The sequence below is a fragment of the Blautia sp. AF19-10LB genome, assembly GCF_003461245.1.
GTDB lineage: Bacteria > Bacillota > Clostridia > Lachnospirales > Lachnospiraceae > Blautia_A > Blautia_A intestinihominis.
On the sequence record NZ_QTWS01000010.1, the window covers coordinates 27,434 to 84,913 of the forward strand.

A 57,480-nucleotide genomic window follows, 5' to 3' on the forward strand; every position below is an offset into this window, starting at 1 on the left:
TGAGATGCGTGTAGAAGCTGAGAACGGTGCTACTGCTGGTAAATTCGACCTGGCTAAACGTGCTAAAGCTGCTAACCTCGACGCAATCCATGACACAGTTCATGAAATGGCTCGTGATGAGGCGAGACACGGAAAAGCATTCGCAGGTCTGCTTAAGAGATATTTCGGAGAATAAACCATCATATAAAACAATCATCCCCAGGGCTTATAACCCTGGGGACTTTTTTTATAATACCAACAATTAATCCAATGACTGTAACCATTTAATATTTCCTCCACATAAATCATCGTACATCCCTGATTCAGAAATTCTTCTGCCTGTTTTTCCACATCTGCCGGGAAATTGATCCGATTTTCACGAAGCATATCCACATTTCCCGCCAAAATTGTGTGTGTATCCACTTCACACGAAACGCCGCGTCCAGGGATCATCTCAAACTGTCCGGTGGATAACAGTTCTCTCTTCATTTCCTGTCTGTAACAGTTTACGACTGCTTTTCCAAGCGGATGTTCAGACAACTGCTCTGCCGGGATAGTTTTCTCTCCTGCTTCTGTGAGCACTCTGGCTGTCTGTGGTGTCAGATGTACCAGTTTCTCAATACCTGCCCTTGCCTTAGCAACAGTCAGTTCTTCCAGAAGTCCTCCAAGCTGCATGATGAAGGCAACTTCACCGGCTGCAAAATCTTCTCTGATGAGTACGGATGCGATCAGGGCCAGCGAAACAAGTACGTCTGCCTTGATATCAAACTCTGTGACAAGTCCGATGACTGCTTCCAGAATGATCGGGATTCCGCACAGAATGATCATTTCTATTTTCCATAAAATCGACAAAAAAAATAAAAGCCTGGGCGCACCATAGCTTTTATTTTATGTTTATGCGATTTTTTTGCGGAAAGCAGCTTTATAATCATATTGACTATATTTGATTCCACAGTATCTGTTCATTCCTCTTCTTTTTCCGAAGTAAGAATCATATACCCGGCCATTGATTTCTGTCCATGTATGTAAATTGTCTTTTCTTGAGGCTCTGGAACAGACATATACGTTTCTGTAGCCAATTACTTTCGCTATATATGCCATTGCACATGCGTATGAAATACAGTTGCCTGACCTGCGCTCAAAAAGATCGTTGGCATTTATCGCACACCAGGCATCTCCACCTTCACTGAGTGTTCTCCAGGCTCCCAGTCCATTGCACTTCATCCATCTGTAACAGACCTTAAGCTTCTGTGTTTTGCTCATGCCACTGGTTGTAACTCCGTTTACAATCCTTCGCGCATTCTGATAAGCCTTCAGATCATTTAACTGCTCTCTGTTGAGCTTTTTACCAGATGGTGACAGATAACGGGATCCTTCTTTGATTCCCTGGACATGCCCATTGTTCTCAATGTAATATGTTTTTCCTGCACTAGTCACATTTTTTCGCTGCAACACACCATTGGCATTGAAAAAATAATAATTCATGCCTACTTTCTGACACCCTTTGACAAACTTTCCATTTCTCTGGTACTTTCGTCCATTAGCTGTAGTGACCCATCCACTCCGCATTCCGGATGTGAAATCTGCTACACTTTCTTTCATTTCTGCTGCACTTACTGTTTCTGTCATAACCGGAGATATTACCAGAAGTGCACATATAGCTACTGTCAGCAACTCTTTTATTTTTTTCATAATACACCTTTCTATTTCATATTTGCAAAATGTTCTACTGCCTTTGTAAAGTTCTCAATTGTTTTGTCCGGATCTCCATGTTCAATTCCCTCCCGGACGCAGTGCTTGATATGACCTTCCAGCACCACCTGACCAGCTTTATGCAGAGCCGATTTAGCTCTCTCCTCTTTCTGATTTAGCTCTGCACTCTGCGATCTTTTTCCTGCTGTCATTTCGTACTTCATTACGAAGTTTTGTCAGATATTCTGAAAACTGAACTTTGTCATTACCATAGGTCATCTGCAGGTCATACTCAAGCGGAATCCATGTAGAAATATCGGATTCATTATGCTGGATCAATGCCTCCAGATTGTCCAGTGCCTTATAAATTCTGGCTTCCAGTGTCTGACGTTCCTCCATCTCCTGGTAGAGTGCCTGCATTTCCTCTGCAAATGGCTTCGGAAGCTGTCTGACCCATTCCTTCAGTCGTTGTGCTTCTTTCTCCTCATCTGATTCTGTCTTTTCGAATGTAGGAATATCACCTGTAAAAGCTTCTCCAAGATCATGAATCAGACACATTTTCATTAGTTTCTCTATATCAGCTTCCGGGAATTCATCGCTGACAAAATATGCCATCAATGTGATTCTCCATGAATGCTCTGCGACACTTTCTCTCCTGCCGCCTGATGTGTAACAGTGTCTTGTCGCATCTTTCAGTTTCTCTGCTACGGCCAAAGCCTCCATCAATCTGACTGGTTCCATATGTGTGTCATCCCTTTTATTTATAATCACCTCGTATTATAGCATCTTTTTCTCAATAAAACTACGTTTGAAATATTAATTTTCACTAAAAAAAACGATCCATTTCTGAACCAGTTTTTTAGATTTTCTCAGGAAAGTTTTTTCTTTGTAACCGGAGATAAGGTGTAAACACCATAACTTACATTATAGTTTCTGCTGTAGCTCTTGGCTTCTGCAAAAAGTGGATCGTATACACGTCCATTGATCTCTGTCCATGCATGAGAGTTGTCGTCGCTTCTTACACCATCTGCACAGATATAAACATTTTTGTAGCCGAGGGCTTTTGCAAGGTATGCGAAAGCGGATGCATCTGCGATACAGTCACCACAGCCGCGTTCAAAATGATCGTTTGCCTGTACTGCGTACCATACCGGACCACCCTGATCGAAACGTCTCCATGTAAAATAATATTTGCTCATAACCCAGCGGAAACATGCTTCCAGTTTCTGGCTTTTGGACATTCTGCTGTTGGTAACCTGATTTATTACATTTCTTGCATTCTGATATGCTCTGAAATCCAGGGCTTTGTTTGCTGACATTGCCTTTCCGTTGTTATAATAAAAAGTGGAACCTTTCCTCCAGCCTGTTACATGTGCGTAGTCGTCAATAAAGTACTGTACACCCTTGTAGGTTGTGTTTTTCTGTGCTTTAAATCCGTTTTTATTAAAAAGATAAACATATTTGCCGATCTTATGACAGCCTGTAATGTATTTGCCGTTTTTGAAATATCTCATTCCACCGGTTTTGAGTTTGTACCAGCCTTTGATCGTGGTCTTTTTCTTTGTTGTTGTGGATGTTGTCTTTTTTGTTGATGTGGTTGCTGCACTGGCTGTTTCTGTAAATGTCGGTACTGTCGTCATGAGCATCGCGCAGAGACAGAATGCCAGTATCTTTTTCATTTTTTTCATGTTAAACATGACCTCTCTTAAAAATTTATTTTCCATACAATACCGAGGAGGCTTCTCCCAGGCGATTGTATAGTTTTACTGCATCATCAATATGCGGGGTTCCTGCCTGATATGCACCGGCAGTTACCAGTATGTATTCTATGTCGTCAATTTCTGCAAAGCTTGCAAGACAGCAGCCTGCTTCACTGGTGAATCCTGTTTTGCCGCCCAGGATCTGCCCATCGATGACTGTTGTGTCGGATAAGTTCTTGAACATGGTGCTGTAAAAAGTGAAACCATCCGGGTGCACGTTGGTTGCCTGTGTGGAATGATAGGGGCTTTCTATGATCTCACGAAAGGTGTCATTCTTGAGAGCGTAGTGCAGAAGGGTTGCGATGTCCTTTGCGGTGCTGTAATGGTTATCTGCGTGGAGACCTGTTGTGTTGCAGAAATGGGTATTGTCTAAGCCGAGTTTTTCGGCTTTCTGGTTCATCAGGTCTACGAAGGCATCTTCAGAGCCGGCGATCGTGACGGCGAGGGCGCGGCAGCACTCTGCTCCGGAGGGGAGCATGACGCCGTAGAGATAGTCTATTGCGGGGGCGGTTTCACCGGGCTGGAAACCTGCCTGGGTTGCGTCCTGGGCGTAGAGGTCGGCTACCATATCGTTGGTTAGGGTGATCTGCTGATCCAGATCGCTCAGATTCTCTATTGCTACGATTGTGGTCATGATTTTGGTCATGGAGGCGGGATACATTTGGGTATCGCCGTTTATGTCGCCGATGACTTTGCCGGTGCCTGCCTGCATGAGAACTGCGTAGGAGCTGTTGATGCCGGTGATGTCCAGCTCCTGGACTGATGGTTTTGTTAGTTGGTTTATCCAGATGGTGATCTGGGTGCCGAAGCCGAAGTTCTGGGAGAATACCAGAAGGAGTGAAACTACTACCAGGATTTCTGCTATTAGGATGATGATTTTACTTTGTAAGGAATTTTTTCTTCTTTTCTTTGTCAAACTGACTCCCTCGTTTCCGAATTGTAGGTTTTGGGTTTTATTTTATCATTTTAGCATAAAATGGTGTAATTTTGAATTTTTTTGTGTTTGGAAACATTAAAACCCTTAGGGGGAGCATCTCGAAGTCTGCGAAGGCCGAAGCTCCCCCTAAGAACCCCCTTCTTAGCCACGCGGTTTTGGTATGGGGACGGGCGTGCCTGGGGCGCCGCCCTGGGGATTGGGAAAATCATATTAAAAAAAAGACATCCCTGCTTGCGCGCGGGATGTCTCTCTTATTTATTTTAGGCAAATTTAACTGGGTTGACTTTGACTCCTGGTCCCATGGTTGGGGTAAGGACAACGCTTCTTAAGTACTGTCCTTTCAGGGTGCTTGGTCTAGCCTTTACAATTGCCTCCATGAGCGTCTGGAAGTTGTCGCTTAACTGTTCCTCAGTAAAGGAAGCTTTACCGATCGGAACATGGATGATATTGGTTTTGTCAAGACGGTATTCAATCTTACCTGCTTTAATATCATTGATTGCTTTTGTAACGTCCATAGTTACTGTTCCAGCTTTCGGGTTCGGCATGAGACCTTTTGGTCCGAGTACACGACCAAGACGTCCTACAACACCCATCATGTCTGGTGTAGCAACAACAACGTCGAAATCAAGCCATCCTTCGTTCTGAATTCTCGGGATGAGATCTTCTGCTCCTACGTAATCTGCTCCAGCTGCTTTTGCTTCTTCTGCTTTTGCGTCTTTTGCAAATACGAGAACACGAACTTTTTTACCAGTTCCATGAGGCAGAACTACTGCACCACGGATCTGCTGGTCTGCATGACGTCCATCGCAGCCTGTACGGATGTGAGCTTCGATAGTTTCGTCAAATTTAGCAACTGCTGATTTCTTTACAAGGCTGATAGCTTCAGCGGTATCATATAATGTTGCGCGGTCTACTGCTTTAGCAGCTTCCACGTATTTCTTTCCTCGTTTCATTTCTATAACCTCCTGTGGTAATTGCGGGAATTTCCCTCCCACTCACTTCAATTTGTAATTTCTCAGTCTACGACTTCGATTCCCATGCTTCTTGCAGTACCAGCGATCATGCTCATAGCTGCTTCAAGGGATGCTGCATTCAGGTCTTTCATCTTCAGTTCGGCGATTTCCTGAACCTGAGCTTTTGTTACTTTTGCAACTTTTGTTTTGTTCGGTACGCCGGAACCGGATTTGATGTTAGCTGCCTTCTTAAGAAGAACTGCTGCCGGCGGAGTTTTGGTTATGAAGCTGAAACTTCTGTCTGCATAAACAGTGATAACTACAGGAATGATAAGATCTCCCTGATCTGCTGTTCTTGCATTAAACTCTTTTGTGAACTGTACAATGTTTACACCGTGCTGTCCAAGAGCCGGACCAACCGGTGGTGCTGGAGTTGCTTTACCAGCAGGAATCTGTAATTTAATATAGCCTGTTACTTTTTTTGCCATTTTTCGGCACCTCCTATGTGGTATTGGCGGGGGTTGTTCCCTCCCACTTGAATGTGTTTACGCTTTCTTAATATCTGCGAAACTTATTTCTACCGGCGTTTCGCGGCCAAACAATTCAACATTGATAGTAACCGTCTGCTTCTGAGTGCTGAGCGCAGAAATAACGCCTGCGGTGTCCTTCCAGGCTCCGCCTGTTACGACAACCATGTCACCCTCTGCAAAATCTACCTGAATGTCTTCTTTCTTGATTCCTAACGGAAGCATTTCTTCTTCTGTAAGAGGAACCGGTTTGGATCCCGGTCCTACGAATCCGGTAACGCCTCTGGTGTTACGAACAACATACCAGGTATCATCATTCATGACCATGTTGAGAAGCACATAGCCCGGAAACATTTTTTTCTGGACCTGCTTTGCAGCACCGTTTCGCATCTCTACTACATCCTGCAGCGGAACGCGAACTTCCAGAATCTGGTCTTCCAGGTGTCTGTTTTCGATTGTTTTTTCAATGTTGGCTTTTACTTTGTTTTCATACCCTGAATAAGTATGAACAACATACCATTTTGCTTCTGACATACAATCACCGTTATCCTTATTTCATTAAAAGATTTACACCTTCCAGGATTGCAGAATCCATAATACTGATAATTACAGCAAGTACTACTGTAATGGCAACAACCGCAATGGTTTGTTTAACCAGTGTAGGTCTGTCAACCCAGACAATCTTTTTGAATTCCGATTGAAGTCCCTGAAACCATTTTTTCTTCTGACCAGTGCCAGCAGATTTTTCTTTCTCTTGCATAGTCTAACCTCACAATTCGTTACTGCTCACGAAGTGAACAGTCACCTTAATTCTTTGTGATTACTTTGTTTCCTTGTGCAGAGTATGGGTACGGCAGAACTTACAATATTTCTTTGTTTCAAGACGCTCAGGATGATTCTTTTTCTCCTTGGTCATATTGTAGTTACGCTGCTTGCACTCCGTACATGCCAATGTAATCTTAACGCGCACAACTTCCACCTCCAGTGTTTTCATTTGCGTGAGTCTTTCTTTTATTTTTTGCATAAAAAAAAGACCTAACTTCCATGTCGCCCGTCTAGTTTATCACACCTTATACATGAAGTCAAGTGTTTTGCTTTTTTTTATAGAAGTATTTCTTATAAAAATAAGTTTTCTCTTGTCAACGTTCCCTCTGTAGTGTATGATAAAAAAGTCGAATGCCCTCAGTTTTCTGGGGGTCTATAATTTTATCAAAAATAAATATAGGAGCGGATTTTATGTTTAATCGATTCAAGGATGACTTGAAGAAGTACTGGAAGTACGCAATCTATTCTTCCAAGGCTCAGTTAAAATCCGAAATAGCCAATTCCTATCTGAACTGGCTGTGGTGGGTACTGGATCCTCTTTGTTTTATGCTGATCTATGTATTCATGTTCGGATATGTTTTCAAGTCCAATCAGCAGTACTTTGCAATTTTCGTCTTTATTGGTATCACTCTGTGGGACTTTTTTAATAAATCTCTTTTGCAGAGTGTCAAGGTAATCAAGGCCAATAAGCCGATCGTATCCAAAGTATATATACCGAAATTCATCCTTCTTTTTGTCAAGATGGGCGTTAACGGATTTAAGATGTGTATTTCCCTTCTTATTATTCTCGCCATGATGCTTGTATTCAGAGTTCCTGTAACCTGGAATGTTCTGTATTTCATTCCTATTCTGATGACTCTGATTGTTATTGTATTTGGATTTTCCTGTTTTCTCCTTCATTACGGAGTATTTGTAGAGGATCTTTCCAATGTGCTGAACATTGTGCTGCGTTTCCTGTTTTATCTGACCGGTGTATTCTGGAATATCATGGACAGGCTCCCGGCACCTTACAACAATTATATCGGAAAGGGAAACCCTATTGCGTTTTTGTTGACTGCCTCCCGTGACTGCCTGATCTACGGCAAAACACCTCACAGGAAACTTCTTCTTATGTGGTTTGTTGTCGGAGTTATCATCAGTATCTTAGGTGTACGTAAGATCTACAAAAATGAAAACAGTTATGTAAAGGTGATATAATATGGAAGAGAAACATGCTATTGAAGTTACTGATCTGGTCATCAGCTACCAGAATCTCAAGAAAACTTCTATCAAAAAGAACCTGTTACAGTTCCACCGTCAGAAGGCTGACCGTTTTGTAGCTGTAAAGGGAATCTCCTTCTATGTTCGTGAAGGTGAGATCCTTGGAATCATTGGCAAGAACGGATGTGGTAAGTCCACCACATTGAACGCTCTGGCCGGCATCTTTTCTCCGGACAGCGGAACGATCGATCTGAAGGGACATTCCATTTCCCTTCTGTCCATTGGTGTTGGTTTCCAGCGTGAAATGACCGGAAGAGAGAATATCATTCTTTCCGGTATGCTCCTTGGCTTCTCCGAGGAGGAAGTTCGTGCAAAGGAAGCTGAAATTGTTGAGTTTGCTGAACTTGGTGAATTTATTGATATGCCTGTAAGGACCTACTCAAGTGGTATGTACTCCAAGCTGGCATTCTCTATCACCGCTATTCTGGAAACAGACATTATGCTGATCGATGAGGTCTTAAGTGTCGGTGACCAGAAATTCAAGAAAAAGAGTTACAACAAAATGAAAAGCCTGATCTCCAATAAGGAGCGTACTGTTATCATCGTATCCCACAGTATTGAGACTCTTCAGGAACTGTGTGATACCGTTATGTGGATGCATGATGGACAGATCAAACGAATCGGTGAGCCGAAGCCGGTTCTTGAAGAATATGTAGACTTCATGGAGAAGAACTAAAAAATGTGCTGGTCATCAGATGTGATCAGCACATTTTTTATACATAAACTTATTTGACATTTCTTAAGAAAAGATGATAAAACTTTTCCCTGGCTCCGCCCGGAATCATTCCGACTGTTGTACGGACCAGACAGTTCTTAATATATTCCTTACGGGTAATAAATTTCTTACAGTAAAGATATCTCTGGAAACGCAGTACCCAGTGAAGATACTCTCTGCCGCCTCTGCGGTCATACATTCCATTTCCGGTACGCATATCAAGAATCACTTCCTGAACATTATATCCCTTGCACCCTTTACGCAACATACGCACCCACAGATAATAATCCTCAAATCCCGGGAAGTCCTGATAATTTCCCGCATGAAGAACAGCCTCCCTGCGGAACATCATACATGGATGATTAAAAGGATTTCTCTTCTTGGCATACTGCAGGATTTCCTCTGAAGTCCTCGGCAGCACTCTCAGGCGATCCATATCGCCCGGTTTCCGGGAAAATTCCTGCAAAGTACCACTCACCAGATCATATCCATCACGTTCTATGATGCGGAACTGTCTCTCGCATCGATCTGGTCTGCTGATGTCGTCACTGTCCATTCTGGCGATCACAGAACAGCGGCATCTTGGAACGCCTACATGTAAGGCATTCCCCAGCCCTTTATTCTCCTTGAGGCGAATAAGCTGAAGCTTTTCTCCCATCTGTTTCTGCGCCCATGTGATTACCTCATTCAGTTCATGGGACAAAGGTCCGTCACAGACAAGTACAAAATCTGAAAAAGGCAAAGTCTGATTCAGCATGCTCTCAATGCTCTGCCGCAAAAACTCCGGATTTTCTTTTCCATATACCGCCATCAGAACAGAATATGTCATCTCTGAATCTGTTCCCATACGATCACTCCTTAATTCTGGTATTATGATGGTTCATCTCCTGAGCGGACGGCGGATTCCAGTACTCTCCGTACATCTGGCGGAGAACAAAATCATAATCCTTCGGTCCTCTCAGCGAAATATCCTCAAACGGATAATCTGCACCTTTACCGTAGTGCTTCCTGTGGAACATTTCCTTGAGCTTGTGGATCCCCATAAAATTTACCAGATATGGTGAACTGTCATAGGAATATTTCTGCATCATACGATCCAGACGCTTCAGTTCTCTGTCTGTACGGAAAATCTTCTCTACCGGAAAGATCTTGCCTGCATTGATCAGGATCTGTTCATGCAGCGGTCTCTTCCGCTTGAGATCGACGTTTGTCGAAAACAGGGAATAATTTACCCTCGCTCTTGCGATCAGAAGCCGGAAGCAATGAAATTTACGAAGATATTTGTTGCCCGGCATTCCATCCAGAGGAAAAATATCGATCCATGCTTCTTTTTCCGCATCAACAGCTGCGGATTCATCGATCACCTTGACACGGCTGTCTGTGATTCTCGGTACATAATGATGATAACCTTCTGTTTTCTTAAAGCTGCAGTAATGAAGGTATTCCGGAAGTTCTTTCTCTGCGATCTTCTCGAAGCGTCTGAAATCCGGTCTCGGCATTCCCACATCAATATCATCATCCCACGGGATAAAGCCTTCATGTCTGACCGCACCCAGCAGTGTTCCTCCGAGTGCATAATAGCGCAGATGATGTTTCTTGCATATTCTCAGGAATTCTTTCAGAATGTCCAGCTCTACAAGCTGAAGTTTCCTGAGATCATTTTGATTCTCTGTTTTCTGTTCTGCCATGGTGAAGATCCTCCCCTGTAATTTCCTCTACGGAATCTTTCAGTGCATTTACCTGATTATCATCTACACCCTCAGAAACTTCCTTCTGGAAAAAGATCTTAACTGTCATCAACAGAAGTTTCAGATCGAGGAAAAACGAATAGTTCTCAATATAGAAGAGATCAAGTTTGAGTTTATCATATGGTGTCGTATTATATTTGCCATAAACCTGTGCATAGCCGGTAAGTCCTGCTTTAACTTTCAGACGATAATAAAATTCCGGAAGTTCCTTACGATATTCACGCATAATTGTCTTACGTTCCGGTCTCGGACCTACCAGGGACATGTCTCCCTTAAAGACGTTGAATAACTGCGGAAGCTCGTCCAGATGAAGATTACGAAGGACCTTACCGACCGGTGTGATCCTGGAATCATGTTTGGATGCAAGTCGCGCACCATGTTTCTCAGAATCCACACACATACTGCGGAATTTGCAGATCTTGAACGGCTTGCCACCAATAGTAAGTCTCTCCTGGAAATAAAATACAGGACCACCGTCGTATAATTTGACACACAATGCCGCGATCAGCATGATCGGAGATGCCACAACAATTCCAATCGCAGATACTACGATATCCAGAAGTCTCTTGGCTGCACGCTGTTCCACAGAAAGTCCCATGTTCTTAGCAACCAGAAGTGGTGTGTCAAAAAGATGGATACGTTCACTTCCCATCAGAATGACATCCGAGATCTTCGGACTCAGATAACAACGGATAGAATGTGCAAAACAGTGTTTCAGATAACGGTTCCTGATCTGTGAAGGAAGATCCCAGATGATAACTCCGTCATATTCCTTCATCAATCGATAAATTTCTTTCTCTCCTGCATCAATGTGAACCTTGCCGCTGATGTCATATTTATCCTTACGGGAATTCATCTTGTGAATCAGGTCCCCCGGATCTCTGTCCCCGTAGATCACCAGCAGTTTACGCGCACGGTAAAGTCTGGAATAAATATATCTTGACAGCCAGATCCAGATCAGAATGATCACAAACTGTACCAGCGTCATCTCCACCATCGGCCACGGATCAAGGAACCAGCGGTTGATCAGGGTTATCTGGAAATATGTGATAACATTCGTACAGATCGTCGCGATCGTCATCGAATAAAATACATCGATACGCTTCAGGTAACCGACCTTGAGTCCTCCATATAATCTGGAAAACAGGACATTGATCAGGGCATAGATCGCGATCAGCACCCAGTTACCTTTTCTCCAGAAAGGTTCAAAGATCAGACCACGGTAAAAATCGTACCAGATATACGCAAAAACAGCTGTCTGGGCGATCACCACAAGGCTTGCCAGACAGAAAACAACAAAGCGTTTAAAATCTTCTCGTCTTTTCACCAGAATACCTCTTATTCTAATCATATATTATTTCTTTTTCCTGACGTTGCTATTATAACGTATATCTTCTTTTCCGTCCAGTCATTGCAAAATGTTTGCCGTTTTTCCGCTCTTTCGGGTGTGGTTTTATGGATGTTTCCGACAATTTTTATTCGTATTTTGTAGTATTTTGTAGTATTTTAGTGCATTTTACATGATTTTTGTTTGTTTTTTACTTATTTTTCCTTTTTTTTCATTTTTTTTAATGCATTCTTTACAACACGCATTTTTTTTCTTCAATAAAATAGACTTTTTTGCTCAAAAATGTAGAAATGTTTTTGTAAAAATTGTATAATAGGAGATATACAAGCATTATTAAAGGAAAGTGAGGGTTCACTATGAAACAAAACAACATGTTAGCGATGATCCTGGCTGGCGGCCGTGGCAGTCGTCTCCATGAACTTACCAACAAAGTTGCCAAACCGGCAGTTTCATATGGCGGTAAATACCGCATCGTTGATTTCCCGTTAAGCAACTGCGCTAACAGCGGTGTCGACATCGTGGGTGTTCTTACCCAGTATGAATCTGTCCTTCTGAACAGTTATGTAGCAGCAGGCGGTCGTTGGGGTCTTGATGCAAGAGAAAGCGGAGTTTTCGTTCTCCCGCCTCGTGAAAAAGCCGATGCTGATCTGGACGTATACAGAGGTACTGCTGACGCTATTTCTCAGAATATCGACTTTATTGACAAATACTCACCAGAATATCTTCTGGTTCTCTCCGGCGACCATATCTACAAGATGGATTATGACAAGATGCTGGATTACCACAAGGAAATGAATGCAGACGCTACCATCGCTGTTATCGAAGTACCGATGAAGGAAGCAAGCCGTTTCGGTATCATGAACACAGACGGTGACGGACGTATCGTTGAATTCGAAGAAAAACCTGAACACCCGAAGAGCAATCTTGCATCTATGGGTATCTATATCTTTAACTGGAAACTGCTTCGCAAGATCCTTCTTGCAGATATGAAGAATCCTGATTCTCACCATGACTTTGGTAAGGACGTTATTCCATGTCTCCTGAATGATAAGAAGACACTTGCAGCTTACAAATTCAAAGGCTACTGGAAGGACGTAGGAACCATCGATTCTCTCTGGGAAGCAAACATGGATCTTATCGATTCCCGCAACGAACTGAATCTGAACGATCCGGCATGGAAGATCTACACAGAAGACACATCCGCTCTTCCTCAGTACATAGGACCAAACGCCAAAGTAAATAAGGCCTTCATTACCCAGGGCTGTGTTGTAGAGGGTGAAGTAAATCATTCTGTACTGTTCACCGGATGTAAGGTCGGCGAAGGTGCCAAGATCATCGACAGTGTACTGATGCCAGGCGTAGAAGTAGCTGCAGGCGCAGTTGTACGGCGTGCTCTTGTTGCCGATAATGTCAAGATCGGTCAGGATGCTGTTGTCGGCAGCGCAGACAGTGAAAATATCGAACTCGTGTCCAAACGTGTAAAGGGGGTAGAATAATATGGCAAGAGCATTTGGAATTGTCACATCTTCCGGATCCCATGTTAATGTAGGAGGACTTCAGCAGTATCGTCCGATCGGTGCTTTCTCCTTCCTTGGAAGATATCGTGTCATCGACTTTCCTATTTCAAATATGAGCAACAGCGGCATCGACCGCATTCAGGTATATGTAAAGAACAAACCGCGTTCTCTGGTAGAGCACCTCGGAACCGGCCGTCATTACAACATCAACTCCAAGCGTGGTAAACTCCAGCTTATGTTCTCCCAGAACAGCTCAGAGAACGATGTATACAATACAGATATCGCAGCTTTCGCTGAAAACCTTGAATTCATCGAGCGTATGCATGAACCCTATGTGATCATCGCTCCTGCTTACATGGTATACGCTGCAAACTACAGTGAACTTCTTCAGGCACATATTGATTCCGGTGCGGACATTTCTCTTCTGTATCATTCCGTTGATAACGCAAGAGAATCTTTTCTGAACTGCGATATCCTGAACCTGAACAAGCAGAAAGGTGTCGAATCCATCGAAAAGAACCGCGGAAGTGCTCAGAAACGCAATATCTTCATGGATACCTATATCATGAACAAAGAGCTTTTCATTGACCTCATCAAAAAAGCCAAAAAGATCTCTTCCATGTACACTCTGCCGCAGATCGTAGCAGCTTCTCTTGGAGATCTGGATATCCGTGGTATTGCACACAGAGGATACTTTGCATCTATCACTGACTTTAACAGTTATTACAATGCAAACCTCTCTTTGATCGATATCAAGACTGCTGAGGGACTGTTCAATCCGGAATGGCCAATCTACACCAGAACCAACGATTCCTGCCCGACTCAGTATCTTGAGGGAGCAGATGTTAAGAATTCCGTTATCTCCAACGGCTGCATCATCGAAGGAACCGTAGAGAACTCCGTAATCGGACGTGGCTGCCAGATCAAACCTGGTGCTGTCGTTAAGAACAGTGTTGTACTTGCTCATACTGTAGTTGGTGAGAATGCACACATTGAGAATCAGGTTATGGATAAATGGGCCAGGGTTATCCATGGCAATGAGATCATTGCTGAGGAGGGACATCCTGGATATATCCGCAGAGATGATATACTGTAATCCAAACTTTCTTTTAATAAAATGAAAAAATACCCGGCGGGCAGTTTGTCCATCGGGTATTTTTTCGTCTCTGATCCTTTTTTATAAGATAACGGTAATCGTTAATCCTCTGCCATTTTTGTTCTCTGCCGTGATACTGGGATTCTCCGCTTTCCATTTCCATGACCTCTGTGTTTGCATCAATGATCGTCAGTGGTGTCTTGAGCTCGTGGCTCGCGTCTGTGATAAAGCGTTTCTGTTTCTGGATACTCTCTTCTACCGGTCGGAATACCATCCTGGAAAAGATCACTACCAGCAGAAAGACGTATTTTGCTCCGTCTTCTGTCTCCGTCACTCTGTAGCGGTAGATTCCCTGGAATCCTGTGGTTTTGTTTTTTTGCTGAGCTGTCTGTGTGTATTCCTCGGCAGTCTCCTCATCAACCGCTGCGATCCTGTCCAGATCACAGTCTGTGACTTCTCCGTTCTCATCCACAGTCACAGTAAAATAGCGCGTCTCAAATGGTGTCTCCACAGAAAAACGACTCTTGTCTTTTTTATTATTCTCTGGTTTCGCCGGTGGAGTTTCTGTGTCGTCCTGCTCATGCCATGACGGCTCCTCCGGGAATTTCCCGTCGTTCTGTTCGAGAAGTGCTGTCATTTCATCTGCACGGTCCAGCATTTCTCTGTAATTGCTGAAATTGACAACGCCCATGATGGCGGTGAGCACCAGCATGGTCGAAAGCATTGCCACTAGAATAAATTTTTTTCTTAAATCCCGTATCATGACTGTATCTCCAGATAATAGCCCTGTCCTCGTGCTGCTTTGATCTTCACGTTACGGTCTGTTGAGATCACCTGACTCGGGTTTGCCGCAAGGAGTTCCATGACCTGAAACTCCTTGTTTGGCAGTCTGCACGCATCTGTGGGGGATTTTAGTTCAAAGGTGGTGCAGTCAAGGGAAAGATTTCCGACTTTTAATGTTGAGCTGACGGCTTCTGTCCGAGGAACTATCGGTAGATTCTGCCGCTGTCGCCGCGGAGTTTCCTGCTGCGTAAACGCTTGCTGTTGACATACTTAATACTAATCCTAACATTACTGCTACATATTTTTTCTTCATAAAAAAGTTCCACCTTTCTGTGTTCGTTTCGATAAGTACACTATACAGGTGGAACTTTAATTTTACTTTAAAGTAGTTGTAAAGATTTTGTGATCAACGATAATATCTTTTTCCACTGAATGCTGTCACTACACACTCAATCCCCTCAAGGATCAGATAAGAGCCAACCAGCACTCCCATGGAAAGAATCGTGACCATCGGCCGGAACACCAGCATAATTCCGACGATCAGCCCAAGAATATTCAGGATCAGGGAAAGTGTGTAGTAAGTACTTCCAAAATGCATCTTCATATACTGCAGATGCGAAAGTCTGGAAATACAGTGTGCAATGATCCAGATCGGAAGGAGCATTGCGATCGCCCAGGTTCCTGCACTCGGATGTACCATCAGCATAAAACCTGCCATGATACCCAGAATTCCAGTCACAAGGGAAATGATCGGTCCGAAACCGGTGAAACGTTCCATTTTAACATACAGAACGATATCAGCGATTCCACTGAAAACTGCGATCAGTCCACACAGTACTACGATCCAGGTAATAATGCCTACCGGCTGTTTAATGATAAAAATCCCAAGAATGATCAGAACGATTCCCAAGATCAGTTCTGTCCATCCAATGTCAGACTGTCTTCTCATGATCGTTCGCCTCCTTTGTTTCGCTTCCGTTCAGGATCGCCATGAACTCATCTCCCGTGATCGTCTCTTTTTCATAGAGATAATTAGAAAGTTCATCAAGTTTCTGGCGGTTGTCCAGAAGGATCTTTTTCGCTTTTTCATGTTCTCTCTTGACGAGTTCAACTACCTGACGGTCGATCTCTTTCTGCGTATCTGCGGAGCATGCCAGAGATGCATCACCGCCAAGGTACTGATTTGTCACCGTTTCCATTGCCACCATGTCAAAATCATCGCTCATACCATAACGGGTGATCATAGAACGTGCGATCTTGGTCGCCTGCTCGATATCATTAGAAGCACCTGTGGTCACTTCGCCAAATACAACTTCCTCTGCGGCACGTCCACCGGTAAAAGTCGCGATCTTGTTTTCCAGTTCTTTCTTTGTCAGAAGGTATTTATCCCCCTGTTCTACCTGCATGGTATAACCAAGTGCACCGGAAGTTCTCGGAATGATCGTGATCTTCTGGACAGGTGCAGAATGCATCTGCATTGCTGCGACAAGCGCATGTCCGATCTCGTGATATGCGACAACTTTCTTCTCCTGATCGGAAAGTACGGCATTTTTCTTCTGGTATCCTGCGATAACGACTTCGATGCTCTCTTCAAGGTCTGCTTCTGTCACAACTTCGCGGTTGTCGCGGACTGCACGAAGAGCTGCTTCATTGACAATATTGGCAAGTTCCGCACCGGAAGCTCCGGATGCCATTCTTGCGATCGTATGGAAATCTACATCATCAGAAAGCTGAACTTTCTTTGCATGTACTTTAAGGATTGCTTCACGGCCTTCAAGATCCGGAAGTTCCACAGGTACACGGCGGTCAAAACGTCCCGGACGGGTCAATGCCGGGTCAAGAGATTCCGGACGGTTGGTCGCTGCCAGAATGATAACACCATTGTTTCCTCCAAAACCATCCATCTCTGTAAGAAGCTGGTTCAGAGTCTGCTCACGTTCATCATTGCCGCCTGCCATCTGACCGTCACGTTTCTTGCCGATGGCATCGATCTCGTCGATAAATACGATACAAGGAGCCTTTTCTTTTGCCTGGCTGAAAAGATCACGGACTTTGGATGCGCCCATTCCGACGAACATCTCGACAAATTCAGAACCGGACATGGAGAAGAACGGTACATCAGCCTCTCCGGCTACCGCTTTTGCCAGCATAGTCTTACCAGTACCTGGAGGGCCTACGAGCAGGACTCCTTTCGGCATGGAAGCACCGACTTTGGTGTATTTTTCCGGATTGTGAAGATAATCAACGATTTCCTGAAGATTTTCTTTTGCTTCTTCCTCACCTGCAACATCGCTGAAATGAATTCCTTCGGTTGATGGTACATAAACCTTGGCGTTGCTTTTTCCCATTCCAAATGCCATAGAATTCTTGCCGCCCGCCTGGTTCATCATTTTGCGGCCCATATACTGGCCAAGTGCGATAAAGATCACCAGCGGAAGAATACCTGTGAGCAGAAAACTTGCCAGCGGTGATATCTGCTGATCGATCTCCTTGGAAAACTTCGCTCCGGCATCGTAAAGACGCTCTGTCAGAGTCGGGTCGTCCATCACACCTGTTTTGTAAACGATATTCGAGTCATCCTTGTCTGTAAAAAGGATCTGATTGTCCTCAATCTGGACATCCTCAATCTTTTTGTCTTCAATCTTTGACATAAAAGTTCCATAATCTACTTCCCTGACCATGCTCTTCGTGATCATCGGTGTCACGATCACGTTAAAAATGACAAGGACCAGAAGCACGATTCCGTAATAATAAAGCAATGGCTTCTTTGGTGATTTCACTTCTTTCATGAAACAGTTCCTCCTTACCCTGGTTATCTTTTAATTCATTATCCATTATATCCCAGATCCGGTCTTTTTTTATATAGACAAAATCCGCAATATGTTCGATTTTGTCACACATTGCGGATTCTGTCCTACGTTTCTTTTTTATGAAATTTATCAGAATTTGCGAAAACGCGCATATCTCATTTCAAGGAGTTCTTCTTCTGACAGAACTGTATACTGCTTAAGAAAAGCACGGATTCTGTCGTCCAGCCGCTCAGTCACCTGCCACAGACTTTCAGGAGTCAGATTCTCCGGTTCCGGGATCACCTGCTCGATGATTCCTTTCTGGTAAAGGTCAGATGCTGTCAGTTTCATAACTGCTGCAGCTTCTTTGGCTTTGGTGCTGTCTTTCCAGAGAATGCTTGCGAACCCTTCCGGTGAAAGAATGGAATACACGGAGTTTTCCAGCATCCATACCTGATCTCCGGCCGCAAGTGCAAGTGCACCGCCGCTGCCGCCTTCGCCTGTTACAATGGACAGAACCGGCGTTTTCAGTCCGGCAAGTTCCCAGAGATTACAGGCAATTGCCTCGCCCTGTCCCCGTTCTTCTGCCTCGATCCCGCAAAATGCTCCCGGGGTATCCACGAAACAGATGACCGGTCGGTGAAATTTCTCTGCCTGTTTCATCAGACGAAGAGCTTTGCGGTATCCTTCCGGCATCGGCATGCCAAAGTTGTGCGCGATATTTTCTTTTGTGTTGGTTCCTTTTTCCTGCACGATGACAGTGACTGGTCTTCCATGGAATTTTGCGATCCCGCCGATAACTGCCCTGTCATCTCCGTAGTTTCGGTCTCCGTGGAATTCCATGAAATCAGTAAAAAGTGCTTCTATATAATCACTGCCGGACGGACGGTCTGTCTTTCGTGAAAGCTGGACACGTTCCCAGGCTGTGAGGTACGGGTTGATGCCTGCGTGGGCAACATCGGATTTCGGTGAAAATTCATCCTTATTTATATAAGAAGCTTTTTCATTTTCCGAAGTACTGTCTGCGCTCTGCCCCTCATGCATCTCCAGGATCTTTCCAAGTGTTTCTTTCAGATCCTCACGTCTTACAATGTCATCCACAAAACCGTGCTCTACAAGAAATTCTGCTCTCTGAAATCCCTTCGGCAGTTTCTGGCGGATCGTCTGCTCAATGACACGCGGTCCTGCGAATCCGATCAGTGCTCCCGGTTCTGCCAGAATGATATCTCCCAGCATTGCAAAACTTGCCGTCACACCTCCAGTCGTAGGTTCCGTCAAAACACTCACATAAAGTAATCCTGCTTTACTGTGGCGTTCCAGTGCCGCCGATGTCTTTGCCATCTGCATCAGAGATGTAATGCCTTCCTGCATTCTGGCTCCGCCGGAACAGGCAAAAATGATGACCGGAAGTTTTTCTTCCGTTGCACGCTCTACTGCTCTGGTGATTTTTTCACCGACAGCCCAGCCCATGCTCGCCATCAGAAATCTTCCGTCGCAGACTGCGATCACGGCCTCTCTGCCGTTTATTTTGCCCCTGCCTGTGACAACCGCTTCCTTAAGTCCTGTTTTCTCTTGAAGTGCCTGCACTTTTTCCGGATAACCTTTGTAGTTTACAGGATTTCCACCAGCCAGATCATGATCCCACTCTTCAAAAGTTCCCTCATCAATGACCATCTGAATCCTTCGGTATGCATGGATACGAAAATATCCTCCACACTTCGGACAGATATAATTTCCCTGTTTTACATCTTCTGCAATGATCGCCGCTCCGCACTTGTTGCATTTGCGAAGAAGTCCTTCCGGCACTTCTGGTCTGGAAGCACGGGCTGCATTATGGCTCTGTATTCTGGAAACAATTCTTGTCTTTTTGAACATGTTGTCCAACTTCATGGTCATTCACTCCTGTTATATCTGTTAATCCGAATTTTCGGACACCTGTCTGTTATCTTAACCCACTCTCTTCTCCGCATCCAGTTTCTTCGCTTTGCTTTCCATCCGTTCGATAAACTCTACATCCGTATTCCCGGACTGAAAATCCGGGTGATCCAGGATTTCATACTGGTAGTCCACGTTGGTGTCGATCCCCTCAATGATCACTTCACCAAGTGCACTCTGCATCTTACGGATCGCTTCGGTACGGTTCTTTGCCCACACGATCACCTTCGCGATCATGGAATCATAGTACGGCGGGATCGTATATCCACTGTACACGGCAGAATCAATACGGATTCCTTTTCCACCCGGAAAATACATATCTGTGATCGTTCCCGGTGACGGTCGAAAACCTTTGGACGGGTTTTCGGCATTGATCCTGCATTCGATCGCATGACCGGTAAGATGAATATCTTCCTGCTTGCAGGAAAGCGGAAGTCCGGAAGCGATACGGATCTGCTCTTTGACAAGATCCACGCCAGTCACCCACTCTGTGACCGGATGTTCCACCTGGATTCGGGTATTCATTTCCATGAAATAAAATCTGCCATCTTTATCAAGAAGGAATTCAATCGTTCCGGCATTTTCATACCCGGCTGCTTTTGCCGCTTTTACTGCTGCCTCACCCATTCTGGCACGAAGATCATCGGAAATCACCTCGCACGGAGACTCCTCGATCATCTTCTGATGATTTCGCTGGATGGAGCAGTCACGCTCTCCCAGATGGATCACATTTCCAAACTTATCTGCCATGATCTGAAACTCGATATGTCTTGGATGACGCACAAAATGTTCCACATACATCGTGGAATCGCCAAAAGCCATCTGCGTTTCTTTCTGTGCAGTACGGAAACTTTCTTCAAAATCTGCCAGAGTGTCAGCAACTCGCATTCCTTTGCCGCCGCCTCCGAGAGCAGCCTTGATGATGACCGGATACCCGATCGTTTCTGCTTCTTTCATTCCCTCTTCTACTGTGTAGATTGGATTTTTACCGCCGGGAATGATCGGAACACCTGCATTTGCCATCGTGTTTTTTGCCGCCTGTTTATTTCCAAGACTTGCGATCACACTGGATGGCGGTCCGATAAAAGTAATATTACACTGCTCACAAAGTTCTGCAAAACGACTGTTTTCGGAAAGGAAACCAAATCCCGGATGGATTGCATCGGCTCCTGTAACGATCGTCGCACTGATGATATTTTCCATGCTGAGGTAGCTCTGGGATGACGATGCCGGTCCGATACAGACTGCCTCATCCGCAAGCTGTGTATGAAGCGCATCTCTGTCCGCTTCTGAATAAACAGCCACTGTCTCTATTCCCATTTCTCTGCATGCGCGGATGATCCGCACCGCGATCTCCCCTCGATTCGCGATCAGCACTTTTTTAATCATAGTGTGTCACCTATCCAATCATAAAAGTCAGTTCTGCATCAACTACCACTTTGCCGTCGACACTTGCAACTGCATGACCGACACCTACCGGTCCTTTGCATTTGATAATTGTCGTTTCCAGTCGAAGCTTGTCTCCCGGGACAACTTTTCCACGGAATCTGCAGTTTTTGATCCCGCCAAAATATGCGATCTTGCCTTTGTTTTCTTCAAGGCTCAGGATTGCTACAGCTCCTGTCTGCGCAAGAGCTTCCACCATCAGAACACCCGGCATGACCGGTTCCTGCGGGAAATGTCCCCTGAAAAAGTCCTCACGGAATGTCACACATTTATAACCGACGGCAAATTTGCCCGGTTCATAATCCTCGATATAATCCACCAGAAGAAATGGATGTCTGTGAGGAAGAATCTGTTCAATTTCTTTTACACCTAATTTATTCATGATCTATACTCCCCAGTTGCTTCACACAATCCGGAACAACGGCTGTCCATACTCCACTGCCTGTCCGTTCTGCACATAAATCTCTGCAACTTTTCCGTCGAAATCGCTTTCGATCTCGTTCATCAGTTTCATCGCTTCCACGATGGCAAGTGTCTGGCCTTTTTTCACCTGATCACCAACAGAAACAAACGGATCTGCATCCTCAGACGGTGCTGCATAAAAAGTTCCCACCAGAGGAGATTTTACGATCATACCCTCCGGCTCGCTGGACGCTGCCTGTACAGTTTCAGCATTTACAGTCGCCGGACTGGCTGCTGCCTGTGCTGCTGCAAGACCCGCGATCGGCACATCCGGCTGATTTCCTGCAACCACTACCGTTTCTTTTTTCTTCTTCAGATGAATGCTGGTTCCGTTTTCTTCGTAAGCAAAATCTGTCAGTTCAGAATCTGATACTGTTTTTATTAATATAAGAAGATTTTCAAACTCCATAATCTATCAACCCTCGTATTTCTTCACAAGAAGTGTCGCATTGTGTCCGCCGAAACCAAGAGAATTGCTCATTGCATAGCGGATCTCTTTTTCCACCGGAGCACCGATCGCATAATTCAGGTCACACTCTTCATCCGGCTCTGTGGTTCCAACGGTCTGATGGATAAATCCCTCTTCCAGAGATTTTACACACGTTACAAATTCCACACCGCCAGCTGCACCGAGCAGATGTCCGATCATGGATTTGGTTGAATTTACAACCAGATTTTTTGCCGCATCTCCAAATGCCTTGTGGATCGCTCTTGTCTCAAACAGGTCGTTGTGGTGCGTGCTTGTTCCATGTGCGTTGATGTATTCCACCTCAGATGGCTGTACGCCGGCTTCTTCCATTGCCAGTTCCATTGCTCTTGCTGCGCCTGCTCCGTCCTCTGCCGGAGAAGTGATATGGAAAGCATCAGCTGTTGCACCGTAACCGACAAGCTCGGCGTAGATCCTTGCGCCTCTTGCCTTCGCATGCTCCAGTTCCTCAAGGACCACGATGCCGGCACCTTCACCAAGCACAAAACCACTTCTGTCTTTGTCAAACGGGATAGATGCTCTTGCGGCATCTTCTGTTTTGGTAAGGGCAGTAAGGGCAGTAAAACCTGCAACACCTGTCGGGCAGATACAGCTTTCCGTTCCACCTGCCAGCATGATCTCGGCATCCCCGTACTGGATCGCGCGGAATGCATCACCAATGCTATGAGTTCCGGAAGCACAGGCTGTCACAACATCTGTACATTTGCCGCGGAGTCCGAACTGAATGGAGATATTTCCTGCTGCCATGTTGGAGATCATCATCGGTACCATCAGAGGATTTACTTTTCCAGGTCCTTTGGTGAGGATTTTTTCATAGTTATTCTCTACCTGCGGAAGACTTCCGATACCGGAGCCAACGATCACGCCTGCGCGGAAAGAATCTTCTTTTTCCATATCGATCCCGGAATCTTCCAGGGCTTCTTTTGCTGCCGTCACTGCATACTGGCAGAACGGATCCATACGTCTCGCAGATCTCGGATCCATATGGTCTTTTGCGTTAAAATCCTTCACCTCTGCGGCAATCTTTACTTTGTAATCGGTGGTATCAAACTTCGTGATCGGTCCGATGCCGACTTTTCCCTCGCGGATCCCTGCCCAGAAATCCTTTACATTATTTCCAATAGGGGTAACTGCACCAAGTCCGGTGACAACGACTCTTCTCTTACTCATATGACCATTCCTCCATCGACCTGAATTACCTGTCCTGTGATGTATGCAGCATCGTCAGATGCCAGAAAAGCGACTGTTTTTGCGATATCCTCCGGCTTGCCAAAATGTCCGAGCGGAATCTGTGCGGCAGATGCTTTTTTTACTTCTTCGGATAATACTGCTGTCATTTCTGTCTCAATAAATCCCGGTGCCACTGCATTTACAGTAATTCCACGGGATGCAAGTTCTCTCGCCGCACTCTTTGTCATGCCGATGATCCCTGCCTTGGATGCCGCGTAGTTTGCCTGTCCTGCATTTCCGGCAATTCCAACTACAGATGCCATGCTGATGATACGTCCGCTGCGCTGGCGGAGCATCTGTCTGGAAACAAAACGCATCATATTGAAAGTTCCCTTGAGGTTGACATCGATCACGTTGTCAAAATCTGCTTCAGACATTCCCATCAAAAGACCATCTTTTGTGATCCCGGCATTGTTTACCAGAATATCGATGCTTCCATGAGTTTTTACAATATCTTTTACGGCACTTTCACAGGATGCAAAATCAGCGACATTCCACTGTCTGGTCTCTGCTTCGCCGCCTTTTTCCTCGATCTCTTTCTGGACTTCCTTTGCGCGTTCCTCAGAACCGTTATAATTGATCACAACTGTTGCACCTCTCGACGCAAGTTCCAGGGCAATGGCTCTTCCGATTCCTCTGGAAGCACCTGTTACAACAGCAACTTTCTTTTTATTCTGCTCTGCCACTTATTTTCTCCTTATTTAAGTTCCTCACACACCGAAACAGCTTCTTCCCAGCTTCCAATGTGATAGGATTTTACATTTTTATCGATCTTTCGAAGGAATCCTGTCAGTGTTTTGCCCGGTCCGATCTCTACGAAGGTATCCACGCCTTCGCGGATCATGGTCTCCACACTCTGCTGCCAGCGGACAGATCCGCTGACCTGCGCTACCAGAAGTTCTTCGATCTTTCCACAGTCTGTAATTACCTCTGCGTTGATGTTCGCCACATACGGAACTTTCAGGGGATTCATACTGACTCCGGCAAAAACCTTCGCCAGTTCTTCTCCTGCCGGTCTCATCATCGGTGAATGGAAAGGTCCACTTACTTTAAGCGGAAGTACCCTTCTTGCACCTGCCTCTTTGAGAGCTGTTCCCGCCTCGGCAACTGCTTTCGCTTCACCGGTAATGACAATCTGTCCCGGGCAGTTGTAGTTTGCAATGGAAACGCCCTCTCTGCCATTTAAGACATCCTCAATGACTGCTGCATCAAGTCCGAGTACTGCGGACATTGCCCCGGTTCCTTCCGGTGCTGCATGTTCCATAAAAATCCCTCTGGAGCGAACAGTGCGTACTGCATCCATGTCGCACATTCCGCCTGCCACTGCGATCGCACAGTATTCACCAAGGCTTAAGCCCGCTGTCATATCCGCATGAAGTCCCATTGCTTCGACAGCTCTCGTCATTGCAAGACAGGCTGTTACCATCGCCACCTGTGTATATTCTGTTTTGTCCAAAAGATCATTTTCTTCGAAACAAAGTTTCTTAAGGTCAAGATCTACCGCTTCAGATGCCTGATCAAAAACGGCTTTGGACAGAGGACTTTTTTCATAAAAATCCTTTCCCATTCCAACTGCCTGTGCACCCTGTCCCGGATAAATAAAAGCGATCTTACTCATCTGCATTTACCCCGTTCATCAGCTTGCCTGCATCGACAACAGTTGTTTTGATGATGTCTTCACAAGAACGTTCCTCTTTGATCATGCCTGCAATCTGACCTGCCATCAGGCTTCCGTTCTTTGCATCACCTTCCTGAACGGCTTTTCTGAGGCTTCCCAGAGTAAGCTGTTCCAGTTCCTCAAACGGTGCGCCTGCTTTTTCCAGTTCCAGATATCTGCGGACCATGTCGTTACGGAGAACACGGATCGGATGTCCGGTGCTTCTTCCTGTTACACGACTGTCGATGTCTTTTGCTTTGATGATGCTGTTTTTATAATTTTCATGGATCACAGATTCTTTGGATGCTGCAAAAACGGTTCCCATCTGGATTCCTTTTGCGCCAAGCATGAATGCTGCTGCCATTCCTCTGCCATCTGCGATACCGCCTGCTGCGATCACCGGAATCTTCACTGCGTCAACGACCTGCGGAACCAGTACCATTGTGGTAAGCTCTCCGATATGACCGCCTGCCTCACAGCCTTCGGCAACGACCGCATCTGCACCGCAGCGTTCCATACGTTTTGCAAGTGCTACGGATGCAACGACCGGGATAACTTTGACTCCGGCTGCTTTCCAGTCTGCCATGTATTTCTCAGGGCTTCCGGCTCCTGTGGTAACGACTTTGACGCCTTCCTCCACGATAACCTTAGCAACTTTTTCTGATTCCGGATTCATCAGCATGATATTGACACCAAACGGTTTGTCTGTCAGTTTCTTTGTCTCACGGATCTGCTCTCTGACCCATTCTGCCGGCGCACCGCCTGCTGCAATCAGTCCAAGACCGCCTGCATTGGATACAGCTGCTGCCAGATGACATTCCGCAACCCATGCCATGCCACCCTGGATCACCGGATATTCAATTCCTAATAATTCTGTGATCTCTGTTTTCATAATAAAATCCTCTTGTCCTGTGACTCTTATGCCTGATGCTCTGTCAGGTAGTTCATTGCGTCTGCTACGGTTGTGATCTTTTCAAGATCTTCACTTGGAATCTCTACAGAAAATTCTTCCTCAAGTGCCATTGCCAGCTCAAAAAGATCAAGGGAATCTGCATGAAGATCATCCATGAAGGATGTCTCTGCAGTGATCTCTGCTGCGTTTGCTCCTAAAGTGTCTGCTGTAAGTTCGATGATTTTTTCTAACATTTTTGTTTTCTCCTTTTTTCAATTCATTTTTTATATTTATAAATTCAGATTATCTGTAAACTGCTTTACCACTTTGTGCGGCTGTCAATTTCCCATTCTAATACGCTAGCTCCCCATGAAAGTCCTGCGCCGAATCCTGCCAGAATGATTTTCTGTCCTTTTTTCAAGACGCCCTTCCGGTTCAGTTCATTCAGCAAAATCGGAATGCTCGCGGATGACGTATTTCCATAATCCTGAAGGTTCATTGGAAACTTCCCGATATCCAGGCGAAGCCGCCTCGCAACTGCATCCACGATCCTCGCATTCGCCTGGTGAAGAACAAACCAGTCAATGTCCTCTATAGAAAGTTCATTTTCTTTCAAAACTTCCTGTATCACCTGCGGAACATTGCGGACCGCAAACTGAAAGACATCCTTGCCATTCATGGTAATGTATTCTGTTTTTGCTTCTTTGCAGTCTCTGTCAATACTTCGGATTCTGCCTGCGGCTCCCGGTCCGGTAAGTGCCGGTCCGCCTTTTCCATCGGAGTGTGCCGCCGGTCGGTAGCTCTTGCCCTCTGCTGCCTTTAGAAGAACCGCTCCGGCCCCATCTCCAAACAGGATGCAGGTTCCGCGATCCGTCCAGTCCACCAGTCTGGAAAGACTCTCACTTCCTATGACCAGGATCGTCCGGCAGATTCCGGATGAGATATAAGCCTGAGCAGTATTATAAGCAAAAAGAAATCCGCTGCACGCAGCATTGAGATCAAATCCGACTGCTCTGACCGCTCCAAGTATTTCCTGTACCTGACAGGCTGTACATGGAAAAACCCGGTCAGCTGAACCCGTTGCCACCAGAATCATATCTACTTCTTCCGGTGAAACTCCGGCTTCCTCAAGTGCCTGGCGGCCTGCTTCCGCTGCCATGGAAACTGTCGTTTCCTTTTCCACAATGCGCCGTCGCTCCACACCAGTCCGTTCCCGGATCCATTTATCACTGGTATCTACAAAACCTGCGATCTCATTGTTATCCAGAACTCTCTCAGGGACACAGGCTCCCGTTCCCCGGATGACTCCGGTTATGGTCTGTTCTTTATTCATAATAGTTGTTTCCTCATATTCCTGATTTGTTTTGATTTTAGAATATTTTGATTGTCAAAGTATATATCCAAAAAAAGCTTTTGTCAAGAGAAAAAATTAACAACTTTGCATTCCGCAGCTTTCTGGTTTGTATATAAACATAAACATGCACGTTTCATATTTATTTTCTCTTTTTCTCTGATATACTAAATCTGTAAAGCAGTATTCCTATGGAAGCCTGCTTTTTTCTTTAAAAAGAGCTGAAGAGGTTATCTAAACTTTTTCAGCTTTTCCTTTTGTCGATTTCGCGCTATAATAGAGTTATCAATATACAACATAGGAAGGGAGATTTTATCATGTCCAAAACAATCCGTGAATTAACAGAAGACCTGCTCGCAGCACCATCCGCATGTGCCGAAGTCAAAGAAACTGCACAGAATTATCTCGATGCTATCGGCAGCGAAAATGAAGCTGCTGCTGCCAAAACATTCGTAGCAGAACTTGAAGAAGACATCATGCCGATCGACGGTCTGATTGCTTTCGCAGAGTCCGATATGGGTGCCAAAGTTTTCGGTGAAGAAGGTGCAAAAAACATCCTGATCCACGCCAAAGAGATCAAATCCAACGGAGCAAAATACTGCGACTGCCCTGCATGTGCAGCGTGTGAAGCACTGCTTGAGAAGAAGGATGAAATCCTGAAATAAGGGTTATTGTTTATCAGATAATTACATAATCATTTAGAATGCCCAGACAATGCCGCATACGTTTTATCGGCTGCCATTGTCTGGGCGTTTGTCTGACAAGCTAAAGAGACCCGCTGGCATTTACTTAATGTCCATCAGCTTCTCCTGCACTTTCGCCGGAACTCTGATCAGCTCGAACTTCCAGAAAATACTATATATGTAAGAAATACCAAAAATCTGCCCTATCGCCTTCGGTCCTTTATATTCCGGCAGGATCAGCTCTGCTTTTCCATCTATATCACAAATCTGAGTTGCATCGATCACTTTGTGAAACGCCAGAAGCACAGAACTTCGAGTCAGAGTTTTGCTGCTTTCCTTACGGGACACCAGCAGTTCTCCACTGTATTCCCCGTTTCGCTTTCTCTTCACAACATAAGAAAACGGAAGCCCCGATGAAGTATTAAAAAACTCCCCCTGCCCTGCCAGAAGTGCATCCCACAATAATTTATCAAGTTCTGTTTTCTTCTCCAAAATCCCCTTCTGCAGCCTTTTCACTGCCACCTCACGCTCGCTCTGATACATACTCACAAAACATCACCGTTCCTTAGTCTCAAGTGTTTTAGTTTTTTATAATTAAGTCATTATGTGTAATATATCACTTAATTTAAGTCTGGCATTACGCAAGAACGAAACGCTCTTTAATCTTACCAGTATCTCCAATATTTCTCTTCCAAAGATAATTTTGTCTCTGGTTTTATTCCATATTTTTCCAAAATTAAGTATTATATATCTTGCTTTTTATATTTCAGGTTTTATATATCCTGTTTCCAGTAAGTTAGTGATATAAAATGTCACAAAAAGGAGAATTTGTGATATGAATACGAAGGAAAGTTTCAGCACACGGCTTGCGCAGTTAAGAACGGATGAAGAAATCTCTGCCAGAGAAATGAGCCTTGATCTTGGTCAGAATCCCAGTTACATAAATCGAATTGAAAATCAGAAAGCTTATCCATCTATGCAGGTCTTTTTCTATATTTGTGATTATCTCAAAATCACTCCTGGAGATTTTTTTAACCAGCATATGAGTTACCCGAAAGAAATAAATGAATTAATCAAAATCCTTCAGAATCTGAACTCCGAGCAATTGAAGTTGATCAAACAGATTGCAGAACAGTTTTGTAAAAAGAAATAAAAAATTAAAAAATGAACCACAGAACAGTTTTTGACAGCTATTCTGTGGTTTTTGTTTTTTATTTCAATGTATCCCACCCAGTCAATCTTACGATCTCTGTAGTAATACTCTCTGTCATGGTCGTTGAGTTCTCGAAGGACACGGCAGGGATTACCAAGATGAACATGCCGTCCGCCCCAGTTTGCATAAAACGGTGGCTCGATATAACAGCCTTCTCCTGCTTCTGCGAACATTTCTTTGATCAGCTCTGCTCGTTTTTCCATCTGGGATGGGCGGGTCTGATTGTAGTCGTACATTTTTTCCAGGCAGGTCATCTGGAAACCTACAAGTTCTTTGATGTTTGGATTAAAAAAATACCAGCTTATAAAGCATAGTGTTGATGTTCCATACTATATCTTTATAAACTGGTGTTTCTTCTATTTATCTAACTCAATTACTCTTGTGCAGACTTTCTTGATCAGTTCCGGGCTGTGGCTGACTACGAGCATTCCGATATTTCTTCGTTCTGTTTCTTCGATGAGAAAATGCCAGATCTGGCTCTGGGTGATGAGATCCAGCATGGTTGTGATCTCGTCTGCCAGAAGGAAACGGGTTCTCTGTCCCAGGGCTCTTGCAATGCAGAAGCGCTGTAATTCTCCTCCTGAGAGTTCTGTCGGAAATCTATTCATCCAGTCGGGTTCTATTCCCAGCTTTTCGATCAGTTCCGGTGCTGTCCTGTCTCCTTCTTCGATTACATTTTTCATGCGGAGTCTTGGATTTACCGCCTGCTCCGGGTGCTGCCAGATCATCTGTATCGGACAGTATGCGCCATATTCGCTGAGTGGTTTGCCATCAAGAAGCACTTCGCCACTTTGCGGTGCTTCATATCCAGACAGGATCTTACACAGAGTTGTTTTGCCAAAACCACTGGGAGCTATGATTCCTACACGTTCACTGCTGTCTGCACTTAAACTGAACTGTCTCAGTATCTGTCTGCCTTTTACATCATAACTAAAAGACAGATTTTTTGCTTCAAGTCTCATAATATGCACCTCACATATCCACTGCCGGAAGCTTTCCATGGAATCTCGCCCTGACATTCCTGTGATTTCCTGTCGCATCGTGGTGCAAACGGGCATCCCTGCAGGTTATCTTTTACATAAGGCTGTACCCCGTTAATATATTGGAAACCGTGCTTCGGCATCGCACGCCAGAGTGCTCTGGTATATGGATGTCGAAGAGTTTCTTCCTCATTAAAATCATCCACTGCCGCGTCTTCGATCGTATAACCGGCATAAAATACCTGTACTCTGTCTGCCGTTTCCAGGGCAAGTTCCAGATCATGTGTAATGACAAGAACAGCAGCTCCCATATCCGCAAGCTGGCGAAAATGTTCCATTGCACGTTTTGCGAGTTTCGGATCCAGCCCGGGTGTCGGTTCATCCGCGATGACCAGCTTTGGATTCTCGATCAATGCTGTAGAGATCATGATTCTCCTGGTCATTCCCCCGGAAAGTTCAAACGGATACTGTTCCTGAACCTTTTTATCCAGAGAATATTGTTCAAAAATAGAATCCAGATGTTTCTTCTTTTCTTTGTTCTTTTTTCCTTTGCAGATCTGCTGTCCGACCTTCATTAATGGATCCAGATAAGAAGTACTCTGCGGGACCAGAACGATTTCTTTCCCCCGCAGTTTCCGGATGTTTTTTTCTGTCAGCGGCTCTCCGCAGTATCGTATTTCTCCACCCATTTCAGCATTATATGGCAAAATCCCCATGATCCCATGTGCCAGCAGACTTTTGCCCGAACCGGAAGAACCGACTACTGCCACCATTTCTCCTGCATGGATCGTGACACTCAAATCTTTGATCACAGGCAGTTCTGTCTGCTGTATTCCTTTCTGGTACTGGGTAAAAGATATTTTCATGTTGTTGATTTCCAGAATTTTTTCCCTTTCCATTCTCTTCTCCTATTCGTGTGCACTTGCCGGATCCAGCAGCCTGCGGAGATTTTCACCTGTTGTATAAAAACATACAACGGTGATCACCAGCATAATTCCCGGAAATAATGCAAGCCACCACTTGCCTGTGATCAGATATTTCATTGCTTCTGACAAAATAATTCCGATCGCAGGCTGTTCATTTGACAGCCCGAACCCAAGAAAAGTGATACTGGATTCATGAAGGATCGCATGCGGAAAAAGAAGGACAAGTCCGACAATAAACTGCGGAAGCAGATGTGGAACCATGTGTTTCATTGCGATATACAAGTTGCTTTTTCCCAGTTTTCTGGCTGTTTTTATGTAAATCTGTTCTTTGAGCTGCAGCACTTCACCTCTAATCAGTCTCGCCAGAGATGTCCAGTGCGTCAGTGCAACTCCAAGAATGACTCCCTTAAGTCCTCTTCCGCATGCAACGCAGATAAGGATCAGAAGAAGCATATGCGGAATTCCCATGACCAGGTCTATGATCCATGTCACAATGGTATCTGCTGTTTTTCCCATTGTTGCAGATACAACTCCAAGAATAAATGCCATGACCGCGCTGAACGTAGCTGCACATACTCCTATGATGATACTGATAGAAAGTCCCCTGACTGTCCGTGCAAACATATCTCTTCCAAGCCAGTCTGTACCAAACGGATATTTCAGGCAGGGTGCAAGATTTTTTCTGGAAAAATCTGTTGCCCTTGCTGCATCTTCGCAGAACAGGCCGCTGATACAGACTGCTATAAGAAACACCACGGCGATAACAAGCCAGAGTACCAGAGTTTTTCTGCGGTTCCATCTGTTTTTCATCTTCCCGCACCCCCTCTTCGGATCCGCGGGTCGATGACTCCGTACAGAATATTGGCTATAAAGTTTCCTCCAAACACAAACAGTGCACTTATGATCGTGATCGCCATCAGAAGCGGCATATCACTTCCAAGACCTGCACTGACCGCTGCCTGTCCAAGTCCCGGATAGGAAAAAACCTGCTCCACAAGCACTGAGCCGCCAAATATCTCGCTGATCGAAGCAAACTGAAGTGTCACTGCCGGGCCAAGGACATTGCGGAAACCATGGTTTTTGAATATCTGCCAGTTACTCTCTCCTCTTGCTTTTGCAAAAAGCACGTAATCGCTGTCACAGATGTCGATCATTTTTTCTCTGGTATGCATGGCAATATTGGATATTCCTGTGATGGAAAGTGTCACCGCCGGAAGGATTGCATGACGCACACGGTCAAAAAAAGTCACTCCGCTTGCCTCAACTCCAATCGGTACACTTAATCCTATCGGAAGTATTTTGAGCCATACTCCAAAAATGATAAGCAACAGCATAGCAATCCAGAATGCCGGGGTACTGGAGATCACCAGACAGTATCCTTTGATGATCTTATCAATCGGTTTTCCACGGTTCATCCCTGCAAGTGAGCCCAGCAAAAAACCAATCAGTCCTGACAAAATCCATGCAATGATCATCAGAAACAGGGAATTTCCAAGTTTTACGGCGATCACTGTCGTTACCTTCTGTCGATAAAGGAGAGATATTCCCATATCTCCCCTCACAAAATCTCTGAACCATGCAATGTAGCGCTGCAGGGGCGGCTGTCCCACGCCCCAGTATTCTTCAAGTTTTGCGATCTGTTCCTGACTCATGCTTCCAAGCGCAGCCTGTCCGACGTTCGCTTTCAGAGGATCGATCGGAGAAGCTGTCATAAGTGCAAAAGCAGCAACACTGACCGCAAACAGCAGAAGCAGCACTTTAATGAAATTTTTTAAGATAAATTTTGCTTTTGAATTATTCAAGATCTGTTACTCCCATGACCACTGATCTACGTTATTTACGATAGACCAGCCATGTCCGTGTGGATGGATCTTCTGGTCAGCTACTTTGAGTCCGTCTTTTACAAAGTACAGATGATCGATATTGCAGAGCCAGATCCACGGGATATCTCCCTCCTGCGTAATTCCGCTCTCTCCGTCCCACTGGGCTTTTTTCCAAAGGTCATACGATGCTTCCAAATCACTGGATTTCAGAGCTTCATCCATATATTTGTCTACGGTTTCGTTCGCATATGGAGAGTACTCTGCAAGGCCGGTCTCGCTCATTGTATGATAGATGTTGTACAGCTCCATTGGTGTATGTGCGCCCCATCCCCATACAAGTGGCTCAGACTCTGCTCTTGTGTAGGCAGTATCCCAGTCAACGCCCTCTGTTGACACTTCAATTCCAAGTTCGGCAAGCTGATTCTTGCTGTCTTCTGCCAGTGCCTGGCGAACAGAATCGGATGCCGGATACAGCATGGTAAATTCCGCACGTACGCCGTCTTTTTCACGGATTCCGTCATCACCTTCTGCCCATCCTGCTGTTTCAAGAATTTCTTTTGCTTTATCCAGATCGTATTCTACTTCTGCTTCCTCGTTATACCATGGCATTTTATCGCACACGCTGTATGCCGGGGTTCCGTAACCATTCAGGACATTCTGGATCATTTCTTCACGGTCAATGCCGATATTGATCGCACGTCTTACTTCCACATCGCTGGTGAAGTCATTTCCATAAGTTACTCCGTCAATTTCCTCTGCTGCAGTTGCCGGAAGGTTGAATCCGCGGTTATCTACTGTCTGCACGCTGAATAGATCATATCCATCAACCGTCATATCTGAATAAGATGCCGCCGTATGTGCCACGTCTACCGTGCCGGACTGAGCTGCTGCCAGTGCTGCATCTTCTTCCATGAAAAGAACGGTTACTTTTTTCATTTTTGGTGCTTCGCCGTAGTAGTCCGGATTCGCCTCAAAAATAACCTGCTGTCCTTTGTCCCACTGTTTCATGATATAACGTCCGGAACCGATCGGATCCTGTCCGTAATTCTCATCATAAGCATGTTCCGGAACGATTCCCACAATTGCCATTGTATATGGCCAGACTGCAAATGGTGTGTTCATGTGAAATTCAACCGTTGTATCATCCACAGCCACTGCTTCTTTCAGCATGGAAAAATCATTGACGGAACTGTTATCGCGGCAGTTGTTGTATGTAAATGCCACATCGGATGCTGTCAGAGCTTCACCGTCTGTAAATTTGACATCATCCCGGATCTTAACAGTCCAGGTAAGTCCATCATCGCTCACAGAATAATCTGTCGCCAGGTCCATACCGATAGAAAGATCTGTGTTTGTAGTAGTAAGTGTGCTCTGGATCAGTGGCTCATGCACATGCTCTCCTGCGCCCCATCCATATGCCGGGTCAAAACCGGACTCCGGCTCAGATGTTGTCGGCATGGTTACGATTACTTCATCTTTCGCTGTGCTTTCTTCCTGTGCCGCAAATACAGTTGCAGATCCTCCTGCAAAGGATGCTGTCACACAGACCGCCATCATAATTGCCAGTAATTTTCTCTTCATTGTCTCATTTCCTCCTTTTGTTCTTATTTATGCATAACGCTGTGTCTATCAACAGTTTTATGGTTTATTTTTATTTATTATGCATAACAAGTTCTATCAGTATACCATCAATTTCGGTCATATATAACCGCCCCTGGGGGATATTGACATATTCATATATCGCATGGATCATACTGTTTTTTTCATGGCTTTACATCCCCCTGGGAGGCTTGTTTTTACACTGCGTTTTGTTAAAATATAGTCAACACAAAGAACTGTGTTATTTTATCAAATAAAGGTGCACAGACCTCCACCCTTAAGGCACCAGTTAACCCATAATAAAAAAAGTACTTCTAATCCGCGGGAAGTACTTTTTTTATATTTATATCATTTTTAATTCATGGTCTTCATTCATAACCGCAAATCTGCTTCCGATCGTTTCTGCAAGATGTCGATTATGTGTGATAGTAATCAATGTCTTTCCTGCCCTGTGAAAATTCTTCAGAAATTCCAGCAGCATGTCCTGTGTTTTCTCGTCCAGACCGGCAAGCGGTTCATCCAATATCAGCACTTCCGGATTTAGTGAAAGAATACAGGCAAGCGAAACTTTGCGTTTCTCACCTCCGCTCAGATGATACGGCGGTCTTTCTCTGAGTTTTTCTATTCCAAACAACTGCAGACAGTCTTCTGTTCTTTGCCTGATTTCAGTTTCTGACAGTCCCATCTGAACAGGGCCAAATGCAATTTCTTCTTCCACGCTTCCGCAGAACAGCTGTGTATCTGCATTCTGAAACACATATCCCATCTGCTGATGGAACCACTTTGCAAACTGTCTGTCTTTCAATGCTTTTTCTGTAATTTCATGATCATTATAAAAATAATGTCCCTCAGAAGGATATATAATTCCATTCAATAACCTGATAAGCGTGGATTTCCCACATCCGTTTGGTCCCTGAATAACCACAGAATCGCCTTTTTCAATCTGGAGATTCACATATCTTAGTGCCACCTCATGCTCATATGCGAAGCAAACTTTTTCCAGTGTGATCATAATTGTCTACCTTTATCCTCTCTCCTGCTGCCTTTATGTCTTTATGAAACAGATGTATCGTAAACGTTACTGTTCATTCAGTTCAGGTGAATAAACAGTGCCACGCACCCTGCCATGATCAAAATATGTACAATGTCGTACGGACACACTCTGTATTTCTGTTTTGACTGATATTCTCCGGTGAATCCCCTGCAGCACATGGATGCATACATTTCTTCTGCCATTTCGCTGGATTTGAGAAAGGTAATTCCAAGAATGCCGGAAAAAGATTTTGCCTTGTCCGGATTTTTTCCCACAGATCTCAGGCTGACGGACCGTAAAATCTCCACACATATCTCACCCAGAACTGAAATATATTTCAGTGTAATATCCAGAGTAAAAATAAACAACGATGGTACATGAAAAGTTCTCATGCCGGCTGTGAGTTTATTCCACGAAGTCCCTGCTGACAAAATACCGACCAATGTTACCGATACGTATACTCTCGCTGTAATGTTTGCCAGAGTCTGAGGATTCCCCATAAAAACCGCCGGCAAAAGAAGAAATATCGAAATCATAACTGATCCTGCTGTTCCGCTTAATATCTGTCGGATAGCAGATGCTGAGAAAAAGGCCAGTCTGACCGTTACAGCAACACACATGATCAGTACAAACAGATAATTTCCCGAACATGCGGTAAGAATAATATAAAGTACCGTATAAAACAATTTAAGAGAAGGAGTGGCAGAAAATCTGCCATCCTTCCCTTCATCAAATCTGAGTCTTGCCAGCACAGACAAAACAGATTTTGTGCTTCTGGTAAGAAAAGCTTCTTTGTCTGCAGAGGGGTTATACTCTTCCTGCCTGCACATCCAGTCTGGAATCTCTGTTTTTTCTGTTCTGTAATTATCCATCATTATGCCGCTTTCTTTTTGAAATCAACTTTGTCTTTCATAAGTGAAGAAATGATCTTAAAGAAAATCACCAGAAGTGCCACACCGACAACTGCCGACAGAATATATCCTGTCCATTCCGGCATACCTGCCATGGAATAATCCGGGAACAATGTCGAAAGTTCAAATCCGCTTTCCATTCCTGCCGGAGTGTATCCCAATTGTGCGCCGCCACTGACAAGTGTTGACATTTCATCAACGCCCCATTCGCCCCAGGCAGTGCCTGTCGCAAGAAGACCGATCGGTGTCAGGACGATAAGTATCGCAATCAGTATATACAAAGGTTTAAATGAAGTTTTATTCGGAACTGCATCCAGAGCGGATGGTGAAACCTTCTCTACAAATGTCAGTACCACTACAGTCAGTACAATCTCTGCCAGTCCAAACAAAGTAATATGTCCAATCATCATTGCCGGTATGGACACGCTTAAAGGATATGGACAATAAAGAGCCTGACCTGCCGCATTCTTAAACAGTAATGGCTGAATTCCAAATTCTACAGCGGCACAGAATGCTGCTGCATTGATTCCTATATATGCACCAATCGCGGCACTGAGCTTACGCATACCCGTTTTTTTCAGAAGCAGCTTATACAGGAAAAATCCCAGGTACGGCAATACAAACGCCATATTGAAACAGTTTGCTCCAAATGCAAGGATTCCTCCATCCCCAAAAAGCAGTGCCTGTATCAGCAGCGCAATAGAAACGGATATACATCCGGCTGCCGGACTGCCTGTAAGGATTGCAATAAGAGTTCCACCTACTGCATGTCCTGTAGTGCCTCCCGGAAGTGGCACATTAAACATCATTCCAAGAAATGAAAAGGCAGCACCGATACCAAGAAGCGGCATCCTGGCCTTTGGTATTTCTGTTCTTACTTTGTTGATTGAATATCCCCAGACCGGAACCATGGCGGCTGTCATTACAGCACATGTCGACGGACTTAAATAGTTCTCAGGTATATGCATAGATATACTTCCTTTCCCTGTGAAAACTTTATTTTATTTGGTGCGCGCCTCATAATTAACTGTATTGTAGCACCACATTAAAGCGTCAGCAACCTACCCTGGGGGATATGGAGATATTCTTATCTGTTATGGATAAGTGATTGTTTTTCATATGTGCAGGCTACTGTCCCATTCATATCCTATTTCTTCTGCAATTTTTTCAGCGATATCAATATCCAGCATATCACTGATCAGCCCCAGTGCCATGTCCATTGCCGCTGTTGTCGTACTGCTGGAATAATATTTCCCGTCCGAAATCCAGTTCTCTCTACTGATGTAATTGATTCCCACTGTAAACATCCGCTTCCAGTTTTCATCATATGCATAATCTGCCACCTGCCTATGGAACAGAAGCCCTGTTCTCACAAGCATTGCAGAAGCATTCTGAACCATCACACAAAAAGATGCTTCTTCTACGGCCTGTTTTAACATCTGCTGTCCCTTATCTCCTTCTGTATGCAGAAAGCTCTTGACGCCCTTTCCTCCTGGAATCAAAAATATATCCTCAATCTCGATAGGATTTAATGGTTCGGTCCATACTTTTATTCCCTGCTTTCCGGTGATCAGTCCTCCGCGCAGTGAAATAAAGCGTATATAAAAATGCTCCGGTACACATCCAAAGATCTGCACCGGGCCAAACGCATCCATCACTTCAAAATCATCAAACAGAAAAACATTTACTACCATAATTCCTGCCCTCCGGTTATTGTCGTTGATTATTATGCTGTTAATTTTATAAAACTGAATCTATTAAGTTTTTTGTATAGTCCATCTTCGGATGATTGATGATATCATCTGGGGTTCCGTATTCTACTGTCTTTCCATGATAGAGCACCAGCACTTTGTCACAGAATGCCTGCACCAGTGCAAGATCGTGACAGATCAGGATAAACGACAGATTCTCCTTCTCTTTCAGTTCGATCAGAAGTTCCAGAATCTGTTTCTGCACGGTTACATCCAATGCACTGGTTGCTTCATCGCAGATCAGGATTTCCGGATCTACTGCGAGAGCTCTGGCAATCGCCGCTCTCTGGCACTGCCCCCCGCTGACCTGGTGAGGATAACGGTCAGCATATTCTTTAGAAAGACCGCATCTTTCAAGAAGGTTTTCCACACGTTTCCGTGTTTCTGCACGATTTATCCCCATATTCCGGAGACTTTCCCCAATTCCGTCGCCTAAAGTGCATCTTGGGTCAAAAGATTCCATCGGCATCTGAAAAACCATCTGGATATTCTGATATGTTTCTCTCAAATCTTTGCCTCTGGCATGAGTGATGTCCTTTCCCTTAAGAAAGACCTGTCCCTCTGTGATACTTTCCAGATGTGTGATCATCTTGGCAATCGTACTTTTGCCAGATCCGGACTCTCCTACAATTCCAAGGCATTCTCCACGTTCCAGTTCAAAGCTTACATCATCCACAGCGGTCATGGATTTTTTCCCTGATATAAATACTTTTTTGAGATGGTCTGCTTTCAGGATAATGTCTGTCATTTTACTGTACCTCCTGATTTCTGTTCCGTTTCAGATGAAGCACGGAACTCATCAGTTTCTTTGTATACGGATCTTTCGGATGATCCAGAACAGTCTCAGTTTCTCCATACTCCCTTGCCTGTCCATTCTGAAGTACCAGTATTCTGTCTGCCATCAGCCTTACAACACCGATATTATGTGTTACAAGAATCATCGCGGTATTGTATTCTTTACGCATAAGCAGAAGTTCCTCTACTACCTGTTTCTGAACGGTCACATCCAGAGCACTGGTCGGTTCATCTGCCAGAAGCAGATTCGGATGCATGATCATGGCTGTACAGATCCCCACTCTCTGGTTCATTCCACCGGAGAGTTCAAACGGATAACTGTCCAGCACACGGTCACTGTCATCCAGACCTATCTTCTTCATGATCTCTCCGGCACGTTCCCGGATTTCCTTTTTGCTGACTTTCTCATGTTCGGATACTGCCTCATGTATCTGTGCTCCAATTGTCCGAACGGGACACAATGCAGTTTTACAGTCCTGAAATACCATTCCGATCTCTGTTCCCAGAAGCTTACGGAGTTTTTTTTCACTCATGTCTGTAAGGTTCTCACCTTTGTACCAGATATCACCTCTTGTAACCAGACCTTCTTCTCCCAGAATCCCCATGATTGCCTTGATGATCGTACTTTTGCCGCTTCCGGACTCGCCCACGATTCCAAGGATTTCGCCCTGCTTTAATTCAAAGCTGACATCCTCAACCGTTGGTTTTCCATTATAAGAAATTGTCACATGCTCTACACGAAGCAAAGAATCCATAATTTATTTTCTCCTCAAAAATTGCTGCTGCAAGCAGAAGCAATAATTTTATTCTACATCCAGGTCAGCAGTGATCTCATAGTAATCGCATGGATGTGCTGCCATTCCTGTAACATTTGACTTGGTTACGATTCCCATATTCAGATGAGATACAAAGAAGAATGCATCGTCATCCAGAATATCCTGCTGAAGTTCTACTGCAAGTTTGGCTCTTTCATCCTTATCAAAGCTCTGATGAAGCTGATCTGTCAGTTTTGTTACTTCTTCATTCTGATAGTTTCCATAGTTCTTGGCACCTGTAACTGTACTGGTAAAGAAGTATTCCGGATCTCCGGTCGGTGCTGTGGTTGTAGAACTTACATATACATCAAAATCTCCACTCTTGGCAATTGTCATATGATCCGAAGTATTATTTACAACCACATCAATTCCGATATCTTTCAGCGTAGCCTGTGCATACTCTGCAAGTTTCGGCTGTTCCAGGCGGGTTGGGTAAGTCAGCCAGTTAATGCTGAGTTTCTGTCCATCTTTATCTACATATCCATCACCATCAGTATCTGTCCATCCTGATTCTTCGAGAAGTTTCTTAGCGCCTTCCGGGTCATAGGAAACCGTTTCTACTGCATCATTTCCATAAGAAAAGCCGCTTGGGAAAGCTGTCTTTGCCGGAACTCCACGTCCTTCCATGATGACAGAGCAGAATCCGTCTTTGTCGATTCCCATCTCAACAGCTTTACGCACGTTCTGGTCTTTCATGATCTCTGAATCCATATTGAACTGACCAAAGAAGCATCGGCTGGTCGCACAGGAATTAATCATGTAATCTGAATTATTTTCAAATAATGCATAGTTGTCATACTGGAGTCCATAAGTACCCTGAATATCACCTGTCTGCAGGGCTGCGGTCAGTGCACTTCCGTCTGCAAAAGATTTGACTGTAACTTTATCTACTTTCACTTCACCGCCCCAGTAGTTATCGTTTTTTACCAGATCGATCTGGGTTGGAGTGACGTTCTCTGCAATATATGGGCCAGTTCCGGCCACATTGGCAGATCCGCCTTCTCCCTGGATTCCATAATCCATGTCAATGATCGCACCATATGGATCACCAAGATAATTAATGATCGCTGGACATGGTTCTGTGGTATAAATAGTAAGTGTCAGACCATCTGCATCAATATAATCGATCTTGAGGTCATAAGGTGCACGGTCATGAACTGCGATCAGATCTTCCAGACATTCCTTGACTGCTTCCGCATCCATGGTACGTCCACTGGAAAACTGTACTCCGTCACGAAGTGTGATCTTTACAGTTGTATCATCCACAAATTCATAATCAGTTGCAAGCCATGGCTCTACTTCCATGTTGTCATTATATTTGAACAGAGTTTCGCCAACGCCATAACGAAGTGCACTCCAGCCTGAATAGTTGTCATGTGGGTTTAATCCCGCATCTCCCATTTCCTCGCTGTATCCGGTTGTTCCATAAACAAAAGCCTTTTCACCGTCAGCCCATACGGTTGTAGACATTCCTGCTACAAGCATTGCTCCTGTCAGAATTGCTGCAAGTAATTTCTTCTTCATAATCGTTGTTTCCTTTCTTTATTCTCTTATTTCTTTGCTCTTTCTTTTGGATCCATAAAATCTCTGAGTGTATCCCCGAGAAGATTAAAGATCATAACGGTTATAAATATGGCAAGTCCCGGTGCAAGTACCATCCATGGTGAGATCTGAAGCATACTCCTTCCATCATTAATCATGCTTCCCCACTCTGCCATCGGAGGCTGTACGCCAAGTCCGAGGAAGGACAGTCCTGCAAGTTCCATCATCATAGTTCCGATATCAAGAACAGCGGTAACCAGTATCGGACCTGCAATATTCGGTAAAATATGTTTAAACATAATTTTCAGTGTGCTGCTTCCCGAAAGTCTCACCGCCATCAGATATGGTGAATCTTTCTGTGCAAGAGTCAGTCCTCTGGCAAGTCTGGCAAACTTCGGCCATCCGATGACGGCCAGTGCTATGATTGCATTCTGGATGCCACCGCCAAGTACACCAGCTACTGCGAGGGCAAAAACAAGGCTTGGGAACGCAAGAAACAGATCTGATATACGCATCAGCACAGTATCTACGATTCCTCCACACCACCCGCAGATGATGCCGATCACCGTTCCAAGTATCGTGACGATCGCCACCAGAAGCAGTGTCGCATAAATACTGGTCGTACTTCCTACCAGTACACGCGAAAACATGTCTCTTCCGTAGCGGTCTGTACCCAGTATATGTTCTGCACTTGGCGGTTTCTGTGCCAGCAGAAGATCCTGTACATCCGGATCATACGGACAGAGCTTCCGTGCAAAGGCTGCGACAACAAGTAAAACCATCGCCAGTATAGTAAAAAAGATCAGCTTTTCTCTGATATGATTTTTCTTTATTTTCTGTTTTCGGACAGATATCTGTTTCTTTTTCTGCGTCATGCTCTGTCACCTCCTAATCTTACTCGAGGATCCAGATAGTGATAAATGATATCCGTGATCAGGTTTACAACCACATAAATGATTGCCATCCAGGCTACATATGCCTGAATGATCGGGTAATCTCTCATGGTAATGGCATCTACTGCCATTTTGCCAACACCATCCCACATAAAAATAGTCTCAACGATCGTAGTTCCTCCCAGAAGACTTCCTATTGATAAAGCCAGCAGAGTAATGATCGTCAGCATGGAAGATTTCATCACATTCTTCCAGATGATCACACTGCCTCTCACCCCTCTTGCCCTTGCTCCGGCTACATAGTCCTTATTCAGTTCTTCAAGGATCGTTGCCCTTACCTGTCTGGTATACTTGGATGCCATAGATATCGCAAGGGTCAGAGTTGGCAGGACAAGGCTTAATGCTATATTGTCACTGGTAATGACCGGAAACCATCCCAGTCTGATGGAGAAAAAGTACATCAGCACCAGTGCTGCAAAAAAGTTCGGCATGGAATTCCCGATAAAACTTAAGAAGCGTATCAGGTAATCGCTCCATTTATTATGTTTTACTGCTGAGAGAATTCCGAGTGGAATTGCGATCAGCATTGTCAGCAATATAGAAGATACGGTCAGCATGATCGTTGCCGGAAGTTTTTCTACAAATGTTTCATAAACATCTCGTTTGGATACGTAGCTCTTGCCCATGTCTCCGGTTGCCATTCCTGCAAACCATTTCGCATACTGAATAAGAAATGGCTGATCCAGACCATATTCCTTCCGCGTCTCATCAATGACTTCCTGTGAAACTGCTGAACCGGCATTCTCATACATATACGTTACCGCATCACCGCCCGCCAAACGCATCATGGCAAAAGACAAAAAAGTGATCCCAATTAGAATCGGGATCAGCTGAAGAAGTCTTTTAAAAATGTATTTAATCATGAATTCTCCTTTTGTGTCTGTAAATCATCAGACAAAATATCCGCATAGTAATTCGTCAGATAAAGTCTATCAGATGTCAAAAAAGCACACAACCCCGTGGGAGGGTTATGTGCTATTCGTAGTTCGAATACCTTTCGGCTGTTCTGGAATGAGTCGGAATTAACTTTTGGGAAGTCTGCTTACCAGAAAGTCGAGAAATTCCTGCATACTTTCATCAATTTTTTCGCCTTTGTGGAGCATATAGCCAAAAATAACCTTACTGTCACCCATATTCAGCGGGATTCCCGGCGTAGTACCTGTTTTGTTCTCGGAAAGATAACTGCCGCTTACATTTGCAACCCGGCTGTTCCTGAGCATTTTTTCCATAATGTAGTCACTGTTGGTCAGCACAGAAATATCAAGATCTTTCCACTGGAATGCATCTTCCCGTGCAGCTCCGATATCAAAAAATTCATCCTGATAATTCTGGATAAAACGGATTCCTTCCAGATCTGCAAGCTCTGCTTTATCCTTTCTGGAAGCATAAATTTCTGTCTTCCGCCCTGAATAAAGGACTACATCTGTTTCATACATTGTAAAAAACTGTAGTTTATTTTTGGTCAGCTCGTGCAGGAAGTTCTCCTTTTGCTGACTCAGGATATAAACAAATCCAATGTCATCCATGTAGTCACGGACACGTTCCATAACACTCCGTACGCCTGCTGTTGTGATCTGAAAGTGATAGTTTTTTTCATAGGTTTCATTATAAAAATCTACAAACTGATTGGCAAACCAGGAACTTGGATTCAGCGAAATACGAATCCATTTTGTCATGCCTCCCAAAGCCATATTCTCCAGAACATTCATCTCATTTGTGATCTTACATGCATAGTGATAGACTTTCTGTCCCTGCACTGTCAGTCGGATTCCTCTCGGAAGGCGCTCAAAAAGCTGCATTCCAAGAGTGTCTTCCAGTGCCTTGATCACCTTGCTCACACTGGGCTGTGTCGAATAGAGGATCTTCGCCGCATCACTGAAAGACCCTGCCTGGGCACATGCCACAAAATATTGTAATTGTTTTAAATCCATATGATTCTCCGCATATTCTTATAGTCTGTGTAGCTGCCTGCCCATTATTTAACTGTCCGCAGCATAAACAGCGGAGTCGGATTATAAAATTCGTCTTTTTCAAGATAGATCCTGCTGCTGATTCCTAAGTCTACCCGGAAATCTTTAAGATCCATAGATCCCAGGGTTTCCAGATCCCACGCCGGACGGCTGTAGGAACTGATCGGAAGCTGACGTTTGATCTCCTCGCACTCGCGCATCATGTCATTTCCGAGTGTGTTATGTGCATGATTTTCCGGAAGGTCTTCCACATTTGAGAAGTCTGTGATTCCGTAGTTTGCATCAAAATTGAGCAGTACACCGCCTTTTTTGAGGACGCGAAGCCACTCCTGATATGCGTGACGCACATGCGGCAATGTCCAGGTCAGATTTCTGGAAATGATCACATCAAAGGTGTCATCCGGGAATTCCGGATTCTCTGCATCCATAACTGTAAATTCGCAATTTACGCCCTCTTCTTCTGCAAGGATGCGGGCGTTTTTGATCATATCCGGTGTCAGGTCGATTCCAGTCACCTGATGGCCTGCTTTTGCAAGAAGGATAGTGAAAAATCCTGCTCCACAGCCCACATCGAGAATCTTGAGATTTTTTCCCTCCGGAAGCTGTGTATTGATTTCTTTCATCCAGCGTTCTGCCATGGTGCTGTGAAGTTCCTGTCTTCTCTGCTCCAGAAAACTGTTGCTTCGTTTTTCCCAGTATTTTACGATTTTTTCCTTGCGCTCGTCGTAGCGGCTCACGATTCTTCCGTAGGTGACCATCGGTCCATTGCCAAGTACCTGCAGCGTGCCGCACTGATAGAGAAGAACGCCGTCGAACTCTGCGATGCTGACTTCTTTGACTTTTCCCTCATAGTCACGGACTTCTCCGAGGATATCGCCTTCCTGGATCATGTCGCCGACTTTTTTGAACGGATACCAGAGACCGCTTTCCTCTGCATCCTGATAGCGGACATCTGCCACATCCAGCGGATAGTATGTCCTGAAATCCTTGATTCCCTGATAGATTCCCATATGGCACAGGATATTGCGGACATCTCTTCTGGTAGAGCGGACTTCTTCGTAATTCCAGTCGCCCATTCCGCCACGTTCAATCAGAATACTCGGAATTCCCTGTGAAGCCGCATAGTTGTAGGAACCGCCGGACGCCACGTTGGATTTTACCATGTATGGAACATCGACCTGTTCTGCCATTTTACGGGATTCTGCGACAACTTCTTCTGCTGCCATTCCTGCATAATAGACATACGGTGTTAATTTCTCATAGTCATCTCCACTGTGGAGATCGATGTAATAATCTGTCACCGGCTGAAGTTCCTGAGACACTGCCCATGCAAGGCGCTCCATTTCTGTTCCCTGCGGGTCTCCCGGAAATTCGCGGTTGAGGTTTTTGTCATCAGTCAGTCCCATACTGCCGTTACGTGCCTCAAATGCAGGTCGGTTCATGACTTTGACAATGATGATCGTGCCTGTTACTTTTTCAATTTTGAGTTTCTGGGACAATTCGATCGCTGCCTGGATCCCGACATATTCTCCGGCATGAACACCTGCTGTGATCAGCATGGTTTTTCCTGTACCATGTCCGTGCAGGACAGTCGCCGGAAGTTTGATCTCGCCGTTTGCAAGTTTTAATTCTCCATTCCACTTCTCACCCGGCTCCACTGTTATATTTTTGAGATTAAAAGAATCTCTCTTTCTTCCTGTCAGGAGGAAGATCGGAGAAGTGCTGTTATTGATGATCTCTTCTTCTGTCCAGACTTCTTTCCAGACCGCTTCATCGCAGGAAACATCAAGAAATCCTGTTTTCTGCATAGTTTCGATATCCCACTTCGGACGTTCCAGACGACTTAATGGAACCTGGCGGGCAATCTCTTCCATCTTTTCGATGTCAGTTTCGCTGTAATAGTCCTCCACGTTTTGTTCTTCTGTCTGCTTCCGGTCTTTCTCATAGCTGTTTCGCTTTTCTTCATTATAAAGATGACCGTACCAGTCTGCATCAAAGTTATAAAGCATACCGCCTGGTTTGAGCACACGCAGCCATTCTTTATATGCGAGGTCCGGGCGTGGAAGATTCCATGTTACATTTCTGGTTACAATGGCATCAAAGCTGTTGTTTTCCACATCAAGAGCCTGTGCGTCGCCGGTTTTCCACACAATACACTCCGCTAATCCACCGGCATTCTGCTGTGCTTCCTTGAGCATTTCTTCTGTATAGTCGATCGCCGTCACCTGATAGCCGGCTTCTGCGAGAAGGATTGCAAAAAATCCCGGGCCGGTTCCGACATCAAGGATTTTAATCTCTTTTGGTTCACGCTCCGGGAACTGTTTTCCCAGTAGATCGAGGAGTTTCGCCCTCCACATGGTCTGTCTGGCATCTGCCATTTCCTGCTGATTATATTCTGAATAACCTCTGGCCCGGTTGGTCCAGTAGTCATGGATTTCGTTTTTAAGATCGCTCATGATTTGTTCTCTTTTCCGTATAAAATGTTATTTTTTTAGTATATAAAAAAAACACCCCTCCTACAAGCCGGGAGGGGGGATGTTTTGTCAGAAATTTGACAAATATGTTTTTACTGGAGAAAAATGCTCCACAGACAGATAGTCGGAAGGGATAACAAGGTTGAGAAGATGACCATTTTTGTCGCAAATGGAGAATCGACCTGGTATTTTTCTGCGAGGATACTGGTCGTTGCACCTGCCGGCATTGCTGCAAGGAGTACACACAGTCCCAGGACCGTTTTGCTCAGAGGCAGGAAACGGCAGACGATATAAACGATCGCCGGAATGATAATAAGTCTGTGAACTGTGTATTTCACAACTGTCCAGTCCCAGAAATCTTTGAGATTGATATCTGCAAGGATCATTCCAATGACCATCATCGACATTGCCGTATTACAGTTTCCGACAGCAGTCACCGCACCGTCGAGTCCTGGCGGGATTGGAAATCCTGTGATCATCAGGATCATTCCAAGTACACATGCCAGAATGCATGGATGTGTGACGACTTTTTTCACCGTTTTCATCTTATCACTGCTTCCGGAAAAAACAGCCAGACCGGAAGACCACATCATGATTCTCTGCGGGATCAGGTACACGCTGGCGAGAACCAGTCCTTCTATTCCGTAAACGCCTTCCGCGATCGGGTTTCCAAGAAATCCTGCGTTTGAGCAGATAGTTCCGTACTGCAGGCACTTCCGACGGTCTTCGGATTCTTTTCGGAACATGACTTTTCCATAGATAACACAGAATACCTGAATACCGATCGAGATAAAAAGAATCGCCAGATAATTGCTGAAATCTCCATCCGTTGCACTCTGGGTAAATGCATGGAGGATGTTGCATGGCAGGATCAGATAGATGACCAGATCATTGATGTTCTTCTGCCCCTGCGGACCGATGATATGTATCTTTTTCATTAAAAATCCTACAGCTACCAGAATAAAGATCGTGAGCTGCAGTGTCAGCAGTGTTTTCATATTTTTTCTCCTCTAAGTGCCTTTTTTCCTTATAACAATATCACTTTTTCTGTGATTATTTTTGGCACTTTTTGAGTGTAGCACATTGAAGTATGTACCACAAGAAGGACTGGTATATGTTTACGGTTATGTACAAAAAACGTGATATTCTACACGGTTTTTGAATGTTTTTCTGTCTGAAACTGTCTGTACCGTTGACGCATTTCCTGGTTTCCGGTACAATATTTTCAAGTAATGGGAGGAATTTTGCATAATGAATACAGTCTGGGAAACCGGGCGCAGCCGGAGGTTTTTACGAATGCATTTTCCGGGATCTGGTGGGCTGCTTCCACCCTGCTCACTGTAGGCTATGGTGATATTTATCCTGTCACCACGATCGGTAAGATTTTTGGTATTTTTATTGCATTTCTTGGTGTCGGCATGGTTGCGATCCCCACCGGTATCATTTCTGCAGGATTTGTCGACCAGTATTCGAGACTTAAACGGATCGGGGAATATGGTCAGGAAGAAGATGTGCATTTTATCCGCATCCGCCTCACCGAAAATGATCAATGGGTGAATCACAGGATCATGGAACTGAACATGCCAGAGCGTATTATCATCGCCGTGATCCAGCGAAATCACAGGGTCCTTGTCCCAAAGGGCGATATGGTCGTGCTTTATACGCAGACGTATATGGCAAATGCGGATGATCTGGAGATTTAACAAATCTGCTATTGACGTTTTTCTGGTTCTCATGCTACAATTCTTTCGTCCAAAACATAGTGTGGATTTTTCTGGCTAAACCATTTTTCGCCACACAATTATCCTTCGGGGTGATTGTGCGGCGTTTTTTATGTTTTAAATTTTATAAAGGAGGCTTATTATGAATGACACATTTATGAAAGAAAAACCGGTTTTCCCGCTGATTTTGTCGATGGCTCTGCCTATGGTGATCTCTATGCTTGTGAATTCTCTGTACAACATTGTGGACAGCTTTTTCGTGGCACAGATCAGTGAAAATGCGATGACTGCGCTGTCGCTTGTCTATCCGATCCAGAACTTTGCGAATGCGATCGCGATCGGATTTGGGATCGGGATCAGTGCTCAGATCGCGATCTGTCTTGGTGCCGGAAACAAAGAAACTGCCAGCAAAGCAGCGACTCATGGGCTTGCATTATCTGCCCTGCACGGTGTTCTTCTGACAATCGGATGCATCCTTGTGATGCCGGGATTTCTGGTGCTTTTTACTTCTGACGCAGATGTTATCGACCTTGGAATCCGGTATTCCACGATCGTTTTTCTGTTTGCAACTATAAACACTACTAACCTTTCCTACGAAAAAATCTTCCAGGGTGTGGGCAAGATGAAGGTTACTATGATCGGGCTTATGGTCGGCTGTGTTTCCAATATTATACTTGATCCGCTGCTGATCTTTGGTATCGGACCGTTCCCTGCAATGGGGATTGAAGGTGCTGCGATCGCAACTGGTCTGGGGCAGGTATTCAATCTTGTTTTCTATTTGATCGTCTACAAAATACAGCCTCTCCAGGTCAGATTAAGCCGGAAATATTTACATCCGGACAAAGCTCTGATCGCAAGATTATACTCTGTTGGCATTCCGGGAGCACTGAATCTTGCGCTTCCATCTGTGCTTGTTTCTGCATTGAACGGACTTCTTGCTGCCTACTCTCAGAGTTATGTTGTGATCCTTGGAATCTACTATAAACTGCAGACATTTCTCTATCTTCCGGCGAGCGGGATCGTACAGGGAATGCGTCCTGTGATCGGGTATAATTACGGTGCCGGAGAGCATAAACGTGTCAAAAAAATCTACTATGTTACACTTTGTATGAGTGGTGTGATCATGCTTGTTGGAACCATCATCTGTCTGACTGTTCCGGGGCAGCTTATGGGAATGTTTACTACAAATCCAGAGACGATCGCTGCCGGAAAAACAGCTCTTCGTATTATATGTGCGGGATTTCTGGTTTCTTCTGTGTCTGTTACGGCATGTGGTGCGCTGGAGGGACTTGGAAGGGGGACTGCTTCTCTTGTCGTTTCGTTGTGTCGGTATCTGATCATAATTCTTCCTGCGGCTTTTATCCTTAGCCGCATCTTGGGGGCTGTGGGGGTATGGCATGCGTTTTGGATTGCGGAGGCGCTGACCGCTGGGGTGGCTTTCTTCATCAGCCAGAAGGTTATCGGGGTTTGATCCCCGGGCCCCGTAACCTTGTGCTCGCCTGGGCGAGGTTAGGACCGAGGGGACGTGGCCCGTCCCCTCAGGCACCCCTGGGCTTTTTTTGAGCTTTGGTGGAGACCCTGGTTGTTTTATGGGGAAGGTGATGCTGTGTGGGTCCATACTATTGGTGGGAATTGATTTGCCTATAGCGCGGTTTGGTCTTTTTTGTGGTTCTGATGACTTAATTGCGACTTTCCCATGTTCTGGTCTATTTTTCTTTGTGGTTCTGATAACTCGCTTGCGGCTTTCTCTTGTTTTGGTCTACTTTTCCTTGAATTTCCGATGACTTGCTTGCGGCTTTCCCTTGTTCTGGTCTACTTTTCTTTGCATTTCCGATGACTTAATTGTAGTTTTGTTATATCCTGGTCTATTTTTCTTTTTATTTTGGATGATCTGTCTGTAGCTTTCTTGCATTTAGGTCATCTTTTTTTATTTCCTCTTGACAAATACCCTCATGGGGTATATATTACAGGCATAGTAAACATACCCCTTGAGGGTATTTTGGATATGTATTTTGAGTATATTTTAGAAAGGAAGTTGGTCTATGGAGAATAATAATGATGTGACGAAGACTCCTGTCTGTTCCTGTTGTTGTACGAAGCATACGGATAGGTCGGAGGCGGAGAGGAAGAAGCTGGTGAATCGGCTGAAGCGTATTGAGGGGCAGATTCGGGGAATCATAGGGATGTTGGAGAATGATGCTTATTGTAATGACATCCTGATCCAGTCCGCTGCTGTCAATGCCGCTGTCAACTCTTTTAATAAAGAGCTTCTTGCGAATCATATCCGTACCTGTGTGGCACGTGACATCCGTGCCGGTAAGGATGAAACGATCGACGAGCTGGTTGCAACCCTGCAGAAACTGATGAAATAACTGCAACTGTGAAAATCGCAGAAAAGAAACTCAACAAACACAAAGACAAAATATTTAAGGAGGAAGAAAAATCATGAAACCAGCTGATATCATTATTTTACTTATTGTCATTGTCGCTATGATCTTTGCAGCGCGCAAAGCTGCAGGACATTTTAAGGGAGACTCTCTCTGCTGCGGAGGCGGTGGTGGAAGTTCCAAGAAGCCGAAGAGAAAATTCCTGGACGGCCCTGTTCTTGGAACCAGGACGATCCGCATCGAAGGCATGCATTGCCAGCACTGCGTGGATTCTGTAACCAATGCTCTCAACGAGATCGACGGAGTCGTTGCAGAAGTTGATCTGAAAAAAGAAATCGCAACTGTTTCCTATGACCGTTCCATTTCTGACGGCGACCTTCGCGAAGCAGTAAAAAAAGCAGGCTTTACATGCCTGAGCATTTCATAAGAGGAGGCACACAATGGAACAATACAACGTCACCGGTATGAGCTGCGCTGCCTGCAGCACCCGTGTGGAGAAGGCTGTATCCAAAGTGCCGGGAGTCACATCCTGCTCTGTCAGCCTTCTGACAAACTCCATGGGTGTGGAAGGAACGGCTTCCGCCCATGATATTATCAATGCCGTAGAACAGGCAGGTTACGGCGCATCCCTCAAGGGAGCCAATAAGGAACAGGTTTCCATATCTGAAGCCGAAGAAGCCCTCGAGGATCACGAGACACCGATCCTCAAGCGTCGTCTGATCGCTTCCGTCGGATTTTTGCTCGTGCTGATGTACTTCTCCATGGGACATATGATGTGGGGCTGGCCACTGCCTGCATGGTTTAATGACAACCATATCGCAATGGGTCTTGTGCAGCTTTTGCTTGCCGGAATCATCATGGTCATCAACCAGAAATTTTTCATCAGCGGATTCAAGAGCCTGTGGCATCGTGCCCCGAACATGGATACACTCGTTGCCCTCGGTTCCATGGCATCTTTTGTATGGAGTGTCTACGCACTCTTCGCCATGACAAGAGCTCAGGTCGACGGCGATTCTGCCGCTGTCATGAACTACATGATGGATTTTTACTTCGAATCCGCGGCAATGATCCTGACTCTGATCACTGTTGGCAAAATGCTTGAAGCCCGTTCCAAGGGAAAAACCACTGACGCTCTCAAGAGCCTCATGAAACTCGCGCCAAAGACCGCTGTCGTTCTCCGCGACGGTCAGGAAACTACCGTTCCGATCGAGCAGGTCCACAAGGGAGACATCTTTGTGGTCCGCCCAGGAGAAAACATCCCGGTTGACGGTGTGATCGTCGAGGGAACCAGTGCTGTCAATGAATCTGCCCTTACAGGCGAAAGTATCCCGGTCGACAAGGCCGCCGGAGATCTTGTCTCTGCCGCTACTGTCAACCAGTCTGGATTTATCAAATGCGAAGCAACCCGCGTCGGCGAGGATACCACCCTCTCCCAGATCATCAAAATGGTGAGTGACGCAGCAGCTACCAAGGCTCCGATCGCCAAGATCGCAGACCGTGTTTCCGGTGTCTTTGTGCCGGCAGTCATCACGATCGCGATTCTCACCACACTTGTCTGGCTTCTGACCGGACATGAATTCGGCTATGCACTTGCCCGCGGAATTTCCGTTCTCGTTATCAGTTGTCCATGCGCGCTCGGACTTGCCACTCCGGTAGCGATCATGGTCGGCAACGGAATGGGTGCCAAGAACGGTATCCTGTTCAAAACCGCTGTTTCTCTTGAAGAAGCAGGCAAAGTCCAGATCGTTGCCCTGGACAAAACCGGTACGATCACCAGTGGTCAGCCGGAAGTGACAGATCTGCTCCCGGCAGATGGGATTTCTGAACAGGAACTCCTCACCATGGCATTTGCCCTGGAAAAAAAGAGCGAGCATCCTCTTGCCAAAGCGATCCTTGGCCACGCCGAAAGCCTTCATCTCACAGCACCGGAAGTCACCGATTTCCACGCTCTTCCGGGAAATGGACTTTCTGCTGTGCTTGATAATGAAACTCTGATCGGTGGAAGCATGAAATTTATCAGCAGCCAGGTAAGCGTTCCTGCCGCACTCTCCCAGAAGGCAGAAAAGCTTGCAGAAGAAGGAAAAACTCCCCTCCTTTTTGCCCGCAATGGCAAGCTGGCCGGCATCATCGCTGTCGCTGACGTCATCAAAGAAGACAGCCCGCAGGCAGTCAAAGAACTCCAGAATATGGGAATCCGTGTTGTCATGCTGACCGGTGACAATGAGCGTACCGCAAGAGCGATCGGTGCCCAGGCAGGCGTGGACGATGTCATCGCAGGCGTTCTCCCTGACGGCAAGGAAAGCGTGATCCGTTCCCTCAAAGAACAGGGCAAAGTTGCCATGGTCGGCGACGGTATCAACGATGCTCCTGCCCTCACACGCGCAGATATCGGAATCGCGATCGGTGCCGGAACAGACATTGCGATCGACGCAGCTGATGTCGTTCTGATGAAGAGCCGTTTAAGCGATGTTCCTGCCGCTGTCCGTCTCAGCCGTGCCACATTGAAAAATATCCACGAAAATCTTTTCTGGGCATTTTTCTACAATGTGATCGGCATTCCGCTGGCTGCTGGTGTATGGATCCCGATCTTCGGATGGACACTGAATCCGATGTTCGGTGCCGCCGCAATGAGCCTTTCCAGCTTCTGCGTTGTCACCAACGCCCTGCGTTTGAACCTGTTTAAGATCCACGACACAAAAAAGGACAAAAAAATCAAACAAGCTACTTCCATTGAGGTAAAAAATGATTATAATATAAAAGAAAAGGAGCAAAAAACTATGGTAAAAGTTACAGTTAATGTTGAGGGAATGATGTGCGGACACTGCGAAGCACACGTAAATGAAGCAATTAAGAAAGCATTCGGTGTAGAGGAGGTCGTATCTTCTCACGAAAGCAACACAACCGTTTTTACAGCACCGGAGAAGGTTGATGAGGACAAGATCCGCCAGACGATCAAAGATGCCGGATACGAAGTAACCGGAATTACACAGGAATAAAATCTTACAAATTTATAATCATCATATTTCAAACATCAGACGGTTCCGCATACTATTTCGGAACCGTTTGTTGCATGTCATAAATTATTTTTTACTTTACGGGGGGAACTTATGAACAACACACAGGACAAAAATAATCCAGAAGAGACTAAAGATCTGGATTATTATCTCGGACACATCCGCTATGATATGACGAATCTTATCAAATGGCTGGTCCTCGCAGTACTGACCGGCCTGACCGTCGGCTTTATCAGCAGCCTTTTTGCGAGGGCACTCAAATTTGTCACAAATTACCGGGCAGAAAACACATGGATCTTTTTCCTGCTGCCGGTATCCGGTCTGATGATCGTATTTCTTTATCAGAAATTTGGACGCGAGGATGGCGGTACGAATCAGGTACTCTCTACGATCCGCTCTCAGGATGATGTGCCTTTTCGCTCTGCTCCACTGATCTTTGTTTCTACGATCCTTACCCACCTTGTGGGTGGTTCTGCAGGTCGTGAAGGTGCTGCGATCCAGCTTGGCGGAAGCATTGGAAATCAGCTTGGAAGCTGGTTCCGGCTCGATAAAGAAGACCGTCATGTCATGGTCATGTGCGGCATGAGTGCTGCTTTTGCTGCTGTTTTTGGTACGCCGATGGCAGCTGCTGTATTCGCAATGGAGGTTATCAGCGTCGGCGTTATGTACTATGCAGCACTTGTTCCCTGCGTGATCTCATCCCTGATCGCATCGGAATTCGCTGCCGGTTTTGGCATCAATCCTGAGTCATTTCATGTTGTAAATATCCCTGAATTGTCCGTCATAACAGGCGGCAAAATGGTCATCATCGCAGTCGCATGTGCCGCAGTCAGCATCATTTTCTGCATGGTTCTTCAGGGTGTCAGCAGGCTTTATACCAGGTATCTTCCTAATCCATATGTCCGCATCGTGGCGGCAAGTGCAGTCATTATTGTAATCACTCTTCTGCTTCATACGACTGATTACATGGGTGCCGGAAACAACCTTATTGAACTCGCGGTAGAGGAAGATCAGACTCGTCCACTGGACTTTTTGTGGAAGATAATCCTTACTGCCCTGACTATGCGTGCTGGTTTTCGCGGCGGCGAGATCGTCCCTTCTTTCTGCATCGGAGCCACCTTCGGATGCCTTATGGGACAACTTCTCGGGCTTTCTCCATCCTTGTGTGCAGCCGCAGGCATGACGGCTCTTTTCTGCGGTGTTACCAACTGCCCGATCACCTCGATCCTGATCGCATTCGAGCTGTTTGGATTCCGTGGAGTTTCCTATTATCTGATCGCTGTCTCCATCAGTTATGCCGTTTCCGGATACTATGGACTGTATAAAGATCAGACAATTGTATATTCTAAATACAAAGCCAAATACATCAATCGTCATACCAGGTTTTAATCCCTGGTACGACGATTTTTAATGCATTTTTCTATAATTCAGAGGCAAAAATGTTATAAAATTAACGTTTTATTTTGCTAAATCTTTACTTGTACATTAGAAATTATGTGTTAGAATAAAGGTGTATTTTTTAGGTAAAGAAAAGTAGGAGGAAATTTATGCGCAAAACAAAAATTATCTGTACCCTTGGTCCGTCTACTGATAAAGACGGTGTTCTGGAAGAACTTGTTAAAGAAGGTCTGAACGTAGCACGTTTCAACTTCTCTCATGGTTTACACGACGAACAGAAAGGCCGTATTGATAAATTAAAAGAAATTCGTACACGTCTTGGTAAACCGGTAGCTGCGCTTCTCGATACAAAAGGTCCTGAAATTCGTATCCGCGAATTTGAAAATGAAAAGGTTACTCTGAAGGAAGGTCAGGAATTCACCTTAACCGCAGAAGAGATCATGGGAAATGAGAAGATCGTTTCCGTTACCTATAAAGAATTATATAAGGATGTCAAACCTGGCAACAGCATTCTGATCGATGACGGTCTGATCGGACTTGAAGTCAAGAAGATCAAAGGTCAGGACATTGTCTGTAAAGTAGTAAACGGTGGTGTTCTCGGCAATAAGAAAGGTGTCAACCTTCCTGGTGTAGAAGTAAACATGCCATTCATCAGCCCTAAGGATCACGACGATATCCTGTTTGGTATCAAAGAAGGCTATGATTTCATTGCCGCTTCTTTCACCAGAACAGCAGCCGATGTCAAAGAAATCCGTGATATCCTTGAGAAAAACGGTGGACAGGACATCAAGATCATCGCCAAGATCGAGAACCAGCAGGGTGTTGACAACATCGACAGCATCATCGAAGCTGCTGACGGTATCATGATCGCCCGTGGTGACATGGGTGTTGAGATCCCGCTTGAGGATGTTCCGGTTATCCAGAAGGATATCATTGCCAAAGTATACACTGCTGGAAAACAGGTTATCACAGCTACTCAGATGCTGGATTCCATGATCAAAAACCCGCGTCCGACACGTGCAGAGACCACAGACGTTGCCAATGCGATCTATCAGGGAACAAGTGCGATCATGCTTTCCGGTGAAACTGCTGCAGGTAAATATCCTGTAGAAGCACTCAAGACTATGGTCAAAATCGCAGTTCGTACAGAAGCTGACATTGACTTTAATCAGCAGTTCAGTTTCCGCACCAAGGAGCACGCTACAAACGTAACCACAGCAATCTCTCATGCTACCTGCATGACAGCGATCGACCTGAATGCCAAAGCCATCATCGCAGTTACCCGTTCCGGCAATACTGCACGTATGGTTTCCAAATATCGTCCAGGATGCCCAATCATTGCATGCACTCCGGATGAACGCATCTGGCGTCAGCTGAATCTGGTTTGGGGTGTTACTCCACTCCTGACCAAAGAGGAATACAGCATGGAGATCCTTCTCCTTCACGCTACAGAGGCAGCCGAAGAAAACGGCTACGTCAAAGAAGGCGATGTTGTTGTTCTTACTGTCGGTGTTCCGCTTGGACGTTCCGGTAATACCAACCTGCTTAAAGCAACCGTTGTTGGCGAATACTAAGAATTGTATACCAAAAAAACCAAGGTCATTATCCTCGAAAATGAGGATAATGACCTGTTTTTTTACTTATTCTGTGATTAATTTAACAATATTATTTCTCATATACAGTGATCACGACAGGTGTCTGGGATTCATCGTCATACTGTTGGATCCAGTAGTATTTCTCATCCTTCTTTGCCGTATCCTGGGATGTTTTTTCTTTCTTTAATTCTTTCAGTGCAGCCAGTTCTATGTACGGATTCTTCCCGTCTATTCTATGAAAAACAACTTCATTCATATCTATATCCGTGAAGTTTTTGTTCTTATCTCTGACTGTAAACTTCTGGATCTCCTGACTGATCTCGCAGCTTCCACCAGTGGAAGTGGTCATTGTGATCTTCTTTTTGGCTTCTGTGATCCTGATGATATTGACCAGTTTCTGATTTTCTGTGAGCGTCATTATCATTCCGTCATCTGTCTGTTTCAGATGGATTCCAAGTTCGGATGCCGGTTCCTTCGCAGTCAAAGTGATCCAGTTTACGCCCGGAAC

At 45.0% G+C, this 57,480-nt stretch carries 59 protein-coding genes and 2 pseudogenes (1 of these 61 running past the window's edge); 14 read left to right on the forward strand and 47 right to left on the reverse strand.

The window, feature by feature from the left end; all coding sequences use genetic code 11:
- Nucleotides 1–175, forward strand: a pseudogene (locus tag DWX28_RS20515) (NADH peroxidase); the annotation flags it as partial.
- Nucleotides 176–192: 17 nt separating this feature from the next.
- Here DWX28_RS20515 and DWX28_RS19870 read toward each other — a convergent pair.
- From DWX28_RS19870 to rpmG, 11 genes and pseudogenes are all read right to left on the reverse strand, one after another.
- Nucleotides 193–807: an HAD family hydrolase gene (locus DWX28_RS19870; protein ID WP_022213408.1), complete on the reverse strand. Its 615-nt coding sequence runs from the start codon at nt 805–807 to the stop codon at nt 193–195.
- 66 nt (nt 808–873) lie between these two features.
- The gene (locus tag DWX28_RS07480; RefSeq protein ID WP_118252317.1) at nt 874–1,671 is read right to left on the reverse strand and encodes a hypothetical protein; all 798 of its coding nucleotides are present in this window, start codon (nt 1,669–1,671) and stop codon (nt 874–876) included.
- An 11-nt stretch (nt 1,672–1,682) separates the two neighbouring features.
- A pseudogene (locus DWX28_RS07485) lies at nt 1,683–1,829 on the reverse strand (metal-sensing transcriptional repressor); the annotation flags it as partial.
- Nucleotides 1,825–2,412, reverse strand: a complete 588-nt coding sequence (locus tag DWX28_RS07490) for an HD domain-containing protein (protein WP_118252319.1) — start codon at nt 2,410–2,412, stop codon at nt 1,825–1,827. The pseudogene DWX28_RS07485 and the gene DWX28_RS07490, both read right to left, overlap by 5 nt.
- 128 nt (nt 2,413–2,540) lie before the next feature.
- Nucleotides 2,541–3,359, reverse strand: a complete 819-nt coding sequence (locus DWX28_RS07495) for a transglutaminase domain-containing protein (protein ID WP_022213405.1) — start codon at nt 3,357–3,359, stop codon at nt 2,541–2,543.
- Between the two features lie 25 nt (nt 3,360–3,384).
- Nucleotides 3,385–4,347: a D-alanyl-D-alanine carboxypeptidase family protein gene (locus DWX28_RS07500; protein WP_022213404.1), complete on the reverse strand. Its 963-nt coding sequence runs from the start codon at nt 4,345–4,347 to the stop codon at nt 3,385–3,387.
- Between the two features lie 281 nt (nt 4,348–4,628).
- Entirely contained in the window at nt 4,629–5,321 is a 693-nt protein-coding gene (gene rplA, locus DWX28_RS07505; protein WP_022213403.1) for a 50S ribosomal protein L1, read from the reverse strand.
- A gap of 62 nt (nt 5,322–5,383) precedes the next feature.
- On the reverse strand, nt 5,384–5,809 hold the full coding sequence (gene rplK / locus DWX28_RS07510) for a 50S ribosomal protein L11 (RefSeq protein WP_015540664.1): 426 nt from the start codon (nt 5,807–5,809) through the stop codon (nt 5,384–5,386).
- A 57-nt stretch (nt 5,810–5,866) separates the two neighbouring features.
- Nucleotides 5,867–6,382 carry a transcription termination/antitermination protein NusG gene (gene nusG, locus DWX28_RS07515; RefSeq protein ID WP_022215465.1) on the reverse strand — a complete coding sequence of 172 codons (516 nt, stop codon included), beginning with the start codon at nt 6,380–6,382 and terminating at the stop codon, nt 5,867–5,869.
- Between the two features lie 16 nt (nt 6,383–6,398).
- Nucleotides 6,399–6,608 carry a preprotein translocase subunit SecE gene (secE, locus tag DWX28_RS07520; RefSeq protein ID WP_022215466.1) on the reverse strand — a complete coding sequence of 70 codons (210 nt, stop codon included), beginning with the start codon at nt 6,606–6,608 and terminating at the stop codon, nt 6,399–6,401.
- A 60-nt stretch (nt 6,609–6,668) separates the two neighbouring features.
- Nucleotides 6,669–6,818: a 50S ribosomal protein L33 gene (rpmG, locus tag DWX28_RS07525; protein ID WP_044925727.1), complete on the reverse strand. Its 150-nt coding sequence runs from the start codon at nt 6,816–6,818 to the stop codon at nt 6,669–6,671.
- Between the two features lie 266 nt (nt 6,819–7,084).
- Here rpmG and DWX28_RS07530 point away from each other — a divergent pair, with 266 nt between their 5' ends.
- The gene (locus tag DWX28_RS07530) at nt 7,085–7,870 is read left to right on the forward strand and encodes an ABC transporter permease (protein WP_118252321.1); all 786 of its coding nucleotides are present in this window, start codon (nt 7,085–7,087) and stop codon (nt 7,868–7,870) included.
- A gap of 1 nt (nt 7,871) precedes the next feature.
- Nucleotides 7,872–8,609, forward strand: a complete 738-nt coding sequence (locus tag DWX28_RS07535; protein WP_022215469.1) for an ABC transporter ATP-binding protein — start codon at nt 7,872–7,874, stop codon at nt 8,607–8,609.
- 49 nt (nt 8,610–8,658) lie between these two features.
- Here the strand turns inward: DWX28_RS07535 and DWX28_RS07540 are convergent, their stop codons facing one another.
- The 3 genes from DWX28_RS07540 to DWX28_RS07550 are packed head-to-tail and all read right to left on the reverse strand — an operon-like array spanning nt 8,659 to nt 11,723.
- Complete coding sequence (locus DWX28_RS07540) at nt 8,659–9,495, reverse strand: glycosyltransferase (protein WP_022215470.1); 837 nt, start codon at nt 9,493–9,495, stop codon at nt 8,659–8,661.
- Nucleotides 9,496–9,499: 4 nt separating this feature from the next.
- Nucleotides 9,500–10,336 (reverse strand): LicD family protein, encoded by an 837-nt coding sequence (locus DWX28_RS07545; RefSeq protein WP_118252322.1) that lies wholly within the window; start codon nt 10,334–10,336, stop codon nt 9,500–9,502.
- Entirely contained in the window at nt 10,305–11,723 is a 1,419-nt protein-coding gene (locus DWX28_RS07550; protein WP_173905696.1) for a sugar transferase, read from the reverse strand. Before DWX28_RS07550 ends, DWX28_RS07545 begins: the two co-directional genes overlap by 32 nt.
- Before the next feature lie 377 nt (nt 11,724–12,100).
- On the opposite strand from DWX28_RS07550, the gene DWX28_RS07555 reads away from it, so the two are divergent.
- Together DWX28_RS07555 and glgD are read left to right on the forward strand one after the other, a co-directional pair.
- Nucleotides 12,101–13,240: a glucose-1-phosphate adenylyltransferase gene (locus DWX28_RS07555; protein WP_022215473.1), complete on the forward strand. Its 1,140-nt coding sequence runs from the start codon at nt 12,101–12,103 to the stop codon at nt 13,238–13,240.
- Nucleotide 13,241: 1 nt separating this feature from the next.
- A complete protein-coding gene (glgD, locus tag DWX28_RS07560; RefSeq protein WP_022215474.1) occupies nt 13,242–14,357 on the forward strand; it encodes a glucose-1-phosphate adenylyltransferase subunit GlgD in 1,116 nt (371 codons plus the stop codon).
- Nucleotides 14,358–14,370: 13 nt separating this feature from the next.
- Here the strand turns inward: glgD and DWX28_RS07565 are convergent, their stop codons facing one another.
- The 13 genes from DWX28_RS07565 to DWX28_RS07625 all read right to left on the reverse strand — a co-directional run bounded on the left by DWX28_RS07565 (nt 14,371) and on the right by DWX28_RS07625 (nt 27,371).
- Nucleotides 14,371–15,120: a histidine kinase dimerization/phospho-acceptor domain-containing protein gene (locus DWX28_RS07565; RefSeq protein ID WP_118252324.1), complete on the reverse strand. Its 750-nt coding sequence runs from the start codon at nt 15,118–15,120 to the stop codon at nt 14,371–14,373.
- A gap of 426 nt (nt 15,121–15,546) precedes the next feature.
- Nucleotides 15,547–16,089, reverse strand: coding sequence for an HdeD family acid-resistance protein (locus DWX28_RS07570; protein WP_118252325.1), 543 nt, complete (start codon nt 16,087–16,089; stop codon nt 15,547–15,549).
- A complete protein-coding gene (gene ftsH / locus DWX28_RS07575) occupies nt 16,073–17,929 on the reverse strand; it encodes an ATP-dependent zinc metalloprotease FtsH (RefSeq protein WP_118252326.1) in 1,857 nt (618 codons plus the stop codon). The genes DWX28_RS07570 and ftsH overlap by 17 nt, the downstream gene beginning before the upstream one ends.
- A 150-nt stretch (nt 17,930–18,079) precedes the next feature.
- Nucleotides 18,080–19,819, reverse strand: a complete 1,740-nt coding sequence (locus DWX28_RS07580) for an acetyl-CoA carboxylase carboxyltransferase subunit alpha (RefSeq protein WP_118252327.1) — start codon at nt 19,817–19,819, stop codon at nt 18,080–18,082.
- Nucleotides 19,820–19,876: 57 nt separating this feature from the next.
- Nucleotides 19,877–21,253 (reverse strand): acetyl-CoA carboxylase biotin carboxylase subunit, encoded by a 1,377-nt coding sequence (locus tag DWX28_RS07585; RefSeq protein ID WP_118252328.1) that lies wholly within the window; start codon nt 21,251–21,253, stop codon nt 19,877–19,879.
- Nucleotides 21,254–21,263: 10 nt separating this feature from the next.
- Nucleotides 21,264–21,692, reverse strand: a complete 429-nt coding sequence (fabZ, locus tag DWX28_RS07590) for a 3-hydroxyacyl-ACP dehydratase FabZ (RefSeq protein ID WP_118252329.1) — start codon at nt 21,690–21,692, stop codon at nt 21,264–21,266.
- A 21-nt stretch (nt 21,693–21,713) separates the two neighbouring features.
- A complete protein-coding gene (gene accB, locus DWX28_RS07595; protein WP_022215483.1) occupies nt 21,714–22,181 on the reverse strand; it encodes an acetyl-CoA carboxylase biotin carboxyl carrier protein in 468 nt (155 codons plus the stop codon).
- 6 nt (nt 22,182–22,187) lie between these two features.
- Nucleotides 22,188–23,429, reverse strand: coding sequence for a beta-ketoacyl-ACP synthase II (gene fabF / locus DWX28_RS07600; protein ID WP_118252330.1), 1,242 nt, complete (start codon nt 23,427–23,429; stop codon nt 22,188–22,190).
- Nucleotides 23,426–24,175: a 3-oxoacyl-[acyl-carrier-protein] reductase gene (fabG, locus tag DWX28_RS07605; RefSeq protein WP_118252331.1), complete on the reverse strand. Its 750-nt coding sequence runs from the start codon at nt 24,173–24,175 to the stop codon at nt 23,426–23,428. The genes fabF and fabG overlap by 4 nt, the downstream gene beginning before the upstream one ends.
- A gap of 11 nt (nt 24,176–24,186) precedes the next feature.
- Nucleotides 24,187–25,107 (reverse strand): ACP S-malonyltransferase, encoded by a 921-nt coding sequence (fabD, locus tag DWX28_RS07610; protein WP_118252364.1) that lies wholly within the window; start codon nt 25,105–25,107, stop codon nt 24,187–24,189.
- Nucleotides 25,100–26,038 carry an enoyl-[acyl-carrier-protein] reductase FabK gene (gene fabK, locus DWX28_RS07615; protein ID WP_022215487.1) on the reverse strand — a complete coding sequence of 313 codons (939 nt, stop codon included), beginning with the start codon at nt 26,036–26,038 and terminating at the stop codon, nt 25,100–25,102. The genes fabD and fabK overlap by 8 nt, the downstream gene beginning before the upstream one ends.
- A 26-nt stretch (nt 26,039–26,064) precedes the next feature.
- Complete coding sequence (acpP, locus tag DWX28_RS07620; protein ID WP_022215488.1) at nt 26,065–26,292, reverse strand: acyl carrier protein; 228 nt, start codon at nt 26,290–26,292, stop codon at nt 26,065–26,067.
- A 65-nt stretch (nt 26,293–26,357) separates the two neighbouring features.
- On the reverse strand, nt 26,358–27,371 hold the full coding sequence (locus tag DWX28_RS07625; RefSeq protein WP_118252332.1) for a beta-ketoacyl-ACP synthase III: 1,014 nt from the start codon (nt 27,369–27,371) through the stop codon (nt 26,358–26,360).
- A 335-nt stretch (nt 27,372–27,706) separates the two neighbouring features.
- Here DWX28_RS07625 and DWX28_RS07630 point away from each other — a divergent pair, with 335 nt between their 5' ends.
- Complete coding sequence (locus tag DWX28_RS07630) at nt 27,707–28,054, forward strand: hypothetical protein (protein ID WP_022215490.1); 348 nt, start codon at nt 27,707–27,709, stop codon at nt 28,052–28,054.
- A gap of 120 nt (nt 28,055–28,174) precedes the next feature.
- On the opposite strand, the gene DWX28_RS07635 is transcribed toward DWX28_RS07630, so the two are convergent.
- On the reverse strand, nt 28,175–28,615 hold the full coding sequence (locus DWX28_RS07635; RefSeq protein ID WP_227222684.1) for a hypothetical protein: 441 nt from the start codon (nt 28,613–28,615) through the stop codon (nt 28,175–28,177).
- 292 nt (nt 28,616–28,907) lie between these two features.
- On the opposite strand from DWX28_RS07635, the gene DWX28_RS07640 reads away from it, so the two are divergent.
- The gene (locus DWX28_RS07640) at nt 28,908–29,225 is read left to right on the forward strand and encodes a helix-turn-helix domain-containing protein (RefSeq protein WP_118252333.1); all 318 of its coding nucleotides are present in this window, start codon (nt 28,908–28,910) and stop codon (nt 29,223–29,225) included.
- Here the strand turns inward: DWX28_RS07640 and DWX28_RS20520 are convergent.
- The 18 genes from DWX28_RS20520 to DWX28_RS07730 all read right to left on the reverse strand — a co-directional run bounded on the left by DWX28_RS20520 (nt 29,156) and on the right by DWX28_RS07730 (nt 47,855).
- Complete coding sequence (locus tag DWX28_RS20520) at nt 29,156–29,590, reverse strand: maltose acetyltransferase domain-containing protein (RefSeq protein ID WP_319638491.1); 435 nt, start codon at nt 29,588–29,590, stop codon at nt 29,156–29,158. The two genes, DWX28_RS07640 and DWX28_RS20520, sit on opposite strands and share 70 nt — an antisense overlap.
- Nucleotides 29,591–29,641: 51 nt before the next feature.
- Complete coding sequence (locus DWX28_RS07650; RefSeq protein ID WP_022215492.1) at nt 29,642–30,247, reverse strand: ABC transporter ATP-binding protein; 606 nt, start codon at nt 30,245–30,247, stop codon at nt 29,642–29,644.
- Entirely contained in the window at nt 30,244–31,164 is a 921-nt protein-coding gene (locus DWX28_RS07655) for an oligopeptide/dipeptide ABC transporter ATP-binding protein (protein WP_022215493.1), read from the reverse strand. Before DWX28_RS07655 ends, DWX28_RS07650 begins: the two co-directional genes overlap by 4 nt.
- Nucleotides 31,165–31,173: 9 nt before the next feature.
- Complete coding sequence (locus tag DWX28_RS07660; RefSeq protein WP_022215494.1) at nt 31,174–32,001, reverse strand: ABC transporter permease; 828 nt, start codon at nt 31,999–32,001, stop codon at nt 31,174–31,176.
- Entirely contained in the window at nt 31,998–32,993 is a 996-nt protein-coding gene (locus tag DWX28_RS07665) for an ABC transporter permease (protein WP_243002373.1), read from the reverse strand. The genes DWX28_RS07660 and DWX28_RS07665 overlap by 4 nt, the downstream gene beginning before the upstream one ends.
- Before the next feature lie 6 nt (nt 32,994–32,999).
- The gene (locus DWX28_RS07670; RefSeq protein ID WP_118252335.1) at nt 33,000–34,595 is read right to left on the reverse strand and encodes an ABC transporter substrate-binding protein; all 1,596 of its coding nucleotides are present in this window, start codon (nt 34,593–34,595) and stop codon (nt 33,000–33,002) included.
- A 361-nt stretch (nt 34,596–34,956) separates the two neighbouring features.
- A complete protein-coding gene (locus DWX28_RS07675; protein ID WP_022215497.1) occupies nt 34,957–35,625 on the reverse strand; it encodes an energy-coupling factor ABC transporter ATP-binding protein in 669 nt (222 codons plus the stop codon).
- Nucleotides 35,626–35,702: 77 nt separating this feature from the next.
- Nucleotides 35,703–36,521, reverse strand: coding sequence for an energy-coupling factor transporter transmembrane component T family protein (locus tag DWX28_RS07680; protein WP_243002375.1), 819 nt, complete (start codon nt 36,519–36,521; stop codon nt 35,703–35,705).
- A complete protein-coding gene (gene cbiM / locus DWX28_RS07685; RefSeq protein WP_118252336.1) occupies nt 36,521–37,525 on the reverse strand; it encodes a cobalt transporter CbiM in 1,005 nt (334 codons plus the stop codon). Before cbiM ends, DWX28_RS07680 begins: the two co-directional genes overlap by 1 nt.
- A gap of 147 nt (nt 37,526–37,672) precedes the next feature.
- A complete protein-coding gene (locus tag DWX28_RS07690) occupies nt 37,673–38,251 on the reverse strand; it encodes a DJ-1/PfpI family protein (RefSeq protein ID WP_118252337.1) in 579 nt (192 codons plus the stop codon).
- A 46-nt stretch (nt 38,252–38,297) separates the two neighbouring features.
- Nucleotides 38,298–39,056: an ABC transporter ATP-binding protein gene (locus DWX28_RS07695; RefSeq protein WP_118252338.1), complete on the reverse strand. Its 759-nt coding sequence runs from the start codon at nt 39,054–39,056 to the stop codon at nt 38,298–38,300.
- Nucleotide 39,057: 1 nt separating this feature from the next.
- Complete coding sequence (locus DWX28_RS07700) at nt 39,058–39,858, reverse strand: ABC transporter ATP-binding protein (RefSeq protein ID WP_118252339.1); 801 nt, start codon at nt 39,856–39,858, stop codon at nt 39,058–39,060.
- Nucleotides 39,859–39,906: 48 nt separating this feature from the next.
- Entirely contained in the window at nt 39,907–41,442 is a 1,536-nt protein-coding gene (locus DWX28_RS07705; protein ID WP_118252340.1) for an ABC transporter substrate-binding protein, read from the reverse strand.
- A 26-nt stretch (nt 41,443–41,468) separates the two neighbouring features.
- Nucleotides 41,469–42,335 carry a nickel transporter permease gene (gene nikC, locus DWX28_RS07710; protein WP_118252341.1) on the reverse strand — a complete coding sequence of 289 codons (867 nt, stop codon included), beginning with the start codon at nt 42,333–42,335 and terminating at the stop codon, nt 41,469–41,471.
- Nucleotides 42,332–43,276, reverse strand: a complete 945-nt coding sequence (nikB, locus tag DWX28_RS07715; protein WP_118252342.1) for a nickel ABC transporter permease — start codon at nt 43,274–43,276, stop codon at nt 42,332–42,334. The genes nikC and nikB overlap by 4 nt, the downstream gene beginning before the upstream one ends.
- Nucleotides 43,277–43,435: 159 nt before the next feature.
- On the reverse strand, nt 43,436–44,344 hold the full coding sequence (locus tag DWX28_RS07720; protein WP_022215506.1) for a LysR family transcriptional regulator: 909 nt from the start codon (nt 44,342–44,344) through the stop codon (nt 43,436–43,438).
- Between the two features lie 44 nt (nt 44,345–44,388).
- The gene (locus tag DWX28_RS07725; protein ID WP_118252343.1) at nt 44,389–46,839 is read right to left on the reverse strand and encodes a methyltransferase domain-containing protein; all 2,451 of its coding nucleotides are present in this window, start codon (nt 46,837–46,839) and stop codon (nt 44,389–44,391) included.
- A 110-nt stretch (nt 46,840–46,949) separates the two neighbouring features.
- A complete protein-coding gene (locus DWX28_RS07730) occupies nt 46,950–47,855 on the reverse strand; it encodes an AEC family transporter (protein WP_118252344.1) in 906 nt (301 codons plus the stop codon).
- Between the two features lie 246 nt (nt 47,856–48,101).
- On the opposite strand from DWX28_RS07730, the gene DWX28_RS07735 reads away from it, so the two are divergent.
- The 7 genes from DWX28_RS07735 (at nt 48,102) to pyk (ending at nt 56,951) form a co-directional block, all read left to right on the forward strand.
- Nucleotides 48,102–48,560 (forward strand): potassium channel family protein, encoded by a 459-nt coding sequence (locus tag DWX28_RS07735; RefSeq protein ID WP_243002377.1) that lies wholly within the window; start codon nt 48,102–48,104, stop codon nt 48,558–48,560.
- 160 nt (nt 48,561–48,720) lie between these two features.
- The gene (locus DWX28_RS07740; RefSeq protein WP_118252346.1) at nt 48,721–50,049 is read left to right on the forward strand and encodes an MATE family efflux transporter; all 1,329 of its coding nucleotides are present in this window, start codon (nt 48,721–48,723) and stop codon (nt 50,047–50,049) included.
- Between the two features lie 571 nt (nt 50,050–50,620).
- Nucleotides 50,621–50,950, forward strand: coding sequence for a metal-sensing transcriptional repressor (locus DWX28_RS07745; RefSeq protein ID WP_022215511.1), 330 nt, complete (start codon nt 50,621–50,623; stop codon nt 50,948–50,950).
- A gap of 73 nt (nt 50,951–51,023) precedes the next feature.
- Nucleotides 51,024–51,392, forward strand: a complete 369-nt coding sequence (locus DWX28_RS07750; RefSeq protein ID WP_118252347.1) for a heavy-metal-associated domain-containing protein — start codon at nt 51,024–51,026, stop codon at nt 51,390–51,392.
- A gap of 13 nt (nt 51,393–51,405) precedes the next feature.
- Nucleotides 51,406–53,961 carry a heavy metal translocating P-type ATPase gene (locus DWX28_RS07755; RefSeq protein WP_118252348.1) on the forward strand — a complete coding sequence of 852 codons (2,556 nt, stop codon included), beginning with the start codon at nt 51,406–51,408 and terminating at the stop codon, nt 53,959–53,961.
- Between the two features lie 111 nt (nt 53,962–54,072).
- Nucleotides 54,073–55,368: a chloride channel protein gene (locus tag DWX28_RS07760; RefSeq protein ID WP_118252349.1), complete on the forward strand. Its 1,296-nt coding sequence runs from the start codon at nt 54,073–54,075 to the stop codon at nt 55,366–55,368.
- A 158-nt stretch (nt 55,369–55,526) separates the two neighbouring features.
- Complete coding sequence (gene pyk, locus DWX28_RS07765; protein ID WP_118252350.1) at nt 55,527–56,951, forward strand: pyruvate kinase; 1,425 nt, start codon at nt 55,527–55,529, stop codon at nt 56,949–56,951.
- A gap of 91 nt (nt 56,952–57,042) precedes the next feature.
- Here the strand turns inward: pyk and DWX28_RS07770 are convergent, their stop codons facing one another.
- Nucleotides 57,043–57,480, reverse strand: partial view of a hypothetical protein gene (locus DWX28_RS07770; RefSeq protein ID WP_118252351.1) — the 3' portion only. 876 nt of this gene lie beyond the right edge of the window; only the last 438 of its 1,314 coding nucleotides appear in the window; its start codon lies off the right edge, out of view; it ends in the stop codon at nt 57,043–57,045.

Bases quoted from the DNA above. Each gene is read 5' to 3' on its own strand.
- DWX28_RS07480 (WP_118252317.1), bottom strand. From the start codon at position 1,671: ATGAAAAAAATAAAAGAGTTGCTGACAGTAGCTATATGTGCACTTCTG.
- nikC (WP_118252341.1), bottom strand. From the start codon at position 42,335: ATGACGCAGAAAAAGAAACAGATATCTGTCCGAAAACAGAAAATAAAG.
- DWX28_RS07585 (WP_118252328.1), bottom strand. From the start codon at position 21,253: ATGATTAAAAAAGTGCTGATCGCGAATCGAGGGGAGATCGCGGTGCGG.
- nikB (WP_118252342.1), bottom strand. From the start codon at position 43,276: ATGATTAAATACATTTTTAAAAGACTTCTTCAGCTGATCCCGATTCTA.
- secE (WP_022215466.1), bottom strand. From the start codon at position 6,608: ATGCAAGAGAAAGAAAAATCTGCTGGCACTGGTCAGAAGAAAAAATGG.
- accB (WP_022215483.1), bottom strand. From the start codon at position 22,181: ATGGAGTTTGAAAATCTTCTTATATTAATAAAAACAGTATCAGATTCT.
- rplK (WP_015540664.1), bottom strand. From the start codon at position 5,809: ATGGCAAAAAAAGTAACAGGCTATATTAAATTACAGATTCCTGCTGGT.
- ftsH (WP_118252326.1), bottom strand. From the start codon at position 17,929: ATGAAAGAAGTGAAATCACCAAAGAAGCCATTGCTTTATTATTACGGA.
- DWX28_RS07530 (WP_118252321.1), top strand. From the start codon at position 7,085: ATGTTTAATCGATTCAAGGATGACTTGAAGAAGTACTGGAAGTACGCA.
- nusG (WP_022215465.1), bottom strand. From the start codon at position 6,382: ATGTCAGAAGCAAAATGGTATGTTGTTCATACTTATTCAGGGTATGAA.
- DWX28_RS07640 (WP_118252333.1), top strand. From the start codon at position 28,908: ATGAATACGAAGGAAAGTTTCAGCACACGGCTTGCGCAGTTAAGAACG.
- DWX28_RS07490 (WP_118252319.1), bottom strand. From the start codon at position 2,412: ATGGAACCAGTCAGATTGATGGAGGCTTTGGCCGTAGCAGAGAAACTG.
- acpP (WP_022215488.1), bottom strand. From the start codon at position 26,292: ATGTTAGAAAAAATCATCGAACTTACAGCAGACACTTTAGGAGCAAAC.
- fabK (WP_022215487.1), bottom strand. From the start codon at position 26,038: ATGAAAACAGAGATCACAGAATTATTAGGAATTGAATATCCGGTGATC.
- DWX28_RS07675 (WP_022215497.1), bottom strand. From the start codon at position 35,625: ATGATCACACTGGAAAAAGTTTGCTTCGCATATGAGCATGAGGTGGCA.
- rplA (WP_022213403.1), bottom strand. From the start codon at position 5,321: ATGAAACGAGGAAAGAAATACGTGGAAGCTGCTAAAGCAGTAGACCGC.
- DWX28_RS07680 (WP_243002375.1), bottom strand. From the start codon at position 36,521: ATGATGGATAATTACAGAACAGAAAAAACAGAGATTCCAGACTGGATG.
- DWX28_RS07760 (WP_118252349.1), top strand. From the start codon at position 54,073: ATGAACAACACACAGGACAAAAATAATCCAGAAGAGACTAAAGATCTG.
- DWX28_RS07695 (WP_118252338.1), bottom strand. From the start codon at position 39,056: ATGACAGACATTATCCTGAAAGCAGACCATCTCAAAAAAGTATTTATA.
- DWX28_RS07730 (WP_118252344.1), bottom strand. From the start codon at position 47,855: ATGAAAACACTGCTGACACTGCAGCTCACGATCTTTATTCTGGTAGCT.
- DWX28_RS19870 (WP_022213408.1), bottom strand. From the start codon at position 807: ATGATCATTCTGTGCGGAATCCCGATCATTCTGGAAGCAGTCATCGGA.
- DWX28_RS07660 (WP_022215494.1), bottom strand. From the start codon at position 32,001: ATGAAAAACAGATGGAACCGCAGAAAAACTCTGGTACTCTGGCTTGTT.
- DWX28_RS07705 (WP_118252340.1), bottom strand. From the start codon at position 41,442: ATGAAGAAGAAATTACTTGCAGCAATTCTGACAGGAGCAATGCTTGTA.
- DWX28_RS07755 (WP_118252348.1), top strand. From the start codon at position 51,406: ATGGAACAATACAACGTCACCGGTATGAGCTGCGCTGCCTGCAGCACC.
- DWX28_RS07545 (WP_118252322.1), bottom strand. From the start codon at position 10,336: ATGGCAGAACAGAAAACAGAGAATCAAAATGATCTCAGGAAACTTCAG.
- fabD (WP_118252364.1), bottom strand. From the start codon at position 25,107: ATGAGTAAGATCGCTTTTATTTATCCGGGACAGGGTGCACAGGCAGTT.
- DWX28_RS07720 (WP_022215506.1), bottom strand. From the start codon at position 44,344: ATGGATTTAAAACAATTACAATATTTTGTGGCATGTGCCCAGGCAGGG.
- DWX28_RS07670 (WP_118252335.1), bottom strand. From the start codon at position 34,595: ATGAAGAGAAAATTACTGGCAATTATGATGGCGGTCTGTGTGACAGCA.
- DWX28_RS07540 (WP_022215470.1), bottom strand. From the start codon at position 9,495: ATGGGAACAGATTCAGAGATGACATATTCTGTTCTGATGGCGGTATAT.
- DWX28_RS07740 (WP_118252346.1), top strand. From the start codon at position 48,721: ATGAATGACACATTTATGAAAGAAAAACCGGTTTTCCCGCTGATTTTG.
- DWX28_RS07495 (WP_022213405.1), bottom strand. From the start codon at position 3,359: ATGAAAAAAATGAAAAAGATACTGGCATTCTGTCTCTGCGCGATGCTC.
- DWX28_RS07690 (WP_118252337.1), bottom strand. From the start codon at position 38,251: ATGGTAGTAAATGTTTTTCTGTTTGATGATTTTGAAGTGATGGATGCG.
- DWX28_RS07565 (WP_118252324.1), bottom strand. From the start codon at position 15,120: ATGATACGGGATTTAAGAAAAAAATTTATTCTAGTGGCAATGCTTTCG.
- DWX28_RS07750 (WP_118252347.1), top strand. From the start codon at position 51,024: ATGAAACCAGCTGATATCATTATTTTACTTATTGTCATTGTCGCTATG.
- DWX28_RS07635 (WP_227222684.1), bottom strand. From the start codon at position 28,615: ATGTATCAGAGCGAGCGTGAGGTGGCAGTGAAAAGGCTGCAGAAGGGG.
- DWX28_RS07725 (WP_118252343.1), bottom strand. From the start codon at position 46,839: ATGAGCGATCTTAAAAACGAAATCCATGACTACTGGACCAACCGGGCC.
- DWX28_RS07700 (WP_118252339.1), bottom strand. From the start codon at position 39,858: ATGGATTCTTTGCTTCGTGTAGAGCATGTGACAATTTCTTATAATGGA.
- fabF (WP_118252330.1), bottom strand. From the start codon at position 23,429: ATGAGTAAGAGAAGAGTCGTTGTCACCGGACTTGGTGCAGTTACCCCT.
- DWX28_RS07655 (WP_022215493.1), bottom strand. From the start codon at position 31,164: ATGGAAAGGGAAAAAATTCTGGAAATCAACAACATGAAAATATCTTTT.
- DWX28_RS07745 (WP_022215511.1), top strand. From the start codon at position 50,621: ATGGAGAATAATAATGATGTGACGAAGACTCCTGTCTGTTCCTGTTGT.
- DWX28_RS07555 (WP_022215473.1), top strand. From the start codon at position 12,101: ATGAAACAAAACAACATGTTAGCGATGATCCTGGCTGGCGGCCGTGGC.
- DWX28_RS07625 (WP_118252332.1), bottom strand. From the start codon at position 27,371: ATGAATAAAGAACAGACCATAACCGGAGTCATCCGGGGAACGGGAGCC.
- DWX28_RS07535 (WP_022215469.1), top strand. From the start codon at position 7,872: ATGGAAGAGAAACATGCTATTGAAGTTACTGATCTGGTCATCAGCTAC.
- DWX28_RS07650 (WP_022215492.1), bottom strand. From the start codon at position 30,247: ATGAGACTTGAAGCAAAAAATCTGTCTTTTAGTTATGATGTAAAAGGC.
- cbiM (WP_118252336.1), bottom strand. From the start codon at position 37,525: ATGCATATACCTGAGAACTATTTAAGTCCGTCGACATGTGCTGTAATG.
- DWX28_RS07630 (WP_022215490.1), top strand. From the start codon at position 27,707: ATGTCCAAAACAATCCGTGAATTAACAGAAGACCTGCTCGCAGCACCA.
- fabZ (WP_118252329.1), bottom strand. From the start codon at position 21,692: ATGAATAAATTAGGTGTAAAAGAAATTGAACAGATTCTTCCTCACAGA.
- DWX28_RS07570 (WP_118252325.1), bottom strand. From the start codon at position 16,089: ATGAGAAGACAGTCTGACATTGGATGGACAGAACTGATCTTGGGAATC.
- glgD (WP_022215474.1), top strand. From the start codon at position 13,242: ATGGCAAGAGCATTTGGAATTGTCACATCTTCCGGATCCCATGTTAAT.
- DWX28_RS07580 (WP_118252327.1), bottom strand. From the start codon at position 19,819: ATGAAGTTGGACAACATGTTCAAAAAGACAAGAATTGTTTCCAGAATA.
- pyk (WP_118252350.1), top strand. From the start codon at position 55,527: ATGCGCAAAACAAAAATTATCTGTACCCTTGGTCCGTCTACTGATAAA.